The sequence below is a fragment of the Pseudomonas sp. MYb118 genome (assembly GCF_040947875.1).
Lineage (GTDB): Bacteria > Pseudomonadota > Gammaproteobacteria > Pseudomonadales > Pseudomonadaceae > Aquipseudomonas.
Genome location: NZ_JBFRXN010000002.1, coordinates 1,647,127 through 1,703,856, shown reverse-complemented (window position 1 = coordinate 1,703,856; position 56,730 = coordinate 1,647,127). Strand labels below are relative to the sequence as shown.

Here is a 56,730-nt window from a genome sequence, read left to right as displayed (position 1 = left end):
CGGCGAGGGTCAAGGTGGCGGGTTGAGTGTTGGGCATGTCCATGAAACTGGTGATGCCGCCCGCCACCGCCGCCCGCGATTCGGTGTAGATGCTGCCTTTGTCCGGCGCGCCAGGGTCGCGAAAGTGCACTTGGTCGTCGATCATGCCAGGCAGAAGCCACTGCCCGTCGGCATCGATTTCCACGCTGGCATTTTCACCTTCGATGCTGCGGGCGATCTTGACGATCCGCCCGTGGCTGACCAACAGATCACCATCGAACTCACAGCCTTCATTGACCAGCCGCGCATTGCGGATCAGCACGCTGCTCATGGTTCAGAACTCGTTTTGCAGGGCCTTGTAACCCCGTACCAGATCGACGTTGGTGCGCGCCACGTCCTCGGAAAACTCCGAGGCGCTGACGCTCACCGGTGGGTATTTCGACAGGTCGGTGTTCGGCCCGATGCGCGTGGTGGAGGGCACATAGAAACCCTCGGGCAAATCGCGCCCATCGACCACCGAGTTGTGCCGCACCACGCAGCCGTCACCGACGGCGCAGTTGAACAGCACACTGTTGAAGCCGATGAACACCCGGTCGCCCACGACGCAGGGGCCATGCACGATGGAGCGGTGGGCGATCGAACTGAACTCGCCGATGGTCACCGCCGCGCCGGATTTGGAGTGGATTACCACGCCATCCTGGATGTTCGAATTGGCGCCGATGGTGATCGCATCCATCTCGGCAGCCGCGTTCACTTCGTCGGCGCGAATCACCGCATACGGGCCGACGAAGACGTTTTCGCCGATCACCACTTTGCCGCAGATGATGGCGGTTTTATCCACGTACGCGGACTCGGCAATCACCGGCAGATCACCTGAAGGGTTCTTGCGGATCATGGTTTGCCCAGCGCGTTGTACAGGGTGTTGAGGTTGTATTCGAACAGGCCGGTGAAGGTGCTGGCCGGGCCGCTTGCGGCGAGTGCGTCGGAGTACAGGGTGCCGCCGATGTGTGCGCCGCTTTCATCGGCAATCTGCTTGAGCAGGCGTGCGTCCTTGATGTTCTCCATGAACACCGCCTTGACCTTGGCCTGGCGGATCTGGGTGATCAGCGCGGCGACTTCCGCGGCGGTGGGTTCACGTTCGGTGGACAGCCCCTGCGGCGCCATGAAGTCGATGCCGTAGGCCTGGCCGAGGTAACCGAATGCATCATGGGAGGTGACGATCTTGCGGTTGCCCGCGGGCAGCGAGCCGAGTTTGGCCTTGGCTTTGGCGAGCAGTGCGTAGATCTGTTTCAGGTACGCCTGGCTGTTGCGTTCGTAGTCGGCTTTGTTCGCCGGGTCGGCGGCGATCAGCGCCTTGGTGATGTTGCCGACGTACAGCTCGGCGTTCGCTAGGTTGTGCCAGGCGTGGGGGTCGGGAATGGTCTCGCCGTCTTCATCCAGCGAGCGCGGGATGACCCCGTGACTGGCGCTGATCACGGTTGCCTGTGTGTCGGTGCTGGTCACCAGGCGGTCCAGCCAGGGTTCGAAACCCAGGCCGTTCTTGATGATCAGCTTGGCGCCGAGCAGGGCCTTGGCATCGTCCGGCGTGGGCTCGTAGGTATGGGCGTCAGCATCGGGGCCGACCATGTTGGTGATCTGGATATGCTCGCCACCGACCTGATGGGTCATGTCGGCGAGGATGCTGAAGCTGGTCACCACCTGGAGTTTTTCCGCTGCGGACAGCGACATCGAGAGCATCAAACTGAACAACACGAGTAAAGCGCGCATCGGGCAACACCTCATTGGGATGTGAGCAAAGGCGGGCGGCGCAGCAGGCCGTGCACCGGCCCGAACACCACGGACAGCAAGTAGCCGGCACCGGCAATCAGCACGATGGCCGGGCCGCTTGGCAGTGAGAAATGGAAGGACAGCAACAGGCCGAGCCACACCGAGAGGCAGCCGAGCAGGGCGGCGATGGCCATCAACACCGGCAGGCGTCGGCTCCAGAAGCGTGCGGCAGCGGCGGGCAGCATCATCAGGCCGACGACCATCAGCGCGCCGATTGCCTGAAAGCCGATCACCAGATTGAGCACCACCAGGGTCAGGAACACGCCGTGGGCGAGGGGACCCAGGCGGCTGACGGTTCGCAGGAACAGCGGGTCGAGGGTGTCCAGCAACAGCGGCTTGTAGATCAGCGCCAGGGTGATCAGGCTCAAGCCCGAGATCCACAACATGCCGGTCAGGGTCGGGCCATCGACCGCCAGGGCCGAGCCGAACAGCAGGTGCAGCAGGTCCAGGCGTTTCCCGGCGATGCCGAGAATCAGCACACCGGCGGCCAGGGAAATCGGGTAGATCGCCGCCAGGCTGGCGTCCTCGCGCAGGCCGGTGCGGCGGGTGACCCAGGCGGCGAGTCCAGCCATGCACAGGCCGGCACCGAGACCGCCCAGGGTCAATGCCGGCAGGCTCAAGCCCGCGTACCAGAACCCCAATGCCGCACCGGGCAGGATGCCGTGGGCGACGGCGTCACCGATCAGGCTCATGCGCCGCAGGATCAGGAACACGCCCAGCGGTGCAGTGGCGCATGCCAGCACCAGGCCGCCGAGCAACGCACGGCGCATGAACACGAACTCTTGGAAAGGCTGCCAGAGGTGGACGGCCGTGAGCATCAAGCCACCTGTGTGTGCGGTTGTTGGTGAATCAGCTCGGTGCTGGCGCCCAGGACGCAGCCGCTGCTTTTGATCAGCAGGGTGTGCGGGATGTGCTGACGCACAGCGGCGAGGTCATGACAGACCACCAGCAGGGTTCGACCTTGTGCGTGCCACTGATGCAGGTGTTGCCACAACAGCGCTTGCCCCAACTCATCGAGTGCGGCGTGGGGCTCATCGAGAAGCAGCAGCGGTGCATCGGCCAGGCTCAGGCGAGCGAGCAGGGCGCGTTGCAGTTCTCCGCCGGAGAGCGCCATCAAGGGGCGATGTTCCAACCCGGTCAGGCACCAGGCTTCCAGTGCGCTGGCCAGGCGTTGCCGTCGGACCTCAGCCGATTGTGTGCTGCCCCAGAAACCGGCGGCGACCAGCTCTTGCAGACTGATGGGAAATTGCCGATCGAGGTGTTGTTGCTGGGCCAGAAAGGACAGTGCGCCTTTGCGTGGAACATCGACCACCACCTTGCCAGCCAGCGGTTTTTGCAAGCCGGCGATGACTTTCAGCAGGCTGCTTTTGCCTGAGCCGTTGGCGCCGATCACGGCGGTGAAGCTGCCCTTGGGCAGTTCGAAACTCAACGCCGGCGTCAGCGGTTGCCCGGGCGCTCCCCAGCGCAATGCGTCGCAACGGATCATTCGGCCTCCCGGCGCCATCGGCTTTCGGCGACGGCGTCGTGGGCGTGCAGGCTTTCGGCGTGAACCACACGAACCTGCAAGGCGTTGATCCCGGGGCAACGCTGCAAGGCCAGGCTCAAGCGACGCGCAGCGTCTTCACAGAACATCAGGTTCTGCCCGTTGGCCAGGGCGAAGGCTTGTTCGTCGGCGCGCTTTACCGCTGTCTGCACGGCGGTGCCGAGGGCGGCTTCCGCGTCGTTGATCACCGCGAGCAACGGCAGCTCATCGACGAAGTCATCCAGCGTCAGCCGTAATTGCGCCTGACTGCGTTGGCTATGCGGCGTGGCCACGATGCCCTTAGTTGAGCCCAGCCAGGCGAGAACATCGGCGTGTTGCAGCGAGCGGTTGGCGAAGTCGTCGACGAATTGCTGCTGGATCAATTGCCGGGCCAACGCGGCGGAACAAGGACAGGTTGAGGAATAAGACACGTCGATTTTTAGTTCCACGTGGAACATTGCGTTTTTCAGCTGCGCTTCGATGCTCACCGGATAACGCTTCCAACCCGATAACGGGCTGATGAGTGCCGGCCTTTTCAGCAGCAAATCCGCGTCGATTTTCAGGTAGGCGTTGTTCGACAGGCCTTCATGAGAATCGAGGAAATGATGCAGGACTTGCCGGATCAATCGTGGCGTGAGGTTGTCCTGCTCAAGCATTTCCAGGGCGAGATACAGCCGCGACATGTGAATGCCGCGCGCCTCGCCATCGTCGAGGCTGACCCCGGCGTCGGCCTTCGCGCTCAGGCGTTGACCGTCAAACAAAACGGGCAGGGCAATGCCACACATGCCCACCCATTCAAGCGGCAGGGCTTGGCGTGAAGCCTGCGCGGCGATATCCGGCAGAGTCAGCGCATTCATCAGCAGGTCCATCGTGGTAATCGAAATCTAATGTTATGTTATTACATCAAATTCGACTACGTCTTTTTCACGAGCGCTTTTCACCATGCACAGACGTCACCTGCTCAACCTGATCCTGGCCAGCGCAGCCTTCGCTTTGCCCTTTAGCGCCCGCGCCACGCAAATTCGAAACGCGCGGATCTGGCAAACCGAGGGCAAGTTGCGCCTGGTGTTCGACCTGAGTGGGCCGGTGCACTACAAAACGTTTTCATTGAGCGCTCCCGAGCGATTGATCATTGATGTGAGCGATGCTGGCCTCAGCGGCGACTTCCATCAGTTGGCCCTCGGCAACACGGTGATTCGCTCGATCCGCTCCGGGCAGTTCGGCCAGGGCAATACGCGGGTAGTGCTCGACCTCAACAGCCCGGTGCAACTGGATAGCTTTCTGTTGCCGCCACAAGACGGTCAAGGTCATCGGCTGGTGCTCGACTTGAAGACCGCCAGGCCGGCGTCAATCGACCAGCCACACCCCAAGCGCGACATCATCGTGGTCGTCGACCCCGGTCATGGCGGCAAGGACCCGGGCGCCGTCGGCGCCAAGGGCGAGCGCGAGAAAGACGTGGTGCTGTCCATCGCGCAACTGCTGGCCAAGCGGCTGAAGCGCGAGAAGGGCTATGACGTGAAGCTGGTGCGCAACGACGATTTTTTCGTGCCGCTGCGCAAGCGGGTGGAGATCGCGCGCAAGCACAATGCCGACATGTTTATCTCGGTGCATGCCGATGCGGCGCCGCGCCTGACCGCGTCTGGTGCCTCCGTGTATTGCCTGTCCGAGGGAGGCGCAACCTCGGCCACCGCGCGTTTCATGGCGCAGCGTGAGAATGGCGCGGACCTGCTGGGGGCCACCAGCCTGCTCAACCTCAAGGACAAGGACCCCATGCTGGCCGGGGTGATTCTCGACATGTCGATGAACGCGACACTTGCCGCGAGTTTGCAGTTGGGCAGCACGGTGCTAGACAGCCTGGCCGGCATCACCACCTTGCATCAGAAGCGCGTGGAGCAGGCGGGGTTTGCGGTGCTCAAATCGCCCGATGTGCCGTCGATCCTGGTGGAAACCGGCTTCATCTCCAATGTTCGTGACAGCCAGCGGCTGGTCACCGCCAGGCACCAGCAGGCGGTCGCCGACGGTTTGTTCGATGGCCTACAGCGTTACTTTCAGAAGAATCCACCGCTCAATAGTTACGTTGCCTGGCAACAGGCACAGAAAAAAGCGCAGGCCTAACAACCGGCGATCCGGCTGCAGGTGAATTTGCCGCTGCTGCCACCCGAGCTGGAAAAGCGATTGATCGTGGTCCAGCCCACCCGGCGGTTGTAGCCGACCCAGGCTTCACCGTCGGAAGCGATGCCGGTGAAGAAGGTCAGTTGCCCATACCGGCTGTTGGTCTGCGCCCAGTAGCGTTTGCCCTCGCGCTCGAAGCCGCGCAGGTAAATCGTGCTACCGACCGTGTTGACGCTGTAGGCATTGCCCGCGCCATCCACGCAGGCCAGCAGATTGGCGCTGCGCGTGCAGCTGGCCAGGCTCGGGACCTGTGCCTGCGCAGCCCATGCCAGCGAAAGCGAAACGCTCATCAGGGTGAATTTCAAAACAGTGCGCATGGGATTTCTCGCGGTCCGGACGTGCTCAGCATCGTGCCCTTTGTCCTCTGCGACAAGAGGGGGCTGGTCTGATTGTATTGTTATACTGTAACGTAAAAATAAGCCCGACACTGCGACCGGGCATTCCTGTGAGGATTCCCTGATGTCCAATCGTCTCCCCGTCACTGTCCTGTCGGGCTTTCTCGGTGCCGGCAAAAGCACCCTGCTGAACTACGTCTTGCGTAACCGCGAAGACCTGCGAGTCGCGGTGATCGTCAACGATATGAGCGAAATCAACATTGATGGCAGCGAAGTCCAGCGTGATGTCACCCTGAACCGCGCCGAAGAAAAACTCGTGGAAATGAGCAACGGCTGCATCTGCTGCACGTTGCGCGAGGACCTGCTCCAGGAGGTCAGCCAACTGGCCCGGGAAGGGCGTTTCGATTACCTGCTGATCGAGTCCACTGGCATCGCCGAGCCGCTGCCGGTGGCCGAAACCTTCACTTTCCGCGATGAGCAGGGGCGCAGCCTGTCCGACGTGGCGCGGCTGGACACCCTGGTCACCGTGGTCGATGGCGTGAACTTCATGCTCGATTACCAGGCGGCCGAAACCCTTGCGTCCCGTGGCGAAACCCTGGGCGAGGAAGACGAACGGCTGATCACCGAGCTGCTGATCGAGCAGGTCGAATTCGCCGACGTGATCCTGATCAGCAAGATCGACCTGATCAGCAGCAGCGAACGCCAGGAACTGATGGCAATCCTCGAAAGGCTCAACCCGCAGGCCGAGATCCTGCCGATGGTCATGGGCGAAATTCCCCTGGCGAAAATCCTCGACACCGGGCGCTTCGACTTCGAAAAAGCCGCGCAAGCCCCAGGCTGGTTGAAGGAGATGCGCGGCGAACACGTGCCGGAAACCGAGGAATACGGCATCGCCTCCACGGCGTATCGGGCCCGCCGTCCGTTTCATCCCGAGCGCTTCTTCAGCTTCATCGACGGCCAATGGACCAACGGCAAATTGCTGCGCTCCAAGGGCTTTTTCTGGTTGGCCAGCAAGCCAATGGACGCTGGCAGCTGGTCCCAGGCGGGCGGCCTGATGCGTTATGGTTATGCCGGGCGCTGGTGGCGTTCGGTGCCCAAAGAGCAATGGCCGCAGGACGAAGAAAGCACCGCCGCGATCATGGCCAACTGGACCGCCGCCGTGGGTGACTGCCGGCAGGAGCTGGTGTTCATCGGGCAGAACATCGACTTTGCGCAACTCACTGCCGCACTGGACGATTGCCTGCTGACCGATGAGGAAATGGCGCTTGGGACCGAGGGCTGGCAAACCTGGCCCGACCCGTTCGGTCCGTGGTACGAGGAAGTGGCGGCCTGAGACTCAGGGTTTGAGCCACTTGCCCTGGCTCTGGGCCTCGCAGAACGGCTTCAGGTAGGCCGCATCGGTGGCCACGCCGTAATAGTGAATATCCTGCCGGTAAGGCATATTGGCAACTTGCGCGTCGCTGCACACGCCAAAAGCGCCGCTGGGGCAGTGGTCGACGTATTGCACGTCGACTTTCTGCCCGGCCAGGTTCGGCTGACAAAAGCCGTCGGCGAACAATTTTTCCGGGATGCTGCGATTCTCCTGGCAGACTTTCACGTCGAGCCGCTCAGCCGTGCTATGAACCACGCAAGCCTGGGCCAGTGCCTCGCTGCAAACGAGCGTGAGCAGTACCGTCCAGCCAATCAACCGCATCCTCTACCTCCTCAGAAATCCTCACCATGTTGCAGAACATTCCCACGCATGTCATCGCCGGCCCATTGGGGGCGGGCAAGACCAGCCTGATCCGCCACCTGCTGGCCCAGCGGCCGGCGCACGAGCGCTGGGCGGTGCTGATCAACGAGTTCGGGCAGATCGGCATCGACGCCGCGCTGCTGACCCGTGACGTCGATGGTATCGCACTGGGGGAAGTGGCCGGGGGCTGTTTGTGTTGCGTCAATGGCGCGCCGTTCCAGATCGGGCTCGGTCGGTTGCTGCGCAAGGCGCGGCCGGACCGCTTGTTCATCGAGCCTTCCGGGCTCGGTCATCCGGCACAGTTGCTCAAGCAGTTGGGGCAAGCTCCCTGGGTCGGCGTGCTGGCGGTCCAGCCCAGCGTGCTGGTGCTCGATGCCCAGGCCCTCGCCGACGGTAAACCGCTACCGCCTACGCAGCAGGAAGCCTTGAGTCATGCCGGTTTGCTGCTGTTGAACAAATCCGAACACCTCGACGAGCAGGCGCGCCGACGCGTCGCCGCGCAATTACCGGCGCAATCGTTGTACTGGACGCAGCAGGCCGGATTGCCGTTGAGTGAATTGCCGGGGCTCGAGGCGCGAGCGGTGGCGGGTGTGGATAACTTCGTCGCTCCCAGAAGCATGGCGCAGATGCCGGCGGTCTGGGTGGACCCATCGCAGGCGATTTGCCTGAGTCAGCAACAGGACGATGGCTGGAGTATCGGCTGGCGCTGGCATCCGAGCCAGACGTTCGATGCCGAGCGCATTGACCATTGGCTTGCGGGCCTTGCCTGGCGGCGGGCGAAGCTGGTTATCCACAGCCACGAGGGCTGGGTCTCGGCTAACGCCCTGGATAACTCGACGTTGCAGTGGCAGCCCAGCGAATGGCGTCAGGACTCGCGGCTCGAACTGATTTTCAGCGAGCCGCAGCCGGTGGATTCATTGCAATCAGCGCTGGACGATTGTCGATCCCGCTAAGGGCGCCATTTGGTGTGCTCCTGCCGCCATTGGCTAAGCTCAATCACTTCTGCACGGGGCTTGGCCACGTCGGCCACTGGCGGGGTGTCATCGAATGGCATCGGGTAGGGCGCCAGCTCGATCTGTGCGCTGTGGGCGCCGAACTGAGTGATGGTGCCGTTGTGGCGGGTTTCGCCGGTGACCGTGAACTCGAAGTTATACACACGGGCCAGGCGCCGCCGACCGCTGGCATCCTTGATGAACGCGATTTTTTTCAGCGCCACGTTGCCATCCAGCAGCTCGATCCCGAGCTTGGCGCAATGCTGCTTGACCCGCTCCAGCGCGCGTTCGCGCAAGCCATGGTTGTGCCATAGCCACGCGCCGGCGGTGGCGAGCAGCATCAGCACGAAAATGTTTCCAAGGGTCAGCATCAACGGGTGCTCCAACAAGAGGATGTCAGCTTAACTGCGTCGCCGGTCTGTCGTACAGGCTGCGTTTAGTCGCATACTGCGCGGCTCGAATTTCAATCGTTTGACGGAACTCACGGCATGAAACGTACGCCCCATCTGCTCGCCATCCAGTCCCACGTCGTGTTTGGCCACGCCGGCAACAGTGCGGCGGTTTTCCCGATGCAGCGGGTCGGGGTGAATGTCTGGCCGCTCAACACTGTGCAGTTCTCCAATCACACCCAGTACGGGCAGTGGACCGGTGAAGTGCTGTCGCCGCATCAGATTCCCGAGCTGGTGGAAGGCATTGCCGCGATTGGCGAGCTGGGCAATTGCGATGCCGTGCTGTCCGGCTACCTGGGCAGCGCGGCGCAGGGCCGGGCGATCCTCAAGGGGGTCGAGCAAATCAAGGCGATGAACCCCAAGGCACTGTATTTGTGCGACCCGGTGATGGGGCATCCGGAGAAGGGCTGCAGCGTGCCGGCGGAAGTCAGCGATTTCCTGCTGGAAGAAGCGGCCGCCGTGGCGGACTTCATGTGCCCCAATCAACTGGAGCTCGACAGCTTCTCCGGGCGCAAGCCGCAGTCGCTGTTCGACTGCCTGGCCATGGCGCGCGCGCTGCTGGCACGCGGTCCGAAAGCCGTGCTGGTCAAGCATCTGGCGTATCCCGGCAAACCGTCGGACGTGTTCGAGATGCTGCTGGTGACGGCCGAAGCGAGCTGGCACCTGCGTCGTCCGCTGCTGGCGTTTCCGCGTCAGCCGGTGGGCGTGGGTGACCTGACGTCCGGGTTGTTCCTGGCGCGGGTGTTGCTGGGTGACAGCCTGGTGGCCGCATTCGAGTTTGCCGCTTCGGCGGTGCATGAGGTGTTGCTCGAGACCCAGGCCTGCGCCAGCTACGAGCTGGAGCTGGTGCGTGCCCAGGACCGGATTGCGCATCCGCGGGTGCGGTTCGAGGCTACGGCGATCAGCCTCTGAGATTGGGGGGTAACCCATCGCGGGCAAGCCCGCTCCCACAGGTTTGGTGAACACCACAAAACCCTGTGGGAGCGAGCCTGCTCGCGATAGCTATCTAATGCCAGGCACAGGCCTCAGGCATCACCCTTGATTTCCTGATACCGCTTCTCCAGCTCCTGGCGAATCTGCCGGCGCTGCTGGGCCTGCATGAAGCGGCGCTTGCCTTCGCTGTCCTTGGGTTGCAGTGGCGGCACGGGGGCCGGTTTGCGGTTGTCGTCCACCGCCACCATGGTGAAGAAGCAACTGTTGGTGTGGCGCACCGAGCGCTCGCGGATGTTCTCGGTCACCACCTTGATGCCAACTTCCATCGACGTGTTGCCGGTGTAGTTGACCGAGGCCAGGAAGGTCACGAGCTCGCCGACATGCACCGGCTCGCGGAAAATCACCTGGTCCACCGACAAGGTCACCACGTAGCGGCCGGCGTAACGGCTGGCGCAGGCGTAGGCCACTTCGTCGAGGTACTTGAGCAAGGTGCCACCGTGGACATTGCCAGAGAAGTTGGCCATGTCAGGGGTCATCAGTACCGTCATCGACAGCTGGGCGTTTCCGGGTTCCATAGCATTCTCACGGGTCAAGGCTGGTTTCGGAAGGGTGCACCTCTACGGGTGCCTGAGCGGTTTTTCAAACCACCGTTATCGGGACGCCGGGCGGGTGTTCGCCGTCACGCCGAATCTATCTGTTTCCATATATTGCACCGCCATTCTGCCGGAAGTCGCGGTGTTACCCTGCAAAAGCCCGGTCCAAGGGCAATTCCTACGCAAAATGCGGATTATTTTCCTGCTCGGCCAGACCTTTCGCGCGTCTGGTGGTTGAGCAACGTCACCCAAGGAGCCCCACGCCATGCATGCCATCAGTTTTATTCAGGATCTGGCAGTGATCATGCTGGTCGCGGGCGTGGTGACCGTGTTGTTCCATCGGCTCAAGCAGCCGGTGGTATTGGGCTACATCGTCGCGGGTTTCATCATCGGCCCGCATACGCCACCGTTCGGCCTGATCCACGACGAAGAAACCATCAAGACCCTCGCCGAGCTCGGGGTGATCTTCCTGATGTTCTGCCTGGGCCTGGAGTTCAGCCTGCGCAAGCTGTTCAAAGTGGGCGCCACGGCGTTCATCGCGGCGTTCCTGGAAATCGTGCTGATGATCTGGATCGGCTACGAAATCGGCAGCTGGTTCGAATGGAACACCATGGATTCGCTGTTCCTCGGCGCCATCCTGGCGATTTCCTCGACCACCATCATCGTCAAGGCGCTCAACGACCTGAAGATGAAGAACGAGCGCTTTGCGCAGTTGATCTTCGGCGTGCTGATCGTCGAGGACATCCTCGGTATCGGCATCATCGCCCTGTTGTCGAGCATTGCGGTCAGCGGTACGGTCAGCTCCGGCGAGGTGTTCTCCACGGTCGGCAAGTTGTCGCTGTTCATGATCGTCGCCCTGGTGATCGGCATCCTGCTGGTGCCGCGACTGCTGGCCTACGTGGCGAAGTTCGAAAGCAACGAGATGCTGCTGATCACCGTGTTGGGCCTGTGCTTCGGCTTCTGCCTGCTGGTGGTCAAACTCGAGTACAGCATGGTGCTGGGCGCGTTCCTGATTGGCGCGATCATGGCCGAGTCGCGGCAATTGCTGAAGATCGAACGTCTGGTCGAACCGGTCCGCGACCTGTTCAGCGCAATCTTCTTCGTGGCCATCGGCTTGATGCTCGACCCGATGATCCTGCTGCAATATGCGTGGCCGATTGCGGTCATCACCGTGGCCGTGGTGCTCGGCAAGATGCTGTCCTGCGGCCTGGGCTCCTTTATCGCCGGCAATGACGGACGCACCTCGCTGCGGGTAGGGATGGGCCTTTCGCAGATCGGCGAATTCTCCTTCATCATCGCGGCGCTGGGCATGACCTTGCAGGTCACCAGCAACTTCCTCTACCCGGTGGCCGTCGCGGTGTCGGTCATCACCACGCTGCTGACGCCTTACCTGATCCGCGCGGCAGACCCGCTGTCGATCAAGCTGGCGGCGGTGATGCCGCAGCGCATGAGTCGCGTGCTGGGAATGTATGGCGAATGGCTGCGCAACATCCAGCCGCAAGGCGAGGGAGCGCTGCTGGCGTCGATGATCCGGCGGATTCTGTTGCAGGTGGGGGTCAACCTGGCGCTGGTGGTGGCGATCTTCTTCTCGGGTGCCTACTTCGCCACGCGCATCTCCACTTACCTGCAAGACTGGATCAATGACCCGAGCTGGCAGAAGGCGTTGATCTGGGGCGGGGCGTTGCTGCTGTCGCTGCCGTTCCTGATTGCCGCCTATCGCAAGCTCAAGGCGCTGTCGATGCTGCTGGCGGAGATGGGGGTGAAGCCGGAAATGGCCGGGCGCCACACGCAGCGAGTGCGTCGGGTGATCTCCGAGGTGATCCCGATTCTCTCGCTGTTGGTGATCTTCCTGCTGTTGTCGGCCTTGTCGGCCAGTATCCTGCCGACCAACAAGCTGCTGGTGCTGATTGCCGTGGTGGCCGCTGGTGTGGCCGCACTGCTGTGGCGCTGGTTCATCCGCGTGCACACGCGGATGCAGGTGGCGTTGCTCGATACCCTGGACAACCACAAGGACTCATCCGGGCATTGAGCCTGCGGGTAGCGGGGTGTCTCAGCTTTCCAGCCAGACGTCCCGCGCCCAGTGCCACACCGATTCCCAGGTCTCTTCGGTGACCAGTTCTTCTTCGGCGGACCACAGCACCACGGTGCCGTCTTCTTCAACGCAGTAGTAGTCGTCGCCGTCCTGGCAGATCGGGATCATGCTGCGATCGACGCCGGCGTCCCAGGCATTGGCCGCCACGTCAGGCAGGTAAGTGTGCGATTGCGGGTCGGTGACGGTCACCGGCTCCAGGCTGCCGTAGACCACGTCACTGACGGTGAGCAAGAACTCGCGGAAGACAAACGGGATGTCGATGAACAGCTGTTCCTCGATTTCCACCAACAGATCTTCGTCGGGCAACTCCAAGGGGACCGGAACCGGTTCGTTGGCTTCACGCAGTTGTTCGATGATTTCTTCCACGTCCGGGATCCTCTTGCTTGTATGGCGCGGTTTGTATGGGGCGGTTTATACAGTAGCTTGCTATGGATGTAACCGCGAAATAGAAAAACCCGGCCGAGGCCGGGTTTTTTATTAGACAGCGTTGCGTCACATCGAACGCAGGGCGGATCAGCCGTTCTGGCGGATACCGGCCACCAGCCAAGGCTGGTTTTCACCCTGGGCGCGTTCCATGTTCCAGCTTTCGCTGAACACTTCGCCCTGGTCGAAACGCGAGGTCTTCGACACGCCGCTGAAGGTCAGGGTGGCGATAGTCTTGTCGGCGCGGTCATCAACGCCTTCCAGTTGTACATTGAGGTTGTCGATGTAGGTGGACTGGAAGCCATCACCCAGGTCGGCACGCTCGCGCTTGAGGAACTCGAGCAGTTGCGGAGTCACGAACTCGGCAATCTTGTCCATTTCGTTGGCGTCCCAGTGTTGTTGCAGGGACTGGAAGTGGGTACGGGCGGCCTCGATGAAGCTGTGCTCGTTGAACCAGGCTGGCGCATTGATCACCGGGCGAGCGGCAACTGGCGCGGCCGAACCACCGAAGATCGAGCCCATGGATGGCTTCTGCTCGAACACTTCACGCTGCATCGGCGCGCCGGCTGGAGCCAGTTGCTCCTGCTGCTTGCGACGACGGGCGGCGAAGAAGCGGAAGGCCAGGAAGGCAATGACCGCCATGATCAGGATGTCGAAGAACTGCATGCCCTGGAAGCCGTCGCCCATGAACATGGACGCCAACAGGCCACCGGCGGCGATACCGGCCAGAGGGCCGAGCCAGCGAGAGGCACCGCCAGCCTTGGCGGCAGCGCCAGCGGCACCGGCCGCGCCCGCAGTGGCAGCAGCGCCACCTGCAGCAGAAGAAGGAGCCATTTGGCTGGTCTGGTGAGTCGGCGCGGCGCCGGAGCTCTTGCCGCCACCAAAGCGCTTGGCGTTGGCGTCGAGGCTCATCGTCAGGCCGATGCACAACGCCATGGCGATGCTAAGAAAACGTTTCATAAAGGGAATTCCCATTTGTGGATGGCACGCGTCGCCATGTTGCACAGCTGAAGGGTGACTGGCTAGCGGCAGATTGTTTCGGGCTTTTGCCTGACAGGTTGGGTTCAGCTCCAGTCAGCGCAATAAGGCCTGTTAACTTTGGTCAGTAGGATAGGTAGATAAGTTCTGTAGGAAGATGCCTCAGCGTCGTAACGCCAGCATCACCACACCCGCGGTGATCAGACCGATACCGCCCCATTGGCGCAGGTCGAGTTTCTCGTCCAGCAGCATCACGCCGAGCACGGCCACGAGGACCACGCTGAGCTTGTCCACCGGTGCGACCAGCGAGGCCGGACCGACTTTCAGCGCACGGAAGTAGCAGATCCACGAGGCGCCGGTCGCAAGCCCGGACAGCAGCAGGAACAGATAACTTCTCGGCGAGATCGAGCCCAAAGACTGATATTGGCCCGTGGCGTACAAAATCAAGGCCAGGCTGACCAGCACCACCACAGTACGCAGCAGCGTGGCGAAGTCCGAGTTGACGTTTTCCACGCCTATTTTCGCGAAAATGGCGGTCAACGCCGCGAAAGCAGCAGACAACAGCGCCCAGAACGTCCAGGAAGAAAAGAAACCCGAGCCCATGCTTGCTCCTTGTCATGACCGCCCGCTGCGCCACTGTAGGAGCGAGCTTGCTCGCGATTGCGGTGTACCAGCCACATCAGTATTGACTGATCCACGGCTATCGCGAGCAGGCTCGCTCCCACAAGGAAGCGCCAACGGTATCGTCAGATCGCTTCCAGCTTCGCATACCCCAGCATCAGCCACTTGCTGCCTTCGCTGAAGTTCACCTGCACCCGCGCCTGCGCGCCAGCGCCTTCGAAGTTGAGGATCACGCCGTCGCCGAACACCGAGTGGCGCACGGCCTGGCCCAGGGTGAAGCCGGTCTGCGGGATTTCGCTACCGCTGAACAGGCTGGATGTACTTTGCTGCTGGCCGCCACCGAATGGACGGCTGACACTGTTGGACAGCCGCACTTCCTGGACCAGCCCTTTCGGAACCTCGCGTACGAAGCGCGAGACCTTGTTGTAGGTCTCGCTGCCGTACAGGCGGCGGGTCTCCGCGTAGGTCATCACCAGGTTCTGCATGGCGCGGGTGATGCCGACGTAGGCCAGGCGCCGCTCTTCTTCCAGGCGGCCGGGTTCTTCCAGGCTCATCTTGTGCGGGAACAGGCCTTCTTCCATGCCCACCAGGAACACGTACGGGAACTCCAGGCCCTTGGCGCTGTGCAAGGTCATCAACTGGATGCTGTCTTCGTGCTCGTCGGCCTGGGTGTCCCCGGCCTCCAGCGATGCATGGCCGAGGAACGCCGCCAATGGCGTCAGGTCCTCGTCCTCTTCGGTGTTCTCGAAGTTGCGCGCGGCGCTGACCAGTTCCTCAAGGTTTTCCACCCGAGCCTGGCCTTTCTCGCCTTTTTCCGCTTCGTGGTAGGCGATCAGCCCGGACTGCTCGATGACCGTCTGGGTCATCAGGTGCAGCGGCATCTCGATGCACTTGGCAGCGAGGTTTTCGATCAGTTCCATGAACGCGCCCAGGGCGCCGGCAGCACGGCCCGTCACGCCTTTGTTGGCGATCAGCTGGCGCATCGCTTCCCACATGGATACATCGCTGTGGCGTGCGTGTTCGCGAATGGCCTCGACGGTTTTTTCGCCGATGCCGCGGGTCGGTACGTTGATCACCCGTTCCAGCGCGGCATCGTTGCCCCGGCCTTCCAGCAAGCGCAGGTAAGCCATGGCGTTCTTGATTTCAGCTCGTTCGAAGAAGCGCTGGCCGCCGTAGATGCGATATGGAATGCGCTCACGCAGCAAAGCTTCTTCCAAAACGCGCGATTGGGCGTTGGAGCGGTACAGAATCGCGATATCGCTGCGAGCCAGGCCGGTTTTCAGCGCGCTTTCGATGGTTTCCACCACGTAGCGTGCTTCGTCGTGCTCGTTGAAGGCCGCGTACAGGTTGATCGCTTCGCCATCGCCGCCGTCGGTCCACAGCTCCTTGCCCATGCGCCCGGTATTGTTGGCGATCAGGGCGTTGGCGGCCTTGAGGATACCGGCGGTGGAGCGGTAGTTCTGCTCCAGGCGGATGATCTCGGCGTCCGGGAAATCATCGGAGTACTGGTAGATGTTCTCGATTTTCGCGCCACGCCAGCCGTAGATCGACTGATCGTCGTCGCCGACCACCATCAGGCTGTCGCCACCCTTGGCCAGCAGACGCAACCAGGCGTACTGCACGGCGTTGGTGTCCTGGAACTCGTCCACCAGGATGTGGCGGAAGCGCTTCTGGTAATGCGCCAGCAGGCCTGGGTGATCGCGCCACAGGTCCAGGGCGCGCAGCAGCAGCTCGGAGAAGTCGATGACGCCCGCGCGCAGGCACGCGGCCTCGTAGGCTTCGTAGATGCTGCGCATGGTCGCCAGGAACAGATCGCCACTGGCTTGAATGTGTTGCGGGCGCAGACCTTCGTCTTTCTGCCCGTTGATGAACCACTGGGCCTGACGGGCCGGCCAGCGTTGTTCGTCCAGGCCCAGCTCGCGGATCACCCGCTTGACCAGGCGCTGCTGGTCGTCGCTGTCGAGAATCTGGAAGGTCTGGCTCAGGCCGGCTTCCTGCCAGTGCGCCCGCAGCAGGCGGTGCGCCAGGCCGTGGAAGGTGCCGACCCACATGCCGGCCGGGTTGATACCCATCAACTGCTCGATGCGGTGACGCATCTCGGCAGCGGCCTTGTTGGTGAAGGTCACCGACAGGATCGAGTGGGGCGAGGCGTTTTCGACCTGGATCAACCAGGCGATACGGTGCACCAGCACTCGGGTTTTACCGGAGCCAGCACCGGCCAGGACCAACTGACGACCCACGGGGGCGGCTACGGCCTGCCGTTGGGCATCGTTGAGGGAGTTCAGCAGAAGGGAGAGATCATCGCGCATCGGGGCATTCTAGGGGGCCGCGTCACACCGGGCAAACATCGCTTTGCTTTAGCCGATGAAAGAGGCGCGCAGGACGACCGGTCGGTCATCCGCTGCAGTCGTTGGCGGGGCTCGCTTGCAGGGTTCACGGGGGTCGAAGGGCTGAGGACTTTTGTCGAATTTATGATCTGGAGCAGTTTGGTAAGGTCATTGGCTTGTGTATGCTCCGTCCACGTTCGGGCTCAGCTCATCATTATAAGAACAAGAACATTGTCTATGACCCTCAGCTCCGACCTGTCGGGCCCTACTGTGGAGCCCCGGGTTATCCGCAAACAGTACGCCATGCAAATGGCGGTCGAGCGTACGCGCCTGCTGTACCAGGGCTCGCTGTTGCCGACCCTGTTCATGTTGATCAATGGCCTGGTCTGCGCCGGACTGCTCTGGAGTCCGCAGCGCTACTTCGTGATCACCGTCTGGCTGGTGTGGCTGCTGTCGCTGGTGGCGCTGCGGGTGATCCAGGTCGCGGCCTTCGATTCGGCGATTCCCAACCGCCAGGCCCATCCCGTCTGGCGTCGCATGTTCCTGCTCGGTTCGGCCATGACCGGCCTGACCCTGGCCGGTGCCGGCATCGCCCTGGTGCCCGCCGATAACTTCATCCAGCAGGCCTGGGTATTCGGTCTGATCGGCGCGGCGGCGCTCTCGGCCAGCGTGGCCTATGCCGTCAGCCTGCCGGCGTTCCTGTCCTTTACCTTGCCCTGCCTGTTGCCTGCGATCGGCTACCTGTTCTGGGGCGGGGACGAGCAGGGGCAGGGCTGGGGCTGGTTCGGGCTGATCCTGCTGGGTGCGCTGAGCGTGGTGGCCTGGCAGGTCAATCGGCTGATCGACGGCGGCTTGCTGCGGCGTTTCCAGAATCAGGCCCTGATCGAACATTTGCAGCAGGCGCAAACCCGCAGCGATCAGTTGAACCATGAGCTGGCCAAAGAGATCGAGCAGCGCCGCCGTGCCGAAGACGAGCTGCGTGAAATCCAGTCCGGGCTGGAGTCCCGCGTCGTCGAGCGCAGTCTCGAACTGGACGCCGCCAACCAGGCCCTGCGCAAAAGCGAAGCACGGCTGGCCCTGGCGTTGAAAGCCAGTGAGTTAGGGTTGTGGGACTGGAACCTGCAAACCGACGAAGTCCACCACACTCACGTCCAGGAGTTGTTCGGGCTCGATCCGGAGTTCGTCACGGCGATGCTCGGCCATCTCACTCCACGTTTGCATCCCGACGATCTGCCGGCGCTCAAGCGCGCATTGATCGAGCACTTGAAGGGGCGCAGCGAGGACTACCAGATCGAATACCGCGTGCGTCACGGCGCTGGCCACTGGGTCTGGATCGAGGACCGTGGCCGCGCGGTCGAGCGTACGGAGAGCGGCCGGGTGATCCGCATGGTCGGTACCCGCCGCGACATCACCGCCAGCAAAGGGCTGGAGGCGCAACAGCAATTGGCGGCTACGGTGTTTGAAGCCGCCAGTGAAGGCATCATGATTTTCGACCCGAACTACGCCCTCATTGCCGTCAACCAGGCTTTCAGCCAATTAACGGGCTATGACCTGGACGACATGATCGGGCGTAACGTCGTCGAACTGCCCTGCAGTCGGGACGCCCGCCGTCACTACGGGGCGATCCATCAGGCGCTGGAGCAACACGGCAGCTGGCAGGGCGAGCTGGTGGAAACGCGCAAGAACGGCGAGCTCTACCCACAATGGCTGCAATTGAACACCGTGCGCGATACACGGGGAAACATCAGTCATATCGTAGGCTTCTTCGCCGATCTGTCGGCGCGCCGCGAATCCGAAGAGCGCATGCGCTACCTGACCCACTACGACGAACTGACCGGGCTGGCCAACCGCTCGCTGTTCCGCGAACGCTTGCGCGAGGCCCATCAGCGGGTGCGCCAGGGTGGTCGCAGCCTGGCGCTTTTGCACATCAACCTGGACCGTTTCAAGCTGCTCAATGACAGCCTGGGCCATGAAGTTGCCGACCAGCTGTTGCAGAAAATGGCCCGGCGCCTGGTCAATGCGTTGCCGGAGGCGGACACCATCGCGCGGCTGTCCGGTGATGAATTCGCGGTGCTGTTCGACGCCTACGGCACGCTGTCGAGCCTGGCGCGGGTCGCGACGCGACTGTCGACCAAACTGCGCGTGCCGGTGACGGTCGATGGGCACGAGCTGGTGGTCAGCGCGTCCATGGGCATCAGCATGCTGCCGGACAACGCGCGGGAAATTTCCGCGCTGGTGAGCCAGTCGAACATGGCCATGCAGCACGCCAAGCACTTGGGCGGTAACAATTTCCAGTTCTACACCGACAGCCTGCAAGCCAGCACCCTTGAGCGCCTGCAACTGGAAAACCGCTTGCGCAAGGCCATCGAAGAAAAACAGCTGAGCGTGTTCTACCAACCCAAGTTGTGCCTCGCTACTGGCCGGCTGAATGCTGCTGAAGCGCTGGTGCGGTGGGACCATCCGATATTGGGCAATGTCCCGCCGGGAGACTTCATCGGCCTGGCCGAAGAAACCGGGCTGATCGGCCCCATCGGCGAATTCGTGCTGCGTCAGGCCTGCTGGCAGGCGTGCGAATGGCAACGCCAGGGCCTGGAGCCGATCCGGGTGTCGGTCAACCTGTCGGTGCACCAGCTGCGCCAGGGCAAGTTGGTCAGCCTGGTGCGTCAGGTGCTGGAAGAAACCGGCCTGGCGCCGCACTACCTGGAACTGGAACTCACTGAAAGCCACCTGCTGGACAGCGTCGAACACATCATCGCGACCTTCCAGCAACTGCGTGATCTGGGGGTCAAGCTGGCCATCGACGACTTCGGTACCGGCTATTCGTCGCTGAGCTACCTCAAGCGCATTCCGGTGGACTACGTGAAGATTGATCAGGCGTTCATTCGGGGCCTGGGGGAGGGCACGGTGGATGCGGCGATCACGCGGGCGATCATCGCTATGGCCCACGGCTTGTCGCTGAAGGTGGTGGCCGAAGGGGTGGAACTGGCTGAGCAGCTCGAATTTTTGCAGGGCGAGCGTTGTGATGAGGTGCAGGGCTACCTGATCAGCCGGCCTATCGAGGCGCAGGCGTTGGCCGTGCTGTTGCGAGCGCAGGGCGAATAGTCCCGCCATAACCGCTACATCTGGCCTTCCTTGCCAAAACCAAGCCGTCAGGCGCTATTTGGTTACGCATTTGAGCAGGCAGAAAGCCGATTCATGTAGTATAACTACAAGCTTGCTACATCTCCGGCACCTGCCCATAACAAAGAGTCCAGGCCCTTGAATCTGCTGCAACACATCGCCCAGTCACGTCACCTGTTACGCAAGTCGGAGCTCAAGGTCGCCGACCACGTGCTGCTTGACCCCGCGGCGGTGATGCACAGTTCCATGGCCGATCTGGCCCACAGCGTGGGCATCAGCGAGCCGACCATCGTGCGTTTCTGCCGGGCCATCGGCTGTTCCGGGTTCCAGGACCTCAAGCTCAAGCTGGCGCAGAGCCTGGCGGCGGGGGCGAGTTTTGGCCAGTTCGCCATCCATGAAGACGACTCGGTCGCTGACTACAGCCTGAAAATTTTCGACACCACCCTGCACACCCTGATGGAGGTTCGTGAGAAGCTCGATCCGGTGGAATTGCAGCGGGCGGTGTCGCTGATGTCCCAGGCCCAGCGCGTCGAGTTCTACGGCTTCGGGGCCTCGGGCGCGGTGGCGGCGGATGCCCAGCACAAGTTCTTCCGCCTGCTGCTGACGGCGGCTGCCTACTCCGACCCGCACATGCAGGCGATGTCGGCGGTGACGCTCAAGCCCAGCGACGTGGCGATCTGCATTTCCCAGTCGGGGCGCTCCAAGGACCTGTTGATCACGGCGAACCTGGTGCGCGAAAGCGGCGCCTCGCTGATCACCCTGTGCCCGAGCCAGACGCCGCTCGCCGAGCTGTCGACCGTCAACCTGGCCATCGACGTGCACGAAGACACCGAGATTTATACGCCTTTGACCTCGCGCATTGCCCACCTGGTGGTGATCGACGTGCTGGCGATGGGCGTGGCCATGGCGCGCGGGCCGAGCCTGGTCAACCACCTCAAGAGCGTCAAGCGCAGCCTGCGCAGCTTGCGCTTGTCGCCCAAGGCGGTGAAAGCGCTGGATGATTGATGACTGGCGTCATCGCAAGGTCGTATCGACCTTGATCGCGAGCAGGCTCGCTCCCACAATGGATCGGTGTTCACAAGGCAAGCTGTGGGAGCGAGCCTGCTCGCGATAAGGCCCTCCGGATCAACAACTTTCACGAGCCTGTAACCCACCCGCCGCCAAACCGTCATCCCCCGCGCCCATCCTGTAACTCCCGTACTCGCCTTGGGAGACTCGAAATGGCCCAGCCCTACGAAGAACGCAACAGCGCTGTCAGAACCCGTCGTCAACAGGAAGACCAGCGCCGCATGGAGTTTCGCCGCGCCATCGAAGATCGCTGCGAGCGCCGCCAGTTGATGGCCGAGATCGGTGACTTCCCGGAGCTGGAACTCAATTTCTGGCAGGCATCGCCCGCAGCTTCCCGTCGAAACGCTCAACCAGGCCACTGATCTGCACCCGTTCGCTGCGGATGAACGCAAGGAATGCGTGGGCCACCGGCGACAGCCGCTTGGCCTTGGCCTGGACCAGGCACCAACTGCGAAACAGCGGCAGCTCCTCGACCGGTAGCTCGACCAGGCCGCCGGTCGCCAATTCCAGGTTCAGGGCGTGGCGCGTCATCAGCGCGACGCCCAGACCCGCCAGTACACATTCACGCTGGGCTTCGGCCGACGAGACTTCCTGGGTCTGGTTGAAGTGCACGCGCTTCTCCTTGAAATACTCCTCGCACGCCATGCGCGTACCCGAGCCAGGCTCGCGCAGCAGCAGGGTGTAGGGTTCAAGGTCCTGCAAGCGCAGCGGGCCCATGTGGCACAAGGGATGATCGGGCGGCGCGACGGCCACGATCGGGTTGTTGAGGAAGGGCAGGAACTCCAGGCCCATGTCCTGCGGCACCATGGACATGATCACCAGGTCATCGCGGTTGTCGGAGAGGCGACGGATCACCTGGCCGCGGTTGACCACCGTCAGTTGCAGGTTGACCTCCGGGTGCTGGCGCTTGAACGCGGCAAACAGGTGCGGCACGAAATACTTGGCGCTGGATTCGATGGCCAGTTTCAGTTGGCCCTGCAACGAACCCTGCATGTCCGACAGCTGCATATCGAGGTTTTCCAGGCGGCCGAAAATGTCCCGGCTCGCCCGCTGAAGCGCTTCAGCGGCTTCGGTCATATAGAGCTTTTTGCCGACATAATCGAACAAAGGTTGACCAATCAGCTCTTCGAGCTGGCGAATCTGCAGGCTGACGGCGGGTTGCGTCAGCGACATTTCGTCGGCAGCGCGGCTGTAGGAGCGCAGATCACAGACTTCATTGAAAATCTGCAATTGACGCAATGTCATACGCATCAATGACTTACGCATTATTCGAACGCTCCCGCCGCAGGCTCATGGCATAACTATAAGTCTTTACTTATGCATGACCCAATTATTAATCATTTTTGTTAATCCATTGCGCGGGCTAGTGTGGAGCTGCGACCAAATTGAAACATTTGGTCACGCGTCGACCTGGTCTAGCAGGTCGTGGGTACCAGCGGCTCAAGGGAAACTCCAAGTGATAACAAAGATCCTGATCGCCAACCGTGGTGAGATTGCCGTACGAATCGTACGAGCCTGCGCCGAAATGGGCATCCGCTCGGTGGCGATTTTTTCCGATGCCGATCGCCACGCCCTGCATGTGAAGCGTGCGGACGAGGCCCACAGCATTGGTGCCGAGCCACTGGCCGGTTACCTGAACCCGCGCAAGCTGGTGAACCTGGCAGTGGAAACCGGCTGCGATGCCTTGCACCCAGGTTACGGTTTCCTCTCGGAAAACGCGGAACTGGCAGAAATTTGCGCCGAACGTGGGATCAAGTTCATCGGCCCGGCCGCAGAAGTCATCCGCCGCATGGGCGACAAGACCGAAGCGCGCCGCAGCATGATCAAGGCGGGCGTGCCCGTCACCCCAGGCACCGAAGGCAACGTCTCGGGCATCGAAGAAGCCCTGACCGAAGGTGACCGCATCGGCTACCCGGTGATGCTCAAGGCCACCTCCGGTGGTGGCGGCCGTGGTATCCGTCGCTGCAACAGCCGCGAAGAACTCGAACAGGCCTTCCCCCGGGTCATTTCCGAGGCCACCAAGGCATTCGGTTCGGCGGAAGTGTTTCTGGAAAAATGCATCGTAAACCCCAAACACATCGAAGCGCAGATTCTGGGCGACAGCTTCGGCAACGTGGTGCACCTGTTCGAGCGTGACTGCTCGATCCAGCGGCGCAACCAGAAGCTGATCGAAATCGCCCCGAGCCCGCAACTGACCCCGGAACAGCGCGCCTACATCGGCGACCTGTCGGTGCGTGCCGCCAAGGCCGTGGGCTACGAGAACGCCGGTACCGTGGAGTTCCTGCTCGCCGAAGGCGAGGTGTACTTCATGGAGATGAACACCCGGGTGCAGGTGGAACACACCATCACCGAGGAAATCACCGGCATCGATATCGTCCGTGAGCAGATTCGCATCGCCTCCGGCCTGCCGCTTTCGGTGAAACAGGAAGACATCCAGCACCGTGGCTTCGCGCTGCAGTTCCGGATCAACGCCGAAGACCCGAAAAACAACTTCCTGCCCAGTTTCGGCAAGATCACCCGCTACTACGCCCCCGGCGGCCCCGGCGTGCGGACCGACACGGCGATCTATACCGGCTACACCATTCCGCCGTTCTACGACTCCATGTGCCTGAAACTGGTGGTCTGGGCGCTGACCTGGGAAGAAGCCATGGACCGTGGCTTGCGCGCCCTCGACGACATGCGTCTGCAAGGGGTCAAGACCACCGCCGCGTATTACCAGGAAATCCTGCGCAACCCGGAATTCCGTAGCGGCCAGTTCAATACCAGCTTCGTGGAAAGCCACCCTGAACTGACCAACTACTCGATCAAGCGCAAACCCGAAGAGCTGGCCCTGGCCATCGCCGCCGCCATCGCCGCCCACGCAGGCCTGTGAGGAATAAAACAATGTCCAAGAAGATTCACGTAACCGACACCATCCTGCGCGACGCCCACCAATCGCTGCTCGCGACCCGCATGCGCACCGAAGACATGCTGCCGATCTGCGACAAGCTCGACAAGGTCGGCTACTGGTCGCTGGAATGCTGGGGCGGCGCCACGTTCGACGCCTGCGTACGCTTCCTCAAGGAAGACCCATGGGAGCGCCTGCGCCAGCTGCGCGCCGCGCTGCCCAACACCCGCCTGCAAATGCTCCTGCGCGGCCAGAACCTGCTGGGCTACCGCCATTACAGCGACGACGTGGTCAAGGCCTTCGTTGCCAAGGCGGCGGTCAACGGCATCGACGTGTTCCGCATCTTCGACGCGATGAACGACGTGCGTAACCTTCGCGTGGCCATCGAAGCGGTGAAAGCGGCGGGCAAACACGCCCAGGGCACCATCGCCTACACCACCAGCCCGGTGCACACCATCGAGGCCTTCGTTAACCAGGCCAAGCAAATGGAAGCCATGGGTTGCGACTCGGTGGCGATCAAGGACATGGCTGGCCTGCTGACCCCATTCGCCACCGGCGAGCTGGTCAAGGCGCTGAAAGCCGAGCAGTCGTTGCCGGTGTTCGTCCACTCCCACGACACCGCCGGCCTGGCCGCGATGTGCCAGCTCAAGGCCATCGAAAACGGTGCCGACCACATTGACACCGCGATCTCCAGCTTCGCCTGGGGCACCAGCCACCCAGGGACCGAGTCGATGGTCGCCGCCCTCAAGGGCAGTGAGTTCGACACCGGCCTGAACCTGGAATTGCTGCAGGAGATCGGCCTGTACTTCTACGCCGTGCGCAAGAAGTACCACCAGTTCGAAAGCGAATTCACTGCGGTCGATACCCGCGTACAGGTCAACCAGGTTCCAGGCGGGATGATTTCCAACCTGGCCAACCAGCTCAAGGAGCAGGGCGCCCTGAATCGCATGGGCGAAGTGCTGGCGGAAATCCCGCGGGTTCGTGAAGACCTCGGCTTCCCGCCGCTGGTGACCCCGACGTCGCAGATCGTCGGCACCCAGGCGTTCTTCAACGTGCTGGCCGGCGAGCGCTACAAGACCATCACCAACGAAGTGAAGCTCTACCTGCAAGGTGGCTACGGCAAGGCGCCAGGCACCGTGAACGAGAAGCTGCGTCGCCAGGCCATCGGCAGCGAAGACGTCATCGACGTGCGTCCCGCCGACCTGCTCAAGCCGGAAATGGCCAAGCTGCGTGAAGACATTGGCGCATTGGCCAAGTCCGAAGAAGACGTGCTGACCTTCGCCATGTTCCCGGACATCGGGCGCAAGTTCCTCGAAGAGCGTGCTGCCGGCACCCTGACCCCGGAAGTGCTGTTGCCGATTCCGGAAGCCGGCAAGGTCGCTGCCGCTGGTGGCGAAGGCGTACCGACCGAGTTCGTCATCGACGTCCACGGCGAAACCTACCGCGTCGACATCACCGGTGTCGGCGTCAAGGCCGAAGGCAAGCGTCACTTCTACCTGTCCATCGACGGCATGCCGGAAGAAGTGGTGTTCGAGCCGCTGAATGAATTCGTCGGCGGTGGCAGCAGCAAGCGCAAGCAAGCCACTGCACCGGGCCACGTCAGCACCACCATGCCGGGCAACATCGTCGATGTGCTGGTCAAGGAAGGCGACACCGTCAAGGCTGGCCAGGCCGTTCTGATCACCGAAGCCATGAAGATGGAAACCGAAGTGCAGGCGGCCATCGCCGGCAAGGTCACCGCCATTCACGTGGCCAAGGGCGATCGGGTGAATCCGGGCGAAATCCTGATCGAGATCGAAGGCTGAGTTAACAGCCACGATGACAACGCTTTAAACCTCGGGGGAGCAGGTGCTCCCCTTTTTTTTGCCCGAATTTCGTAGCCGCTCAAAAGCTCATGCGCCACTGCCACATCACGCCATGACCGCGACTGTCGCTGCCCCTTTCGCCGTTCAAACCCACGCCCAGCGTATTGTGTGCCGAGAGTTTCAGGTCCAGGCCGGCATCGACCATCAATGTGTCCCGATCCAGGGGCGCATATGCATTATTTTGCAGATTTGCGGGGTCCATACCTTTAAAATCTGCATTCTATTGCGTTTATGACTACTGTCACGTCCGTGGATATGCACTATATTGCGTGTGTAGCGCTGGTTTGCTGGAATAAATGCATTTAAATGCAGGTGGTGAAGATATGTACGACCTGACTCTCCAGGTTCATGCCAGCGGCGAATGGCGGGACGCCATGAGGCTGAGCTTCGATAACCCGGAAAAGGGCTTCGAGAGCCGATGCAGCTTCGGATATGAGGCCCATTATCTCGTGGACAATTACGAGAATATTGGAAGTCCCTTTGCTGCGGCGGTCAGCGCCAGATTCCCCCTCGATTGGGAGAGCAGGAGATCCGACACACCGGCGTTCGTGTATGACATTGCACCTGCCGGCGCAGCTCGAAAATTCCTCCTGGCACACACAGGTGGTGATAAGCCCGCCGACATCAGCGCCGATCTTTATCTGCTGGCCAGATGCACCCCAGCCCCCATTGGCAATATGCGCATAAAAGAGTCGGCCGAAGCCTTGGATCAGCGTACGCCAATGGGTTTCAAGCGCGAGGATGTGGTCAGCCGCGATAACCGTTTTCTGGAATACGCCTACGAGCAGGGGGCTGCCATTGGAGGGGCAACGGGGGCGGGCGGAGAGGCACCCAAACTATTGCTGGCCCAAGGCAAGGACAACGACCTGTACCCGGATGCCGTGCTGGATGATGCAGGCGTTACCCAGCACTGGTTCGTGAAGTTCTCGCGGAACAAGGGCAGCCAAAATGATCAAGACATCCTCCGAAGCGAATTTCACTACTACAGGGCCCTGCAAGCATTAGGCATAGAAACCGTGGCGGCGCAGGGGCTGACATTGGAAGAAGCCAGCAAACCCAGTCTATGGATGCATCGCTTTGATCGCCAAGTGACTAACCAGGGCGTTGAGCGTCTTGCCGTGGAGTCGATTTATTCGCTGGCACAAATCACTACGCCCGGCAGCGCCATGAACCACCTCGACGTCATTCGCATGCTGGCTGGGCTTTGGCGTGACGCGGGACAGGAGGCTCAGATTGCGGATCTTGTTGCTGACTACCTGCGTCGGGATCTGCTGAATAAAATCCTTGGCAACTCCGACAACCACGGGCGCAACACCGCAATCATTCGTGGCACAAGCTCATTTCGCCTGGCTCCCATCTATGATCTGGCGCCAATGGTCATGGACGACGAAGGCGTCACCAGAACCACCAAATGGCCCAAAGAACTGGAAAGGGCCGGTGATGTCGATTGGCGCGGCGTCTGCCAGTCCCTGGCAGGTCTTACGGGTCTGAGCGAGTGGCAGGATTCGTTTGAGCGCCTGCGTGAGGATGCCAAGGGACTGCTGGCGCTCCCCGACATTCTGGCTGAAAGCGGATTGCCCGATGTCACGATGAACCATCCGCGCATCGCACTGAAAAACCTGGAGCAACGTTTGAAAGAGTGGCATCTGAAATGAGCATGACCGTCGCCGAACGTGCAGTTCTCCTGGACAGCATCCAGGAAGCGCTGAATCAGGGCTCGCTTGAGATCGGCGAAGCCGTTCGCCGGTTGCGGGTTGAGGTCACAGGGATGCACCAGGTTCAGTTCGCGAAGATGTGCAGGATTTCGGTACGCACGCTGGTGCACATCGAGCATGGGGAAGGCAACCAGACACTCAAATCACTGAATGCCGTGTTCCGGCCTTTCGGGATGAAGATGGGGGTGGTGCGGATTCGAAGGGATTGATCCGCAGGTGCCAGAGTGCCTTCGCCAGCCTGAGCGCGAAGGCCTCTGTGCAAACTCGGGCAACTTACCCTCGACACTCCGCCAGGGTCTTCACCTGACCGGCACCCACCTGGTTTTCATCGCTCAACCAGCGCTCGAAACCCGCCGCGACTGCCGGCCATTCCGAATCGAGGATCGAGTACCACGCGGTATCGCGGTTCTGGCCCTTGACCACCATGTGCTGGCGGAACACGCCTTCGAAACTGAAGCCCAGGCGTTCTGCCGCGTACTTGGAGCGGGCGTTGCCGTTGTTGCACTTCCACTCCAGGCGGCGGTTGCCCAGGGCGAACGATTCCTTGGCCAGCAGGTAGACCGCCTCGGTGCTTTTCGGCGAGCGCTGCATCGGTGCGCCGAAGGTCACGTGGCCGATTTCGATACGACCCTGGGCCGGCACGATCGACATCAGGCTGAGGATGCCTTGCACCTGGCCCGTGGCGCGGTCGATCACGCTGAAGAAGTACGGGTCGCTGCTGGCGGCGTGGTTGTTCAGCCAGTCATTGAAGCCGCTGCGCTCCGGGAATGGACCGTAAGGCAGGTAGTCCCAGAGTTTCGGGTCGGCGCCGGGGCCCTGCAGGGCGTCGAACAACTCGTCGCCGTGGCGCGCCGGGTCGAGTCTTTCCAGGCGAATGAAGCGCCCTTCGAGGGTTTGCACGGTGGGTGCCGGGACGCCTTTCCAGTCGGCGAGTGAAGTCGACATGCTGTTCTCCTTGAACCTTAAATGGCTTTGCGAAACTGGATGAACCCCGGACGTTCGGCGATGCGCTCGTAGAGCTGGATCGCCGTGGCATTGGTTTCGTGGGTCAACCAGTGGACTTTACTGCAACCATCGGCCTTGGCCGTGGTGTAGACGAACTCGATCAGTTTGCGGCCAACGCCGGTACCACGGGTCTCGGGCGCCACCAGCAGGTCTTGCAGGTAGCAGGAGTTCTCGATGGCCCAGTTGGAGCGATGGTAGATGAAATGCACCATGCCCACTGCTTTGCCATCGGCCCAGGCGAGCGCCGCGTGGGTCGGCTCGTTGGGGTCGAGGAAGCGTTGCCAGGTGCTCTGGCTGACGCTGTCGGCCAGTTCCGTGTTGTAGAAGCGCAGGTAAGCCTGCCATAACGGCAGCCATGCGGCGTGATCGTCGGCGCTGACCTGGCGGATTTCAAGCTGGCTCATGTGTGTTCCTTATGGCATCAAGTGGGCGAGGGCACGGTCCTGGGCATCCGGGCTGGCGGCCAGCCCTTCGCGGACGCCGGCAACGTCGGCGCTGCTGCGGTTCTGGCCGAGCTTGCGTTTGCCTTCCAGGCGCTGGATCGGCAGGGCAAAACCGACGATGGCCTTGAGCATGCCGTCGATGTAGTCGGCGGGGGCATCGGTGACCTTCCACGGCTGCGCGCGGCCGGCTTCGTGGCGATCGGTCAAGGCGCTGACCAGCTCATGCAGGCGCCCGGCGTCGGTGAATACCTCGGCGGTGCCGTAGGCGTGTACGGCGATGTAGTTCCAGGTCGGAACTGCCTTGCCGTGTTCGGCCTTGCTCGGATAGAAGCCGGGGCTCACGTAGGCGTCGGCGCCGGCGAAGATCACCAGCGCCTCGGCGCCGTCCTGCAGGTCTTTCCACTGTGGATTGGCGCGGGCAAAGTGACCGTAGACGGTGCCATTCGGACCTTCGTCCGGGCGCAGCAACAGCGGCAGGTGACTGGCCTGCAAGCCCTGCGCGCCGTGGGTCACGAGCACGGCCAGGCGGGTGTCCCGCATCTGCTGCTGCATCTCTTGCAAGTCGTCGATGGCAAAACTGCGTGGCGTGTACATGGAAATTTTCCTTGGCGATTGCCTGCATCCTAGGCAGGCTATTGGTCTGTTGTAAGAGCCATTAATGGCCAATTTCATAGGTCCATTGCCATGACGAATGTGCCGCTTTCCTTGTCGTTCAACCCGGCCGGCATCGAACTGGATCGCCGCCAGGGCCTGAGTCGCCAGCTCTATCAGGCATTGCGTGCGCGGGTGCTCGACGGGCGCCTGGTCAGTGGCACGCGCTTGCCGGCCAGTCGCGACCTGGCCGCTGCGTTGGCGATTTCGCGCAACAGCGTGGTGCGGGCCTACGATCAGCTCTACGCCGAAGGCTTTATCGAAGGGCGGGTGGGCGACGGCACTTATGTCGCGCAACTGTCGCAGACGAAAAAACTATCCACAAAAGTATCCACAGGCTTTTCAACAGGCTTACCCACAGGGTTATCCACAAATTGGCTGGATTTACCTGTTGTTTCATCCAGTAAAGTTATCCACAGCGGGCCGCTTGGGCGGGTCGAAAAGAACCATTTGGCGCTGCCACCGAGTGGCCCGCCACGGGCATTTCGGGTGGGTGTTCCGGCCTTCGATCTGTTCCCGTTCGAGGTTTGGGCCAAGCTGAACGCGGCTTTCTGGCGCAAACCGGATTTGCGTCAGCTGTGTTATGGCGACCCGGCGGGGGATGAGCGCTTGCGCGGGCTGATCGCTGCGTACCTGCGAAGTTCCCGTGGCATGCAATGCACGGCTGAGCAAATTGTGATCACCAGTGGCGCGCAGCAGGGGATCAGCCTTTGTGCACAGTTGCTGGTGGAGCCAGGCGACGGGGTGGCGATTGAAAATCCCGGCTATCGCGCTGCCGGTCATGCCTTCGCCGTCGCCGGGGCGCACCTGCATGGCGTAGCGGTGGACAGTGAAGGCATCGACTGTCACGGGCTGGCGCAGATCAGTGACTGTCGCCTGGCGTACGTCACCCCGTCGCACCAATATCCGACCGGGGTGGTGATGAGCCTGGCGCGGCGTCTGGAACTGCTGGCCTGGGCCGAGCGGACCCAGGGCTGGATCGTCGAGGACGACTACGATGGCGAGTATCGCTACACCGGTGCGCCGCTGGCGCCGTTGGCGGCCCTCGACCGCCAGGGACGGGTGTTGTATGTCGGCACCTTCGGCAAGGTTGCCTTCCCGGCATTGCGCCTGGGCTATCTGGTACTGCCGCCGGGGTTGGTGGATGCCTTTTCGCAGCGGCGCGCGGTGGATGTCCGGCACTCCGAAGTCAGCACCCAGGCAGTGATGGCCGAGTTCATGGCGGCCGGGCACTTCCAGCGGCACATTCGCCGCATGCGCCGCGCAGCCTTGAGTCGGCGCAACACGTTGCTGGCGGACTGGCCCCAGGAGATCCCAGGCGTGGGCAGCCTGCCGAGTGTCGCCGCCGGGCTGCACCTGACGGTCGCCGTAGACTCACAGGCCCGCGAGCAGGCGCTGGTCGAGAGCGCCGCGCGCGTCGACGTCGAGATCAATCCGCTGAGCAGCTACTGGCTGCCGGATTCGCCAACGCCGCCAGATGAGCGCGCCGGGCTGGTGCTGGGGTTTGCGGCGGTGCCGGAGACGGATATCCGGGCAGCGCTGGCGCGGCTGAAAAAAGCCTGGCGCTGACCACATCCCAACCCTGTAGGAGCGAGCTTGCTCGCGATGGACGCCTTGGCACCGCGGAAATTCCGTCCTTGCGCGTTATCGTTGACGGCCATCGCGAGCAAGCTCGCTCCTACAGGGGGCGGGTCAGTTTTTTGAGGGCAAGAACAACGCCTTGGCCAGTTGCGGGCTGATTTCGCTGCGGTAGATCTCGATCAGTTCGCTGCTGGACGGCGCCGTTTTCATTTCGAAGCCGCTGCCCAGTTTGCGTTGGGAGGCGGTCTTCAGATGGGCTGCGGTGTAGCCATCCACCGGTGTGTCGGCCTTGGGGTAATGAAAGTGCGCATACCAGAGCACGGCCTTGCTGTCGCCCGCTGCCCGCTCGCGAATCTCATACTCCTCAAGGAAGTCCTTGCGTTGCCCCTTGAGCCGGCTGCGGCCCGGTACCCGGACGATCTCCACCAGGCCTTTTTCATGCAGCCATTGCACGCGGGCGGCGGTGGGTGGCTGTTTCTTGATCATGCTGATACGCGCCTGGCGGCCTTGTTCGTAAAGGCCGGTCGCACCTTCATTGAGCTGTTTGACCAGGTTGACCGCCGAGGTCTGGCCGCCATCCGTGGCGTTCAGGTCGGTCAGGGCCTTTTCGATGGTGTCGGCCGCCTGGTTCATTCGGCGGGCCTGTTGATTGAACATTTCCTCGATCTCCACCGGAATGCGCCCGGCCTGACTGGCGTGCGATTCGGTGCGGCGGCTGAACGCCGGCATCTGGTCGAGCAGGATCTGGCCCTTCTGGATGCTGAGATCAAGGGTAGGGCGCGCCGTTGAGGCGGCTTTGGCGGGGACATGCTCCAGCCAGTTGCCGGGGCTCTTTTCATGGAAGGTCGCGATCACTTTGCCGGTCAGGGGCGAGGTGACGTCGTACAGGTTGGCTTCCTCGCCGGCTTTGCGCGGGCGTGGCGTGCCGACCACGGTGCCCTTGAAGCGCGTCTTGATGATGCGACTGCGCGGTGGTGCCGGTCGCGAAGGTCCCGGTGTCGGCGCCAGCAACCGGCGTTCCAGCAACAGGCTGGTGAGCTGCCGGGTGGTCGGTTCGTTGAAGGCCTTGACCCGTTCGCGCATGATGTCCAGAGAGTCACCCAGCAGTTCTTCGGGAAACTCCGGCGCCAGGTCGGCAATGCGCTGGTCGAGGTTGGCGAACTGCTCCACCAGGTCGTTGAAGCCGTCGATGCGTTCGAGCAAGGGCAAGGCCTCGCCGCTCGCCGTGAGGTCCAGTGAAGACTGGATGGTCAGGCAGACATCCTCGACCATTTTTTCCATCGCCTGCCGGGCCGCTGCCAGATCGCCCGGCGCGCTGTCGTTGATGCACAGTTCCTGGGCGATGCTGACCTGGAACATCTTCAGATCTGCCAGTTTGAAGGCTGGCATGTGCAGCGAGTATTCGCGGGCGATTTCGCTGGCGTCCTTGCCCAGCCGGGTCATTTCAGCGATGCGGGCATTGGCGAATTCGATCCTGTGGATGTAGTGCTGGGTCATGTCGCTGGTGAACTGATAGGTCTGGCGCGGCGTCAGCGTGCCTTCAGGCGCTTTCTGGTCGAGCAGGGTGAGCGACTGGCGCAAGGCTTCAGTGAAGCTGGGGTGCTGTAGGGCGAACCATTTCTGCGTCAGCGACAGTTGGTTATCCAGGCAACTGACCAGCACCGGGCGATAGTTTTGCAGCGGCTCCAGCGCGTTGTATTCCTTGAGCAGTTCGATGTACGCGCCGTACTCCGCCACCTGCGCGTCCAGGGTGTCGCCCAGGGACTGGAGGTTGGCCTGGGTGAAGGCGTTTTCAGCCGTTTGCAGTTCCGATTCCAGCTGGTGCTTGCGCGCATCGAACGCTTCGAGTTTTTGTTTCAGGTCGGTCTTGCGCTGCTCGTTCCTGCGCATCAACTCCAGGCGCCGGCCACCACCACGCAAGCGCAGGCGCATGTCGATGAACCATTGCCCCTTGGCTGAATGAACCAGCAGCGGGCCTTTGATGGCGGGCTTGGGGCGCGAGTCGATGATCTGTACGTCCTCGTTATCGTTGAGGGTGACTTCGAACCAGCGTTGGCCGACCTTGGCGTACCACCGATGGTCGAGCCCGTGCAGGTGCTGGTAGGGGCCGGGCTCAGGCGCTGCGGGCTTGAGGCCGGCGGGCTCGTCGATGCTCAGGGCGTCGAGCACTTTGCCCAGGCCCTTGGTCGTTAGCGCACCGGGCGTATGCAGCGAGGATTCATGGGCAGCCGGTGGCTGGCTCGATTGCCAGTCGGGCAAGCGCGTCACGCTCGGTTTGGGGGCGGGCAGGGCGTGCAGGGCAGGGCGTTCAGCGGCGATTTTCTCCGGGGCGGGTGCCGCGGACCTTTGCCGGGCGGCGGCCTGATGGGCGAGCACCATGCTCAGGGTCAGCAACAGGTCCGTCATGGCCGACCAGGCCGTGTCGTTGTCGTTGGCTTCCCGGGCGTCGCTGGCTTGTTGCAGGTCATCCATGATCTGCCAGACCCACGAGGCGGTGCTGAGCGTACGCCCCAGAAACGGCAGGGCTACCGAGAACATCATCCAGGCGCCTTGCTTGAGCGTGGCCCAGCGCGCTTCGGCATTGGACACCGATTGGCGGTCAGCCAGGGTGACGATCGCTTCGGCATTGGCCTTGAACAGGGCGGCAACCGGCTCGCCCTCCATTGCCTGGGTGCTGAATGTTACGTTGGCCATCTTGCCCAGCAGCGAGGACGGTTCGACCAGCAACTGCCCGATGGTCCACACGGCCGGCAACTCGCCGGGGAAGGCGTATTGCGAGTAGTTGAAGCGCACCGCATCCGGCAGCCAGGCCAATACCGATTGGCGCAGTGTCTTGCTGTGCTTGATCGCATACAGCAAATTCGCCTCGCTGGGGTATTGCAGTAACGGGTGTTCGAGCAGCGGTCGATACAGCAGGCACGGCCCCTTGGAAGACAGGCGTGGGCCGATCACGAACATGTTGGCGACGGTGTCCGCCTTCCCCTGGGTATCGTGCACGAACGCCAGCGGTCGGATGATGATCTCCAGCCCATCGACATAACGATCCGCCGGTTTTTCCTGCACGGCCGCCAGCACGTACTGATAGCCGCGCTCGTCGATTCCCGCCTGCTCGCGGATCTTGCATTGCAGCGCTTGCAGCGGCAGCTGGATGCGCAGGTGCCGGGTGTACAGATCCTGGCGGCGCGATTGTTCCGGGGGATCGGTGAGCAGTTTCTGCTTGATCAGCGCGGGGTAGGTGTCGCCAATGTTCACCTGCCTGACGAGTTGCTCCAGGTATGCCGGCGTCATCCACGCCGGTGTGGCCTTGCCGTTCTTGAAGTACACCGCCTTGTTCCCCAGCGGCAGGCCGACCAGGTTCTGCAGGGCCAGCTCCACCAGCGACAGCCTGAGCACCTGGGGCTTGGTGGGTACGACGAAGGTGCCGATCACCACCACGCTGGTGATGCTGAATTCGACATCCTCAAGCTTCAGCGCCCGTGCGTCCGGGTGCTCCTTGATCATCTGTTCGCGCAGGCGTTGCAGGGTGAATTCGCGCAGTGCCGGCACGCCGTCGAGGAAGGTCTTGCCGGCATCCTTTTCACGCAAGCTGGCGATGTCCATCAAATGCCGGCTGTAGCGAGTGAGGTCAGCCGGCGAGGCGCTCTTCAGCCAGCCGGGCGTCAGTGCCTCGACCTTGCTGAAGTGAGACGTCGGCTGTTGATTCGCGTCGGTGAAGTTTCTGGGGTGAGTACTTTCGGCGGTTGAAAGCCTGGGCGGGGTGGTGTTGTCGGGAGTGTTCAGGTCACCGATGGCGTCGATTTCCAGCGCAATCAGTGCGCAGGCCTGGTGATGGAAAAAGTTGCCATCGGGTTCATACAGCCGCCAGCGCATGTTGTGTCGGGCGGGCAGTCGCTCGCCCAATGCCTCGACCGTGTCGTAGCGCCGGAACCCTTCGACGATCGAATGGGTGAGCACGAAGGTGCGCTCACCCAGCGTCCCGACCAGAACGGCGGCATCGAGAATCCATGAATGGCTGCCCGAATCGCCCTGTGCCTTGAGCCCGTCGACGTCGATCAGGCACGCCTTGGTCTTGTACTTGTCGCCGGTGCGTCGTGTCGCCCGGTCCGGCTGGTTGAACACCGCGCGGGCCATGGCCTTTTCGTCTTCGCTCCAGTCCAGTGTCGAGTCGAGGTTCCAGATGCTTTGCAGCGATTGCGACAGTTGATGCCAGCGGGGTGTTGCCGGGCTGGTTTCCTGGTTCCAATAGTCGAGTTGTTGTTGCTGGTAGGCATTGAACAGCAGCGGGGCGAGGGCATTGAGGAGGGCGCCGATGGCGTCGATCTTCACCGCCAGTTGGACCATCGGCTCGACGCCCGGATGCAGCGTCAGGAAGTGTTCGCCATCAATGTAATTGACGTACTTGCCGGTGTAACCCAGGCGCACCAGCACATTGGTCAAAGATTCGTAGGTGTTCTTGCCGGGGATGACGCGATTGTGGGTAATCGTCCAGGCCGGGCTCACGACGGTGGCCAGTGACGGGTCGATTTTCAGGTGCGGATACAGCTTATCAAGCGCAGGCCGCAGGACCTTTGTGGCCACTTCGCTGATCAGCGGGCCGGTGATCAGTTCGGTGAGTAAATCCAGTTCTTTCTGCGAGGTGGTTTCGGACATGCTTGTCTCCTGATGGCGGCTGCGGATGACACCGCCTTGAGGCCGGAGACGTTAGCGAGGGGGAGCCGGTGGCTTGCGGTAGATAGATATCGCAGGCAAAAAAAGACCCGCGAAGACGCGGGTCCGGGTACACGCAGGCCATCAAACGCTCTCGAAACCCTCGAGCACGTTCACGGCGTTGATGCCGATTTCCTCGACGGCGTAACCGCCTTCCATCACGAACAGTGTCGGCTTGCCAAGGCCGGCGATGCGCTTGCCCATGGCCAGGTAATCCGGGCTGTCGAGCTTGAATTGCGAGATCGGATCGTCCTTGAAGGTATCGACGCCCAGGGACACGACAATGACGTCGGCGCCGTAGCTTTCGATCTCCTTGCAGGCCTGTTCCAGCGCGGCGCTCCAGGTGTCCCAGCCGCTGCCGGCAGGCAATGGGTAGTTGAAGTTGAAACCTTCACCTGCGCCTTCGCCCAGCTCATCGTCAAAGCCCAGGAAAAACGGGAACTCGGCTTCCGGGTGGCCGTGGATCGAGGTGAACAGCACGTCGCTGCGCTCGTAGAAAATCGACTGGGTGCCGTTGCCGTGGTGATAGTCGACGTCGAGGATCGCGACTTTTTTGTGGCCCTGGTCGAGGAAGGCCTGGGCAGCGATGGCGGCGTTGTTGAGGTAGCAATAACCGCCCATCACGTCACTGGCGGCGTGGTGTCCCGGTGGACGGCACAGGGCGAAGGCGCTGCGGGCGCCGCGCTGGATTTCCGCCTGCGCGGTCAATGCCACTTGCGCTGCGCTGTACGCCGCTTGCCAGGTGCCGGCGGTGATCGGTGCGCCACCGTCGAAGCTGTAGTAGCCGAGCTCGCCGTGCAGGCTTTTCGGCTTGACCGCGCGCAGGGTGCGGGCCGGCCAGGTGTAGGGCAGCAAGTCGCCATCGGTATTGAATTCGGTCCAGCGTGCCCAGGCGCCTTTGAAGAAGTCCAGGTAGTCGCGGGTGTGGACACGGGCAATCGGGTCCAGGCCGAAGTCCTTCGGCGCTTCGACCGGGCCGAGCTCCTGGTTCTTCACCCGTTGCAGCACGTGATCGGCACGCGAGGGCATTTCGAAGCAGGGTTTGAGCTGCCCGTCGATCAATTCGCAACGGCCGTGGTGCAGGTGATGATCATCCGAGTAGATCGTCAGCATTTCTTGTTCTCCGCAGGCTGATTCGGTTGCTCACAGTCTTGCGGCCCCCGCGGTTTTGGAAAACGGCAGGAAAGGCCAAAAGGGGATTGATATGGCCAAAAGCTGTGACCGGAATTCGCCCCTTATTGGCGCAGGTGTGCCCCCATCGCGAGCAGGCTCGCTCCCACAGATGTTTTAAGGGATGGCAGGTGTGGGAGCGAGCCTGCTCGCGATAGGGGCATTGCTGGCACCGCAGGATTCAAGGCCTGAACTGACTCGGCGCCACCCCACTCCAGCGCACGAACGCATGGCGAAAACTGGCGGTCTCGCTGAACCCCAGCGCCTCGGCAATCCGGTAGATCGGCATCTGGTCCTCGCACAGCATCTGCTTGGCCTGCTCGAAGCGCAGTTCATCGAGCAACTCCTGGTAGCTGCAACCCATGTCCTTGAGGTGCCGGCGCAGGGTTCGTGTGGAGCAGTTCATCTGCTCGGCCAGGCCATCGAGCCCCGGCGCGGCATTCAGCTGCGCGCTGAGCAGCTGGCGAATCCGCCCGAGCCAGGCCTGGCGCCCGGTGAACTCGGTGTTCTGTTTGCGGCAGCGCTCGGCCATGGCCTGGTGGGTGATGATGTCGGCGAGCGGCAACGGTTGTTCGAGCCAGCGCTTGTCGAAGGCGAAAGCGTTGTTGCGGGCGCCAAAGCTCAGCGGGCAATTGAAGTGCTCGGCGTAGGTCGCCCGATAATCGGGGGCTGCGTGTTCGAAGCGTGTCGCCAGCAGCGGAATGGCGCGCCCGAGCAGGTCATCGCAGATGACTTTCAGCGACGCCAGACAGAACTCGGCGTTGAACACCGCCATGGCCGGGCTCTCGCGATAGTCGCCCGCGACGAACCAGACGCGCTCGCCATCCTCCTCCAGGCTCAGCTCGAAAAGTGTTCCCAACAGCGCCGGATAACGCATCGCCAGGTGCAAAGCGTCACCGAAGGTGGCACTGGTGAGCAGGGCATAACCGAGCATGCCGTAGGACGAAACATGCATGCGCCGACCCAGTTCCAGGCCGATGTCATGCTTGAGCGCCACCGCGTTGGCGCACACCTGCATCTCCTGGTTGGTGGTGATGCGCGTGTCGGCGCGGCTAAGGTCTGCGGTGCTGATACCGCTGCCGGCCAGCAGCGCTTCGCTGGACAAACCATCGGCCTTGAAGGCGTTGAGCACCAGGGAAACCGCGTTGAGGGTGGTGAGGTGGGAGTGGAGCATGGCAACTTCCAGCCTTGAGTGTGGCTGGATTGCAGCAAGGAATATGCCGGGACATGGTCCCTGTAGGAGCGAGCTTGCTCGCGATGCGGTGTGTCAGCCAGGACATGTGTGACTGACACACCGCCATCGCGAGCAATCGAGCGTCGACCGGCTGCTCCTACAGGTTACTTGGATGAGTCAGCTCAGCTCACCGCACAGGTCCAGTTCGATAAGGCGACGCACCTCGGCCGTTTCCAACCCTGTCCCCAGCAAGCCATGCAACTTGCCGAACGCCGCTTCGCGGGTCATGCCGCCGCCCGACAGCACGCCAGCCCCGCGCAGCCGGCTGCCGGCTTCGTAGATGTCCAGCTCGACGCCGCCTTCATGGCACTGCGTCACCGCCACCACGACCACGCCGTTGTCGCGCGCCCGTGACAGCGCGGCGAGAAACGCCGGGTTGTCGCTCGGGCCGGTACCGCTGCCGTAGCATTCCAGGACCAGGCCCTGAATGCCGCTCTGCAGCACGCCGTCCAGTTGCTCGGCACCAATGCCCGGAAACAGCGGCAACACCGCGACCTTGGCCAGTTGCTTGGGCTGGTTGTAGTTCAACGCGGCAGGCAACGTCGGCGCTTTCACACCGCCACCCTGACGTTCCAGGCGTTTGAACGGGTGCCGGCCAAAACTGCGTACCTTGGCGCATCGCGTCGGGGCCAGCAGCTCGCCGTGGAAGTACAGGTGCACACCCGGCGCCAGGCCCTGGCCCAGTGCAACCAGCGCACCGCTGAGGTTTTCCCAGGCGTCGCTATCGGGCACGCCGGCCGGCAGCATCGAGCCGGTGAAGCACACCCGAGCCTGCAAGCCGAGCAATTGGAAACTCATGGCCGCTGCGCTGTAGGCCAGGGTGTCGGTGCCGTGCAGGATCAGCACGCTGTCGCAGCCTTGCACGTCCACGGCGTCGACCACCGCTTCGCGCAATTGCTGCCAGTAGGCTGGCGACATGTTGGCGCTGTCGATCAGCGGCGACATCTCGCGAAAGCGCCACTGCGGTACCGCAAGGTCTGGCTGGCTGTGCAGGTATTCGCGCATCCGCGCTTCAAAACCGGACGCCGGGGCCAGGCCGTTGGCGCTGGCCTGCATGCCGATGGTGCCACCGGTGTAGAGCACCATCACGTGCTGTGCGGCGGGGTAGGTCGAGGAATTCATGGGGCTGCTCCGAGAACAATGACGTCCTTGCTTTTTGTAGGAGCGAGCTTGCTCGCGAAGCAGTGTTTCAGTGACAGATAGTCTGACTGACACACCGCTATCGCGAGCAAGCTCGCTCCTACAGGTACAGGTGTTTCGAACTTTAACCGATCAGCGTTGCGCTGCGGGTACGCCTTGCGCTTCGGCTTGCGCCTTGGCAGCCGCCGGAGGGTTGGCCGGCCAGGCTTTCAAGTCCAGGTCCAGGTCCGGGAACTTGCTCGAATCGAACACCGGGGTCTTGATGCCGGCGGCGCGCTGATCGTCGTAGTCACGCAGGATGCGCATGCCGACCTTGAACAGCAGGAACAGCGCAATCAGATTCACGAACGCCAGCAGGGTCATGGTGATGTCGGCGAACGCGAACACCGTGCCGAGGTTTTCGATGGCGCCCCAGAAGATCAACGCCAGTACCAGTGCGCGGTAGCCGATCAGCGCCTTGCGGTTCTCACCGATCAAAAAGCGCAGGTTGCTCTCGCCCAGATAGTAGTTGTAGAGGATCGAGGTGAACACGAACAGCGCCAGGGCCACCGAGATGAACATCCGGCCCCAGTCGCCCACGACGGCAGCGAGGGAGTTCTGGGTCAGGGCAATGCCGTCGCCTTCGAAGCCCGGGGTGTAGAAACCCGAGAGCAGGATCAACAGCGCGGTGCAGGTGCAGATCACGAAGGTGTCGAGGAACACGCTGAACGCCTGGACCACACCCTGGGCCACCGGGTGTTCCACCGATGCCACGGCCGCCACGTTCGGTGCACTGCCAAGGCCGGCTTCGTTGGCGAACACGCCGCGTTTCACACCCATGACGATCGCGCTACCGATCAGGCCGCCGAAGGCCTGGTCGAGGCCGAAAGCGCTCTTGACGATGGTCATCAGCATGGCCGGCACGTGGTCGAATTGCAGCACGATCACGTAGATGGTCACGCCGATGTACACCAGGGTCTTGACCGGCACCAACAGGTCCGCAACCTTGGCGATGCGCTTGATCCCGCCGATGAACACCAGGCCCAGCAACACCGCCAGCGCCAGACCCGTCCAGGTGGTGTCGAAACCGAAGGCGTTATTCAGCGAGTGGGTCACGGCGTGGGATTGCAGGCCGTTGAAGGCGAACCCGAAGGTCACCAGCAGCAGGAACGCCATGATCGCGCCCAGCCAGCGTTTTTGCAGGCCGTGCTGAATGTAATACGACGGGCCGCCACGGAACTGGCCTTCGGAGTCGCTGCGTTTGTACAACTGGCCGAGGGAGCATTCGAAGAAGCTGCTGGACATGCCGACCAGCGCGGTCACCCACATCCAGAACACCGCACCCGGGCCACCCAGGGTCACGGCAATGCCGACACCGGCAATGTTGCCCGCGCCCACTCGGCCGGCGAGGCTGAGCATCAGGGCCTGGAACGAGCTGAGCTGGCCAGCGCTGCTTTTGAGGCTGTCGCGGAACACCGCGAACATGTGGAAGAAGTGACGCAATTGAACGAAACGCGAGCGGATCGTGAAGTAACCACCGAGCCCGACAATGAGCACGATCAGTACTTTCCCTGAGAGGAAGTCGTTAATGACTTCGAGCATGGAGTATTCCTCGCTGTTTTTTATGTGAGCAAATGCTGGTCGGGTAGAAACATCGTGTTACACCGGCTTTTGTGCGGCAGCGCCGGTGAGGCGAAAGTTCGTCCCGGTTCCAAATCGCGGGTTTGTTGTAAGTAAGGGGTTTCGCTTGGGTTGTGATCTCGCTACCGACGACCGCCCCCGCGAAGAGGGGCGGCACTATACCGATGCTTTCCTGTGGGAGCGAGCCTGCTCGCGATAGTTCATGTGACCGACACACCGAATCGCGAGCAAGCTCGCTCCTACAGGGTGGTGCATTTGCAGCAGATAAAAAAAGGGCCTGGAGAGTGACCTCCAGGCCCTCAAAAGGTGAGAGGTGTCTAGTCCCTCGACCTGGTGAGCGGTGCTACAAGTACGCGTCGACTCATGCCTTCAAAGGCACCAGACGCGGAGCAATCATGTTTTCCGGGCGCAGGATGTCGGCGAGCATGGCGTCGTCGAGCAAGCCTTCTTCGCGCACCAGTTCCAGTACGCCACGGCCGCTTTCAAGGGCGACACGGGCGATACGGGTGGCGTTTTCATAGCCGATGTACGGGTTCAGCGCGGTGACCAGGCCGATCGAGTGCTCGACCAGTTCGCGGCAGCGTGCTTCGTTGGCGGTAATGCCGGTGATGCAGTGCTCGCGCAGCATGTCCATGGCGCGTTGCAGCAGGCGGATCGAGTCGAGGATCTTGAAGGCGATCAGCGGCTCCATCACGTTCAGTTGCAGTTGGCCGCCTTCGGCTGCCATGGTCAGCGCCAGGTCGTTACCGATGACCTGGAAGGCCACCTGGTTCACGGCTTCCGGGATCACCGGGTTGACCTTGCCGGGCATGATCGAGCTGCCTGGCTGACGCGCTGGCAGGTTGATTTCGTTGATGCCGGTGCGTGGGCCGCTGGACAGCAGGCGCAGGTCGTTGCAAATCTTCGACAGCTTGACCGCGGTGCGCTTGAGCATGCCGGAGAACAGCACGAAGGCGCCCATGTCGGAAGTGGCTTCGATCAGGTCGGCTGCCGGTACCAGCGGGTGGCCGCTGATGGTGGCCAGGCGCTGAACGGCCAGGTTCTGGTAGCGCGGGTCAGCGTTGATGCCGGTACCGATGGCGGTGCCGCCCAGGTTCACTTCGGTCAGCAGTTCTGGCGCCAGTGTCTTGAGGCGTGCCAGGTCTTCGCCCAAGGTGGTGGCGAAGGCGCGGAATTCCTGGCCGAGGGTCATCGGCACGGCGTCTTGCAGCTGGGTACGACCCATCTTCAGGACGTGGCTGAACTCTTCACCCTTGGCGGCGAACGACTGGATCAGGCTGTCGAGGCTTGCCAGCAGGGTGTCGTGACCCAGCAGCAGACCCAGGCGGATCGCGGTCGGGTAGGCGTCGTTGGTCGACTGCGCCATGTTCACGTCGTTGTTCGGGTGCAGGTACTGGTATTCGCCCTTCTGGTGACCCATGGCCTCCAGCGCGATGTTGGCGATGACTTCGTTGGCATTCATGTTGGTCGAAGTGCCAGCGCCGCCTTGAATCATGTCCACCACGAACTCTTCGTGGAAATCACCGCGGATCAAACGTGCACAGGCTTCGCTGATGGCGGCGTGCTTGGCTTCGCTGAGGTGACCCAACTCGCGGTTGGCGTCAGCGGCGGCCTGTTTGACCATGGCCAGACCGACCACCAGTTTCGGGTAATGCGAAATCGGAACGCCGGAGAGACGGAAGTTGTTTACCGCTCGCAGGGTCTGGATGCCGTAATACGCTTGAGCTGGTACTTCGAGGGTGCCAAGCAGGTCTTTTTCTGTGCGGAATGATGCAGCGGAGGACATGATAGAAATCATCTCGATATGGACCCGGTCTGTGCCGGAACACTGCAAATGCTAGGCTTGTGGAGAATTTAGAGCCAATGCTGTTAAACACTGCCCTATGCATATTCGGCATAATATCAATGTGACGCCGTGTTCGCGGCAAGCGTGTGACCCAATTTGGTGCGTGTCCGGGAGGACGTGATGAACCTGGAAAGTAAATGGCTGGAAGACTTCAGTGCCCTGGCCGCCACCCGCAGCTTCTCCCAGGCGGCCGAGCGCCGCTTCGTGACCCAGCCAGCGTTCAGTCGCCGAATCCGCAGCCTTGAGGCGGCGTTGGGGTTGCAACTGGTCAACCGTTCACGCACGCCGATCGAATTGACGGCGGCGGGGCAATTGTTCCTGGTCACCGCGCGTACGGTGGTGGAGCAGCTCGGCGAAGTGCTGCGCCATCTGCATCACCTGGAAGGCGGGCAGGGCGAAGTCATGCAAGTCGCGGCTGCGCACTCGCTGGCGCTGGGGTTCTTTCCGCGCTGGATCGCGCAGTTGCGCAACGAAGGCCTGAACATCGCCACCCGATTGGTTGCCACCAACGTCGGTGACGCGGTGCATGCGCTGCGTGAGGGTGGTTGCGATTTGATGCTGGCGTTCTATGACCCGGATGCCGCCATGCAGATGGACGCGGAAATCTTCCCGTCGCTGCACCTGGGCCAGACCGAAATGCTGCCGGTGTGCGCAGCGGATGCCGAGGGCAAGCCGCTGTTCGATCTGGAGGGCGAGGGCAGCGTGCCGCTGCTGGCCTACAGCGCCGGTGCGTTTCTCGGGCGCTCGGTGAACCTGTTGCTGCGCCAGCGCGCCTTGCGGTTCACCACTGTCTACGAAACGGCCATGGCCGACAGCTTGAAAAGCATGGCGCTCGAAGGATTGGGAATCGCCTGGGTGCCCCAACTGAGTGTGCGGGCCGAGCTGGCGCGCGGTGAGCTGGTGGTCTGTGGCGGCTCGCAATGGCACGTGCCGCTGGAGATCCGCCTGTACCGTTGTGCGCTGGTCCGCAAGGCCAACGTGCGCCTGTTGTGGCGCAAACTCGAAGGTGGTGCGGCGAATCCCAATTAATCGTGTTGAAGGTTCAGCGTCACGGTTCTGCTGGCGTTGACGCTCAATCCTCAGTCCAGGGTCGCCAGGTAGTTTTTGATGGCCTCCCGGTTCTCTGGGCTGTATTTATAACAGTTGGTCCGCAGCAAGTGGGCGTTTGGCGCCATGTAAGTTTCACACCACCAGCCGTTGTAATTGACCTCGAAGTTCTGATGTTTGGCCCCCAGTAAGTGGCCGATTTCGTGGGCGGGATACAAATAGCTTTCTCCCGATGAAATCGCGAACTGACCGTTGCTTTGCGGCAAGTCTACCAACGCGGCACCGGAAGTATTTCCATTAATAGCGTCTTTTGTGAACAAGAGGACGAGGGATAATCTATTGATGATAAATCCTTCGTTCTTGTACGCAGCCAGATACTGTTCGGCCAGTTTTTTCCAGCGTTGCAGGATCTCCAGTGCGTTGTCGCCCTTGTATTCGAAGCGGCTGTAGGGGGCGCCTGCGCCATAAATGACATTGACCTTGCGATCAGTGAAGCTTTGTAGCTCGTCGGCCAGATGAGCGAAGTAGTTTACGTGCATATCCTGTTTGGCCGATGGCGGCACATCGTCATGGACGACGACAAATATATTGATAGGGCTTTTGTCTGTTTGAGTTGTATTCATTTTCAAAGACCGCATTAGTTGTTTTGTTTTTATTTGAAGCGGTTCCTAAATTAAGCGTGAAATTATCCTGTGGCGAGCACTTGTCTATTTCTCGCTATTGCCAAGTTAGTGTGTTGAATGTTGTGGCTTGTTTAGTTGGCCACTTCAAGTAAGCAGGCTATTCATCGTTAGTGTATTTTGCTCAATGATCTGCTGACTTTCGAGTCAATAATTTCGTTCGTTTCGACAAATGACGGATGGTCGAAACGGGGGCTGTTTATCTGCGTTATTGCGGTATACTGCGCGGCCTTCGGCCGGCTTGTCCGGCCATTTTTCGTACAATTCAAGCCACGCATTTTGCGTGGCTTGTTGTTTTTGATGCGCCTGCGGGCGCCCAGAGAGAAGAGGCACGACGATGAGTGCATTGGTTGGCGTGATCATGGGCTCCAAGTCCGATTGGTCCACCCTTAGCCACACCGCCGATATGCTGGAAAAGCTCGGCATCCCCTACGAGGTGAAGGTGGTTTCCGCTCACCGCACCCCGGACCTGCTGTTCCAGTACGCCGAAGAGGCCGAAGCGCGTGGCATCGAGGTGATCATCGCCGGTGCCGGTGGCGCAGCTCACCTGCCAGGCATGTGTGCGGCCAAGACCCACCTGCCGGTGCTGGGCGTGCCGGTGCAGTCGGCCATGCTCTCGGGCGTCGACTCGCTGCTGTCCATCGTGCAGATGCCAGCGGGCATCCCGGTCGCCACCCTGGCCATCGGCAAGGCCGGTGCGATCAACGCCGCGCTGCTGTCGGCGAGCATCCTGGGCGCCAAGCACCCGCAGTTCCACAAGGTGTTGAAAACCTTCCGTGCCGAACAGACAGACAGCGTGCTGGAAAATCCAGACCCACGTATCGCCTGAGGTTGTTGACGATGAAGATCGGTGTAATCGGTGGCGGCCAACTGGGTCGCATGTTGGCACTGGCGGGCACTCCGCTGGGCATGAACTTCGCTTTCCTGGACCCCGCGCCGGATGCCTGTGCAGCCGCGTTGGGTGAACACCTGCGGGCCGATTACGGCGATCAGGATCACCTGCGCCAGCTCGCCGATGAAGTCGATCTGGTGACCTTCGAATTCGAAAGCGTCCCGGCTGAAACCGTGGCGTTCCTGTCGCAATTCGTCCCGGTCTACCCGAGCGTCGAAGCCCTGCGCATCGCCCGTGACCGCTGGTTCGAAAAGAGCATGTTCAAGGACCTGGGGATCCCGACCCCGGCGTTCGCCGACATCCAGTCGCAAGCCGACCTGGACGCCGCCGTAGCCGCCATCGGCCTGCCGGCCGTGCTGAAGACCCGCACCCTGGGTTACGACGGCAAGGGCCAGAAAGTCCTGCGCACGCCAGAAGACGTGGTCGGCACCTTCGCCGAACTGGGCAGCGTTGCCTGCCTGCTGGAAGGCTTCGTGCCGTTCACTGGCGAAGTTTCGCTGATCGCCGTGCGTGCTCGCGATGGCGAGACGAAGTTCTACCCGCTGGTGCACAACACCCACGACAGCGGCATTCTCAAGCTGTCGGTCGCCAGCACCGCTCACCCGTTGCAGGCCCTGGCCGAAGACTATTCCAGCCGTGTGCTCAAGCAGCTGGATTACGTCGGCGTGATGGCATTCGAGTTCTTCGAAGTTGACGGTGGCCTCAAGGCCAACGAGATCGCCCCGCGGGTGCACAACTCCGGGCACTGGACTACCGAAGGCGCCGAATGCAGCCAGTTCGAAAACCATCTGCGCGCCGTGGCTGGCCTGCCGCTGGGCTCGACGGCCAAGGTCGGCGAGAGCGCCATGCTCAACTTCATCGGCAAAGTGCCGGAGACGGAAAAAGTCCTGGCCATCGCAGATTGCCACCTGCACCACTACGGCAAGGCGTTCAAGGCCGGGCGCAAGGTTGGTCACGCCAACCTGCGTTGCGCCGACCGCGAAACGCTGGCCGCGCAGATCCTCAAGGTCGAAGCGCTGATCGCCGAGTAATACCAGTTTCGCATGGCAGCGGCGGAACCATTAAGGGGCCGCCGTTCTCTCATGGCAGGAAGCCAAAGTCTGACTAGGCTTCTATCTACCAAACAAGAGGGAAGTGCCATGGGAATTATCGGAACCATCTTTATCGGCTTGATCGTCGGCCTGCTGGCTCGGTTCCTGAAACCGGGCGATGACAGCATGGGCTGGATCATGACCATCCTGCTCGGTATTGGCGGTTCGTTGGCAGCCACCTATGGCGGCCAGGCCCTGGGCATCTACCAGGCAGGTCAGGGGGCCGGGTTCATCGGCGCGCTGATCGGTGCCATCGTTTTGCTGGTGATCTACGGCCTGATCAAAAAGAACTGATTCGCACGACAAAGCCCTCTCTGACAAATGCGCGGGGAGGGCTAGAATGCTCGGCGTTGTACCGTCCTCCCTTTTGCCGAGCACTTTCATGCGCCGTCTTTTGTTGACCCTTGTTCTACTGGGATCGGGCCTTGCCCACGCCGGCGAGCTGCCGGAAACCGACTGGCTCGAACTGATGCCCAAGTCGGACCAGAAAGCCCTCGAGGCCATGCCCGAAATTGATCACAACTCCCCCGAAGCCAATGGCACCTTCGACCAGAAAGGTGGCATGAAACAGGCCAAGGGCCTGCCGGCGGTGATGTATTCGACCAAAACCGTGCCGTCGATGAACGACAAGCACATCCGCATCGGTGGGTATCCGGTGCCGCTGGAGTCCGACGCCAAGGGCCGCAGCACGCTGTTCTTCCTCGTGCCCTATCCGGGCGCCTGCATCCACGTACCGCCACCGCCGCCCAACCAGTTGGTGCTGGTGCGTTATCCGCAGGGCCTGAAGCTCAATGACATCTACACGCCGCTCTGGGTGACAGGGACCTTGAAGATCGAGAGGGTCAACAACGACCTGGCCGACGCGGCCTATGCGCTGGATGCGGCGAAGGTGCGGGTGGTGAAGGAGTCGGATCTGTAGGCGCGTAGCGCGATTAGCCAAAAACAACTGTGGGAGCGAGCCTGCTCGCGATAGCGGTGTGTCAGTCGCCTCGAGTATGACTGACACACCGCTATCGCGAGCAGGCTCGCTCCCACAGTTACCAACAAGGCGGTGTCAGAGGGGCTTGCTACCGAGACTCACACCCAACGTATGGCTCGCCCCGGGCTTTAGCGTCACCACGTCATCCATCACATTCGCCGTCTCGATGCACAGCATGCGCTGCCAGCCATCGTCCGCCATGTCGCTGAACGCCGCCGCGCGATCCACCCAGGGGTTCCAGATCACCGCCGAGCGCGATCCGCTGCTGGTCAGTTCGATGCGCCGCTCCCAGGCCGGGTCGACAATGCCCAGCTTCGCCGGGGTGTTCAGGTAAATCCGGTCCGTTTCACCGGTAAACCGCAGGTCACCCACCTGGGGCTTGGTTTTCCAGTCTTCCAGGGTCTCGATGTAATTCAGGCCATCGACCCCTTCGACGTGCACGTTGCGCACATCACTGACCGCAAAATAGGTGTGCAGCGCCTGGCTGAGGGTGACCGTGTCGGTGCCCTGGTTATGGCTGATCAGACTGATGTGCAGTTGCTCATCCAGGCGAATGCTCAGTTTCAGGTCCACCTGATGTGGCCAACCGGGAAAACCGCCTTCGGGGTAAGGCAGGACGAACTCCACCTTCACGCTGTCGCCTTCGGCCTCGATGCCCGCCAGTTCCCAGTCCATCGCCCGGACAAAGCCATGGGCGGTGGCAGGCTCGGTGCTGGTGCGCATCGCCTGGACACTCTGCGGGTTGCGCGCCAGGTTGCCGAACCACGGCCAGCACACCGGCACGCCGGCACGGATGTTGGTACCGGTCTTGAACACGGCTTCGTCGTTGAGCCAGATCAGCGGTGGCTGCCCAGCCAACTGATAACTGAGGATGTGCGCGCCCTGCTGGGCGACCAGCAATTCGGCCTGACCGTGGCGCACGCGCCAGCAGTTCAGTTCATTCAGCTTCACGGCTTCAACGTTGGGCGTGCTCATGGGGCCACTCTCTATCGGGAACAGGACTGCAATGGACCGCAAAACGCTGGATGTGTTTAACGCGCCCGTGGCGGAACCGAGCGGGTGCGGCCGCTGCCGTCGATAGCAACGAACACGAACACCGCTTCCGTCACTTTACGCCATTCGCTCGACAGCGGATCGTCGCTCCACACCTCGACCATCATCTGGATCGAACTGCGGCCGATTTCCAGCGCCTGGGTGTAAAAGGACAACTGGGCGCCGACGGCGACCGGCACCAGGAAGGCCATGCGGTCGATGGCAACAGTGGCCACGCGTCCGCCAGCGACCTTGCTGGCCATTGCCGTGCCGGCCAGGTCCATCTGCGCGACCAGCCAGCCGCCGAAAATATCGCCAAAACCGTTGGTTTCACGCGGGAGCGCGGTGATTTGCAAGGCCAGGTCGCCCTGGGGGATTGGATCTTCTTGTTCGAGCTCTATCATGCCGGGGGTGCCTCTGACCCGTAACTCTTATCTGTACGTCAAGGTGAATAGCCGTCTGAAGAAAAACGATTCAGCCCCGAACATACTCTGTTCGTCACGTTTTTCGTAAGGCGCCTGAAGGGAAACTCTGCGAAACCGCCTGAATCCCGGCAGGCGTTTTCGCACAGCAACCCTTAAAACCGTCGCAAGACCCCGAGTATATCGGTCGATAGACGCTACGACGACCGTCCGGTTCTCATTTTGACCGTCAATTACGCACCTCTATGTGCTTTTTCGAACAATTTGCTATCGTGCCGGACCTGCCCAAGCCTCTGCCAGCGTTGTCGGGGTTGCAGATTCGACCATAAGAGAAGCCTTGCCATGACCACAGCGCCTTCGAGCATCGCGCAGCCGACCCAACCCGCACGACCGTTGACCCGCAATGACTACAAGACTCTGTCGCTGTCCGCCCTGGGCGGTGCGCTGGAGTTCTACGATTTCATCATTTTCGTGTTCTTCGCCACCGTGGTGGGCAAGCTGTTCTTCCCGGCCGACATGCCCGAGTGGCTGCGGCTGATGCAGACCTTCGGCATCTTCGCTGCCGGCTACCTGGCGCGGCCGCTGGGCGGCATCATCATGGCGCACTTCGGCGACCTGCTGGGGCGCAAGAAAATGTTCACCCTGAGCATTTTCATGATGGCGGTGCCGACCCTGATCATGGGCCTGCTGCCCACCTACGCTCAAATCGGCATGTGGGCGCCGATCCTGCTGCTGTTGATGCGTGTCATCCAGGGCGCGGCGATTGGCGGTGAAGTGCCGGGGGCGTGGGTCTTCGTTTCCGAACACGTACCGCAGCGGCACATTGGCTATGCCTGCGGCACCCTGACCAGCGGTCTGACGGCGGGCATTCTGCTGGGTTCGCTGGTGGCCACGGCCATCAACAGCATTTACACCCCGGTGGAAGTGTCGGATTACGCCTGGCGGATTCCGTTCCTGCTGGGCGGCGTGTTCGGCCTGTTCTCGGTGTACCTGCGCCGCTGGCTGCACGAAACCCCGGTATTCGCCGAACTGCAACAGCGCAAGGCCCTGGCCGAAGAAGTGCCGCTGCGCGCGGTACTGCGTGACCATCGCGGGGCGATCGTCATCTCCATGCTGCTGACCTGGCTGCTGTCGGCCGGCATCGTGGTGCTGATCCTGATGACGCCGACCGTCTTGCAGACCGTCTACCACTTCTCACCGACCACGGCCCTGCAATCCAACAGCGTGGCCATCGTCATGCTGAGCTTTGGCTGCATCCTGTCCGGTGCCCTGGCTGACCGCTTCGGTGCCGGCCGCGTATTCGTGTTCGGCTGCACCGCCTTGCTGGCCAGCTCCTGGACCTTCTACCACAGCCTGGCCGAGCATCCGGACTGGCTGTTCCCGATGTACGCCCTGACCGGCCTGCTGGTCGGCACCATCGGCGCGGTCCCCTACGTGATGGTCAAGGCGTTCCCACCGGTAGTCCGCTTCAGCGGCCTGTCCTTCTCCTACAACGTCGCCTACGCCATTTTCGGCGGCCTGACGCCAATGGTCGTCAGCCTGCTGCTCAAGGAAAGTCCAATGGGGCCGGCGTACTACGTGGCCGTGCTGTGCGGTGTGGGGATTTTGCTGGGTGCTTACCTTTGGAAGAAGGGGCGCTGAGTCCGGGCGCTTTATCGCCTGTGTCGTCAACATCGTTACTGGCCCCACACGCGGATTCATATTGGATCTGTCTGTGGGGCTTCCTACAAGCTCTTCAATTTGGGCTGTTCCTCAGTAAGTCATCAGCACCATTTCTGCGAACGCCTTTTTGCTTTTTTGACGAGCATCGTGCTGCTGATGCTTGCGCCATGCTGACTCAAGCATAGGTCCATCGAAGGATTGATCGGTTGCGATAAAGATGGCTGCATCGTCCTTAACCGCCTGAGTGTAATGTTTAGACGGGCTATCTGTGGAAGCATCCGATGTTGCGTTGAACGACGCGGCAGTTGCGAAGAGAAGCGTCAATCCGGTCGAGGCTGTACTCTCAAACGGATTGGTAGGAAAGCTACATGTGGTGTTGCACATCTCGGCCCGTGCAGGTGCGCTTGCTATCAGCGAGTACAAGACGACCCAATAACATCCCGCTGTCGCAGCGAATTTTAGATATCGTAGATTATTCACGATCTGGTTTAACTCCCTATCTACTGTGCACGGCTATTTGGTTAATGATGGTTTCACGAGTTTTATTTGCACTCTTCCGTACTGGACTGCTTTGAATGTCGGTCGCCGACGGTGAGTTATGTACTGGGTAGTGTGTGCCGTTACATATCAACGCGGTGTGATATCTCATGACTAGCCATACTGAATCGGACTCGTCCTACGAGTGCTTCGGAAAAACGGATGGGAATCGGAGAGATTTTTTCGCGATGGGTGAGTAAGGCTAATGACTCAGAAAAATGGACGCTCCAATCAAAGAGTGGGCGCCCACCTTCCAGACGTCCGGGCTTGCGGAGTAGAGCGTCGCAATAGGTTTTCTGGTTTCTTCACGGTTGTTCGGAAAATGGAAATCCAAGGCCCGTTCAGTTGTCGGATGAAGCCTCTTTGAGTCGAGGCTTGTATAGGGGGACGTATTTTCGTTTTCTGGTGGGCTTGATCATTGATGTAGCTCCTGGAGTTAAGAGATTGACACCGTTTCGCTTGCACTTCGAAATAGGCGGCAGCTATGCGTAGGTGTGCAAGACCGATCCAGGAATCGGCAGACCCGAGGGTCTCCCACGCGTAGCTGCCATAACGCGAACAATAACGTGCTTATATTCATATCGAAAAAGCCTCACCAGCTTCCAAAGGGAATGCCGAATTTTTCGACATAGGCTTTGGATTCCTCTTCAAAGTCGTAGTACTCGCCGTTCGACATCCCTCTGTAGGGGCCTTCGGGATTGATCGTGCCTTGGACGCGAGTGACTTCGGTAGATTTCAGGCAGGGCCCTGCTAACCACACCTTGGCGATGCCACCTGGGGCCAGACCGATAACCAGCAAATTTCGATAATCAAATATCCACTTGTCATCAGCACGGCAGAAGACGTTTTCACGCTTGAGCATGGTTTTTCGCGCCGATTCCGGAACCTCGATATAGGCCTCATAGGTTTGTGGTTCGGCGATGGATTGCCAGCGTACGTAGACGAGGCGAGGCAGATCAGCCCCCATCACATATCGGCCCTTTCCCCCTACGTGATCTCTCCAGCCCGCGGGTTTACCTCGAAATTCCTTGGGCACCCCTTTGCTCAACGCGCGGGGATACCCCATTGCAGGTATGCCGCTACCCGCGCCTCGGAACAATCGCCTGTTGATATCTACGACATCTGCCGTTTCTATCCATACATCCATGTAGTCAGGAGCAAAAAAATCGAGACTCCAAGCGTCGTAGGGCAGTGATGTAGGGGCTGCCAAAGCATATCCATGTAAAAATACAATTAAAAATATAGAGCCTATCCCAAGCCGAAAGGAGTGCTTATTCATTGGGATACACCGCGCGTTCATGCTTGTCGGCTGGCCTGTCGGCAAAAGTGATATTCATATCGCTAGTGCTGCGGCCTATGGTTGCATTCCAGTTAGCTGATAGATGGATGTAACGATTAATCAGCAAGCGCTCTTCAATAACGCTCAAGTTCAGATGACGGCTTTCGCCAACCGCGTAAGCCATAAGTTTTTGAGCAACAATCTGTAGTTCTTCTGGTAAGACGAATTTTGGATCTGATTCTTTTATGACCCGAAATGGCACACCCTCCCTCACCCCCAACTCCCTCATGATGCGCAGGTAGATCAAGGCCAGATCGTTACGCACTATCCGGTTGCTACTGACCACCGCGTAGACATCTTTGCATCTGCTCTCGCCGTTCTTGGTGTTGCCCCAATATTCTTTCGACCATGTGCTCACCCCCAGCTCCAGCGCATCCAAATTGAGCTTTTTCTGAAGTTGAGCCAGTTCGTACTGGGCCATACGATAGGCGAGCGTGTTGATAGATGGTGTGAATAAGTCAATGTCCCTGCTACGGAACGGCTTGCTCAACAGAACCCGTTCGTTGGCTCTCGGAAGGTAACCTCCGCCTAGGTCCGAATGGGCGCCGGGCAGTACGATATCGGCCGCACCGGCGCTGTTGAGCGAGAAGTTGTGGCGGTATTCATCTCTGGCGACCAGATGCACCACTTTTTTGGCTATGTCAGGTGCTAAATGCAGTTTGAGACCGGGATTGATGTCGTTGTGAAGGCTCAGGTCGTTATCAGCCAAGTTGGCTATGGCTGCGACGGTGTCGAAAATCCCGATAAAGTTAATGGAAAAATCGGTTTTTACGCGCCAAGAGAAGCCCTCAACAAACAGCTTTGCATAGGCTGGCAGTAAACCTGCCAGAGGACCTTCCGCTCCTTTCATTACTTCGTTGGCAAAATGTCTTGCGGCCGCTGCACCGCGACTGAAGCCGAAGATGTCGAATTCAATGCGCTCGATTTTGCGATCAGGGTTGGCTATTCCAAATTGTTGCGCTTTTTTGTGGATCATTGCCGGACTTTGATCAACTCTGGCCAACACACCTTGATCACCCCTTCCGGTCATTTGTGAGTAACGTGAATCCGCTCCCCCCCCATGTGTGCCGATGCCCTCCAGATAAACAGGGATGAATCCAATCGTTTCATCATCGGCCAACTGCCGCTTGCTGTCATCGCGATAAAGATCATGCAGCTTCGCCACATTGGTCGTGTCGTTTCCGTAACTGTTGTTCGGAGTTTTGCCCTTGCCGTCATACCCATGTTTTTCGCAGAACAACCGAAGATCTTCTGCTACCTCCAGCAAATTGACATCCCGCGCATAACACCCCGCAACCAATTCACTATTGGATCGGTTGTTGGCTGTGCCATCGAAAAATACGCCAATGCGTAACGTGAGCCCTTGCTCTTCGACTTCCTCTTCTTCTTCCTCCATATCGTCCATGCGATCGTCCAGCGCAGCCAACGTCATGCTTTTCGGGAGTAAGCGACCAGGGTCAAACAATGCTTGCAGTGGTTGGCCTGCCGCCAGCGGAGCACCGCCTTCCACGATGGGCACGCTGCTGAAAATCCCCTCCGTGTTGATCACGAGGTGGTGACCACCTGCGTGCAGCGTCAGGCTCTTGTCCGCGCTGATGACCACATCGGAAGAGGTGACATGCGCCTGCTTGCTCGCCTGAATCACCAGCGAACCCTCGACGTTCGTGCTGCAGTCGCCAGTGACGGTGAGTACTTCATTTCCGCCAATCACGGTATTGCGCAGACCTTCAGTGGTACGAGTGTCATCGCCTTTGATCAGGCTGGTGTTGTTGCCATCGACCTGTTCGAAACGGTCGTTGCCAATGAGCAGGTGACTGTCGCGAAGAATCAATTGTTCGAGATCACGCTGTGCGCGCAGGTAGATTTTTTCCAGCCCGGCGCGGTCCTCAATTGAGAGCTCGTTGTAACCGCCGTTACGCGGCGAGCTTTGGCTGCGCAGCACAGTTCTGGTCTTGTGCTCGGGCAATGTGTGGGCGGTGGAGTTGATTCGGTTGGTCACGCATCCGGTAATCAGTGGCTGATCGGGATCACCCTCCAGAAAGGTCACCACCACTTCCATTCCGACACGGGGGATGGTCACGGCGCCAAAGCCTTCGCCAGCCCATCCGGACGCTACCCGCAGCCAGCAACTGCTGAACTCGTTGTTGAGTTCGGCCCGATCCCAGTGGAATTCGACTTTGACGCGGCCGTATTCATCGCAGTAGATCTCTTCGCTGGCCGGACCTGTGACGCGTGCGGTCTGGCACACCAGTTTTCCTCGCGGGCACAACGGAGGGCGGTAAGCGATTTCAGCCTGAATGGCGCTGAAACGGTTGCGATAGCCGTGGCTGAAACCTTGGGCGGGCGGGCCGCCGTGAACCATGGTTTCTTCCAGTACCTGAGGTTGTTTGCCTGTGTGGGTGACGCTGACCAGCAGCCACTTGTCGTTGCAGACATGACGCGGATGTTCGATCAGGTCGAACACATGACCGCTGCGCAGGTTGGGCTGATTACTTTCGCCGTGAACCAGTTGGTAGTCGACCCGGCGTCGCTCCAGGGACTGGCGTGCGAGTTTACGACAGTGTTCATCGGACCTCCTCGGCAGCGGGTAGCGATAATCTTCAAGCTCGGGCGTGAACGCCGTCGTGAAGCGACTTTCCATCAACCGGTTCGGGCGTTTCAGGTCATAGCTGCGGTGGGTGACCCTGCTGGTGCGAGAGCTGAACGACATGTTGAATCGACTGACCACTGGATGCTCGGCGACCATACCGGCGTCACGCCGGTAAGGGGTTGCTTCGAGCAAGGGGAGGAACACCGGGTCGTCGGTAAACACCAGCAAATGGCCTTCAGGAGAATGCTGGTGGTGCCAGGCAATGCCGTCCTCGGCGCAAAGGCGCTGGATGAAGTCGAAATCGCTCTCGTCATATTGCGTGCAGTACTCCCGCTCCTCGCTGGTCCTCACGTGGAAGATGAATACGTCGGTTTGCAGGCCATGTTGCTGGAGCACCTGGGTGATGATCTGGGGCACTGTCAGCTTCTGGAATATCCGCTGGTTGTAGCTGAGCTTCAGATAGTGGAGGGCAGGTACCAGGCTCAAGTGATAGTGGGCCAGGCGGTTGCCGAGCTCATCCGCGGCGACATGCTCGATCCGGCCATGAATACCTTCGCCATTGCTGCCGAATTGCAAAAAGGCCGGTTGGCTAAGCAGGTTCTCGATTTCGAAATCCGGGTATTCGCTGACCACCTCAAGGTCCAGTGAATACAAGGCACTGAGTGATTCCGTACCGGTGAATGAAAGGACCTGGAAGTCGTTGCGGATGTTCGGAATCGAGAGGGTAAAGAGGGCTGCGCTGGTCGGTGCGAACATGCTGTTTATCCTTGTTGTTTTCAGCTCTTCCTTGAACTGAGAGGGAAACAAAACACGACGGTGAACTGTGCGGAGTTCGACAAAACATTTCGCAAGCTAGCAACAAACTTTGAGGAATGATGTAGGACGGTTCTTAGAGGTAAGTGTGAAAATTCAGTAATGTAAAAAGAGCAAATTCCGTTTCTTGATTAAATGTGTCTAGCACGGGCGTTCTAATGACGATTCATCACTTTATTCGTGCAATCGTCAAAAATTCGGAATGGTCCTACATTCATCTTTTTTTATTTTTGGCATTCTTTGCATCCACATCGGTGAGACGCGCCGATAGCTACTGGGTGATGACGGCTCAGGCAGATTCGAGGTTTAAAGCCCAACGTGGCCGGGCGGGGTTTTCAGCTGTGAATAATTAAAGCTGGTTAGCTTGCTGCATAACTATTAAGTGCAGTCATGAACGCAACTCGGTACTGAAAGTGTCTCAATAATATTTTGTAACTATTCGGCGCCATTCAAGTGCCGCTGACGCTCAATCGTAACCAGAAATAAAAAACATGGACTACTCGAACAAACTGTTCACTCATTATCTAGACCTCGCCAAAGTGCCTGTTTCCACGATGCATTTTGCGGGTGAGAACGTTCGTTTTTCGAACGAATATGAGGTGCTGGAAAGCGAGCTGGC

General features: G+C 60.9%; 50 protein-coding genes and 1 pseudogene (2 of these 51 cut by a window edge). 20 read left to right on the top strand and 31 right to left on the bottom strand.

The window, feature by feature from the left end; genetic code table 11:
- The 6 genes in view from ABVN20_RS13725 to folE2 are tightly spaced (at most 11 nt apart) and all read right to left on the bottom strand, a layout consistent with a single transcriptional unit that may run on beyond the window.
- Positions 1–310: the beginning of a dihydroorotase gene (locus tag ABVN20_RS13725; protein WP_368556250.1), read on the bottom strand. It extends 1,028 nt beyond the left edge of the window; the window shows 310 of its 1,338 coding nt (coding positions 1–310); its start codon is at positions 308–310; its stop codon lies off the left edge, out of view.
- A gap of 3 nt (positions 311–313) precedes the next feature.
- Positions 314–874, bottom strand: coding sequence for a DapH/DapD/GlmU-related protein (locus ABVN20_RS13720; RefSeq protein WP_368556249.1), 561 nt, complete (start codon positions 872–874; stop codon positions 314–316).
- The gene (locus tag ABVN20_RS13715; RefSeq protein ID WP_368556247.1) at positions 871–1,746 is read right to left on the bottom strand and encodes a metal ABC transporter substrate-binding protein; all 876 of its coding nucleotides are present in this window, start codon (positions 1,744–1,746) and stop codon (positions 871–873) included. The genes ABVN20_RS13720 and ABVN20_RS13715 overlap by 4 nt, the downstream gene beginning before the upstream one ends.
- Before the next feature lie 11 nt (positions 1,747–1,757).
- Complete coding sequence (locus tag ABVN20_RS13710) at positions 1,758–2,624, bottom strand: metal ABC transporter permease (RefSeq protein ID WP_368556245.1); 867 nt, start codon at positions 2,622–2,624, stop codon at positions 1,758–1,760.
- Entirely contained in the window at positions 2,624–3,292 is a 669-nt protein-coding gene (locus tag ABVN20_RS13705; RefSeq protein ID WP_368556244.1) for a metal ABC transporter ATP-binding protein, read from the bottom strand. Before ABVN20_RS13705 ends, ABVN20_RS13710 begins: the two co-directional genes overlap by 1 nt.
- Positions 3,289–4,185, bottom strand: coding sequence for a GTP cyclohydrolase FolE2 (gene folE2 / locus ABVN20_RS13700; RefSeq protein ID WP_368556243.1), 897 nt, complete (start codon positions 4,183–4,185; stop codon positions 3,289–3,291). The genes ABVN20_RS13705 and folE2 overlap by 4 nt, the downstream gene beginning before the upstream one ends.
- An 85-nt stretch (positions 4,186–4,270) precedes the next feature.
- On the opposite strand from folE2, the gene ABVN20_RS13695 reads away from it, so the two are divergent.
- Positions 4,271–5,443, top strand: coding sequence for an N-acetylmuramoyl-L-alanine amidase (locus tag ABVN20_RS13695; protein WP_368556241.1), 1,173 nt, complete (start codon positions 4,271–4,273; stop codon positions 5,441–5,443).
- On the opposite strand, the gene ABVN20_RS13690 is transcribed toward ABVN20_RS13695, so the two are convergent.
- Positions 5,440–5,817 (bottom strand): glutamine synthetase, encoded by a 378-nt coding sequence (locus tag ABVN20_RS13690; protein WP_368556240.1) that lies wholly within the window; start codon positions 5,815–5,817, stop codon positions 5,440–5,442. The genes ABVN20_RS13695 and ABVN20_RS13690 overlap by 4 nt on opposite strands.
- A 142-nt stretch (positions 5,818–5,959) precedes the next feature.
- Between ABVN20_RS13690 and zigA the strand changes: the two genes are divergently transcribed.
- Positions 5,960–7,168: a zinc metallochaperone GTPase ZigA gene (gene zigA / locus ABVN20_RS13685; protein WP_368556238.1), complete on the top strand. Its 1,209-nt coding sequence runs from the start codon at positions 5,960–5,962 to the stop codon at positions 7,166–7,168.
- 3 nt (positions 7,169–7,171) lie between these two features.
- On the opposite strand, the gene ABVN20_RS13680 is transcribed toward zigA, so the two are convergent.
- Entirely contained in the window at positions 7,172–7,528 is a 357-nt protein-coding gene (locus tag ABVN20_RS13680) for an NADH:ubiquinone oxidoreductase (protein ID WP_368556237.1), read from the bottom strand.
- Between the two features lie 26 nt (positions 7,529–7,554).
- On the opposite strand from ABVN20_RS13680, the gene ABVN20_RS13675 reads away from it, so the two are divergent.
- Complete coding sequence (locus ABVN20_RS13675) at positions 7,555–8,520, top strand: GTP-binding protein (RefSeq protein ID WP_368556236.1); 966 nt, start codon at positions 7,555–7,557, stop codon at positions 8,518–8,520.
- Here ABVN20_RS13675 and ABVN20_RS13670 read toward each other — a convergent pair.
- Positions 8,517–8,930 carry a DUF3301 domain-containing protein gene (locus ABVN20_RS13670; RefSeq protein ID WP_368556235.1) on the bottom strand — a complete coding sequence of 138 codons (414 nt, stop codon included), beginning with the start codon at positions 8,928–8,930 and terminating at the stop codon, positions 8,517–8,519. The genes ABVN20_RS13675 and ABVN20_RS13670 overlap by 4 nt on opposite strands.
- A 117-nt stretch (positions 8,931–9,047) precedes the next feature.
- Between ABVN20_RS13670 and pdxY the strand changes: the two genes are divergently transcribed.
- Entirely contained in the window at positions 9,048–9,920 is an 873-nt protein-coding gene (pdxY, locus tag ABVN20_RS13665) for a pyridoxal kinase PdxY (RefSeq protein WP_368556233.1), read from the top strand.
- A 113-nt stretch (positions 9,921–10,033) separates the two neighbouring features.
- Here pdxY and ABVN20_RS13660 read toward each other — a convergent pair whose 3' ends face one another.
- Positions 10,034–10,516, bottom strand: a complete 483-nt coding sequence (locus ABVN20_RS13660; RefSeq protein ID WP_368556231.1) for an acyl-CoA thioesterase — start codon at positions 10,514–10,516, stop codon at positions 10,034–10,036.
- A 283-nt stretch (positions 10,517–10,799) separates the two neighbouring features.
- Here ABVN20_RS13660 and ABVN20_RS13655 point away from each other — a divergent pair, with 283 nt between their 5' ends.
- Positions 10,800–12,563, top strand: coding sequence for a cation:proton antiporter (locus ABVN20_RS13655; protein WP_368556230.1), 1,764 nt, complete (start codon positions 10,800–10,802; stop codon positions 12,561–12,563).
- A 21-nt stretch (positions 12,564–12,584) separates the two neighbouring features.
- Here ABVN20_RS13655 and ABVN20_RS13650 read toward each other — a convergent pair whose 3' ends face one another.
- The 4 genes from ABVN20_RS13650 to uvrD form a co-directional block, all read right to left on the bottom strand.
- Entirely contained in the window at positions 12,585–12,992 is a 408-nt protein-coding gene (locus tag ABVN20_RS13650; protein WP_217973077.1) for an SMI1/KNR4 family protein, read from the bottom strand.
- A 147-nt stretch (positions 12,993–13,139) separates the two neighbouring features.
- A complete protein-coding gene (locus ABVN20_RS13645; protein ID WP_368556228.1) occupies positions 13,140–14,009 on the bottom strand; it encodes a Tim44 domain-containing protein in 870 nt (289 codons plus the stop codon).
- Positions 14,010–14,189: 180 nt separating this feature from the next.
- Entirely contained in the window at positions 14,190–14,630 is a 441-nt protein-coding gene (locus tag ABVN20_RS13640) for an EamA family transporter (protein ID WP_368556227.1), read from the bottom strand.
- 143 nt (positions 14,631–14,773) lie between these two features.
- Entirely contained in the window at positions 14,774–16,957 is a 2,184-nt protein-coding gene (gene uvrD / locus ABVN20_RS13635) for a DNA helicase II (protein ID WP_368556226.1), read from the bottom strand.
- A 255-nt stretch (positions 16,958–17,212) separates the two neighbouring features.
- On the opposite strand from uvrD, the gene ABVN20_RS13630 reads away from it, so the two are divergent.
- The 3 genes from ABVN20_RS13630 (at position 17,213) to ABVN20_RS13620 (ending at position 21,525) form a co-directional block, all read left to right on the top strand.
- Positions 17,213–20,077, top strand: a complete 2,865-nt coding sequence (locus ABVN20_RS13630; RefSeq protein WP_368556225.1) for an EAL domain-containing protein — start codon at positions 17,213–17,215, stop codon at positions 20,075–20,077.
- A gap of 156 nt (positions 20,078–20,233) precedes the next feature.
- A complete protein-coding gene (hexR, locus tag ABVN20_RS13625; RefSeq protein ID WP_192307191.1) occupies positions 20,234–21,100 on the top strand; it encodes a transcriptional regulator HexR in 867 nt (288 codons plus the stop codon).
- 215 nt (positions 21,101–21,315) lie between these two features.
- Positions 21,316–21,525, top strand: a complete 210-nt coding sequence (locus ABVN20_RS13620) for a PA3496 family putative envelope integrity protein (protein WP_368556224.1) — start codon at positions 21,316–21,318, stop codon at positions 21,523–21,525.
- Here ABVN20_RS13620 and ABVN20_RS13615 read toward each other — a convergent pair.
- Positions 21,467–22,429 carry a LysR family transcriptional regulator gene (locus tag ABVN20_RS13615; RefSeq protein WP_368556223.1) on the bottom strand — a complete coding sequence of 321 codons (963 nt, stop codon included), beginning with the start codon at positions 22,427–22,429 and terminating at the stop codon, positions 21,467–21,469. The genes ABVN20_RS13620 and ABVN20_RS13615 overlap by 59 nt on opposite strands.
- Positions 22,430–22,619: 190 nt before the next feature.
- Between ABVN20_RS13615 and ABVN20_RS13610 the strand changes: the two genes are divergently transcribed.
- Together ABVN20_RS13610 and oadA are read left to right on the top strand one after the other, a co-directional pair.
- Positions 22,620–24,035, top strand: coding sequence for an acetyl-CoA carboxylase biotin carboxylase subunit (locus ABVN20_RS13610; RefSeq protein ID WP_368556221.1), 1,416 nt, complete (start codon positions 22,620–22,622; stop codon positions 24,033–24,035).
- Positions 24,036–24,046: 11 nt separating this feature from the next.
- The gene (oadA, locus tag ABVN20_RS13605) at positions 24,047–25,855 is read left to right on the top strand and encodes a sodium-extruding oxaloacetate decarboxylase subunit alpha (RefSeq protein ID WP_368556220.1); all 1,809 of its coding nucleotides are present in this window, start codon (positions 24,047–24,049) and stop codon (positions 25,853–25,855) included.
- 79 nt (positions 25,856–25,934) lie between these two features.
- On the opposite strand, the pseudogene ABVN20_RS13600 reads toward oadA, so the two are convergent.
- Positions 25,935–26,084: pseudogene (locus ABVN20_RS13600) on the bottom strand (autotransporter domain-containing protein); the annotation flags it as partial.
- A 154-nt stretch (positions 26,085–26,238) separates the two neighbouring features.
- Here ABVN20_RS13600 and ABVN20_RS13595 point away from each other — a divergent pair.
- Complete coding sequence (locus ABVN20_RS13595) at positions 26,239–27,570, top strand: type II toxin-antitoxin system HipA family toxin (protein ID WP_368556218.1); 1,332 nt, start codon at positions 26,239–26,241, stop codon at positions 27,568–27,570.
- The gene (locus tag ABVN20_RS13590; RefSeq protein WP_368556217.1) at positions 27,567–27,839 is read left to right on the top strand and encodes a transcriptional regulator; all 273 of its coding nucleotides are present in this window, start codon (positions 27,567–27,569) and stop codon (positions 27,837–27,839) included. Before ABVN20_RS13595 ends, ABVN20_RS13590 begins: the two co-directional genes overlap by 4 nt.
- A gap of 64 nt (positions 27,840–27,903) precedes the next feature.
- Here ABVN20_RS13590 and ABVN20_RS13585 read toward each other — a convergent pair whose 3' ends face one another.
- Genes ABVN20_RS13585 through ABVN20_RS13575 form a run of 3 tightly spaced genes read right to left on the bottom strand, consistent with a single transcriptional unit; the run spans position 27,904 to position 29,672 of the window.
- A complete protein-coding gene (locus ABVN20_RS13585) occupies positions 27,904–28,575 on the bottom strand; it encodes a GNAT family N-acetyltransferase (protein ID WP_368556215.1) in 672 nt (223 codons plus the stop codon).
- Between the two features lie 17 nt (positions 28,576–28,592).
- On the bottom strand, positions 28,593–29,039 hold the full coding sequence (locus ABVN20_RS13580; protein ID WP_368556214.1) for an N-acetyltransferase family protein: 447 nt from the start codon (positions 29,037–29,039) through the stop codon (positions 28,593–28,595).
- 9 nt (positions 29,040–29,048) lie between these two features.
- A complete protein-coding gene (locus ABVN20_RS13575) occupies positions 29,049–29,672 on the bottom strand; it encodes an FMN-binding negative transcriptional regulator (RefSeq protein ID WP_368556213.1) in 624 nt (207 codons plus the stop codon).
- A gap of 90 nt (positions 29,673–29,762) precedes the next feature.
- Between ABVN20_RS13575 and ABVN20_RS13570 the strand changes: the two genes are divergently transcribed.
- The gene (locus ABVN20_RS13570) at positions 29,763–31,298 is read left to right on the top strand and encodes a PLP-dependent aminotransferase family protein (protein WP_368556212.1); all 1,536 of its coding nucleotides are present in this window, start codon (positions 29,763–29,765) and stop codon (positions 31,296–31,298) included.
- A 123-nt stretch (positions 31,299–31,421) separates the two neighbouring features.
- Here the strand turns inward: ABVN20_RS13570 and ABVN20_RS13565 are convergent, their stop codons facing one another.
- The 6 genes from ABVN20_RS13565 to aspA all read right to left on the bottom strand — a co-directional run bounded on the left by ABVN20_RS13565 (position 31,422) and on the right by aspA (position 42,967).
- A complete protein-coding gene (locus tag ABVN20_RS13565; protein ID WP_368556211.1) occupies positions 31,422–35,960 on the bottom strand; it encodes a DUF6543 domain-containing protein in 4,539 nt (1,512 codons plus the stop codon).
- Positions 35,961–36,101: 141 nt separating this feature from the next.
- A complete protein-coding gene (locus ABVN20_RS13560) occupies positions 36,102–37,130 on the bottom strand; it encodes a histone deacetylase family protein (RefSeq protein ID WP_368556209.1) in 1,029 nt (342 codons plus the stop codon).
- Between the two features lie 238 nt (positions 37,131–37,368).
- The gene (locus tag ABVN20_RS13555) at positions 37,369–38,361 is read right to left on the bottom strand and encodes an AraC family transcriptional regulator (protein WP_368556208.1); all 993 of its coding nucleotides are present in this window, start codon (positions 38,359–38,361) and stop codon (positions 37,369–37,371) included.
- Between the two features lie 177 nt (positions 38,362–38,538).
- Positions 38,539–39,543: an asparaginase gene (locus ABVN20_RS13550; protein WP_368556206.1), complete on the bottom strand. Its 1,005-nt coding sequence runs from the start codon at positions 39,541–39,543 to the stop codon at positions 38,539–38,541.
- Positions 39,544–39,693: 150 nt separating this feature from the next.
- Entirely contained in the window at positions 39,694–41,142 is a 1,449-nt protein-coding gene (locus ABVN20_RS13545; RefSeq protein ID WP_368556205.1) for an alanine/glycine:cation symporter family protein, read from the bottom strand.
- 400 nt (positions 41,143–41,542) lie between these two features.
- Positions 41,543–42,967, bottom strand: a complete 1,425-nt coding sequence (gene aspA, locus ABVN20_RS13540; protein ID WP_368556204.1) for an aspartate ammonia-lyase — start codon at positions 42,965–42,967, stop codon at positions 41,543–41,545.
- A 180-nt stretch (positions 42,968–43,147) separates the two neighbouring features.
- On the opposite strand from aspA, the gene ABVN20_RS13535 reads away from it, so the two are divergent.
- The gene (locus ABVN20_RS13535; protein ID WP_368556202.1) at positions 43,148–44,056 is read left to right on the top strand and encodes a LysR substrate-binding domain-containing protein; all 909 of its coding nucleotides are present in this window, start codon (positions 43,148–43,150) and stop codon (positions 44,054–44,056) included.
- A 50-nt stretch (positions 44,057–44,106) separates the two neighbouring features.
- Here ABVN20_RS13535 and ABVN20_RS13530 read toward each other — a convergent pair whose 3' ends face one another.
- Positions 44,107–44,697 (bottom strand): hypothetical protein, encoded by a 591-nt coding sequence (locus ABVN20_RS13530; RefSeq protein WP_368556201.1) that lies wholly within the window; start codon positions 44,695–44,697, stop codon positions 44,107–44,109.
- Between the two features lie 394 nt (positions 44,698–45,091).
- On the opposite strand from ABVN20_RS13530, the gene purE reads away from it, so the two are divergent.
- The 4 genes from purE (at position 45,092) to ABVN20_RS13510 (ending at position 47,656) form a co-directional block, all read left to right on the top strand.
- On the top strand, positions 45,092–45,583 hold the full coding sequence (gene purE, locus ABVN20_RS13525; RefSeq protein WP_095194600.1) for a 5-(carboxyamino)imidazole ribonucleotide mutase: 492 nt from the start codon (positions 45,092–45,094) through the stop codon (positions 45,581–45,583).
- 11 nt (positions 45,584–45,594) lie between these two features.
- Positions 45,595–46,677 (top strand): 5-(carboxyamino)imidazole ribonucleotide synthase, encoded by a 1,083-nt coding sequence (locus ABVN20_RS13520; protein ID WP_368556200.1) that lies wholly within the window; start codon positions 45,595–45,597, stop codon positions 46,675–46,677.
- Between the two features lie 108 nt (positions 46,678–46,785).
- Positions 46,786–47,031 carry a GlsB/YeaQ/YmgE family stress response membrane protein gene (locus ABVN20_RS13515; RefSeq protein ID WP_368556199.1) on the top strand — a complete coding sequence of 82 codons (246 nt, stop codon included), beginning with the start codon at positions 46,786–46,788 and terminating at the stop codon, positions 47,029–47,031.
- 88 nt (positions 47,032–47,119) lie between these two features.
- Positions 47,120–47,656, top strand: coding sequence for a DUF3299 domain-containing protein (locus ABVN20_RS13510; protein ID WP_368556198.1), 537 nt, complete (start codon positions 47,120–47,122; stop codon positions 47,654–47,656).
- A gap of 135 nt (positions 47,657–47,791) precedes the next feature.
- Here ABVN20_RS13510 and ABVN20_RS13505 read toward each other — a convergent pair whose 3' ends face one another.
- Positions 47,792–48,691 (bottom strand): D-hexose-6-phosphate mutarotase, encoded by a 900-nt coding sequence (locus ABVN20_RS13505; RefSeq protein WP_368556197.1) that lies wholly within the window; start codon positions 48,689–48,691, stop codon positions 47,792–47,794.
- Between the two features lie 56 nt (positions 48,692–48,747).
- Positions 48,748–49,152: an acyl-CoA thioesterase gene (locus tag ABVN20_RS13500; RefSeq protein WP_007896491.1), complete on the bottom strand. Its 405-nt coding sequence runs from the start codon at positions 49,150–49,152 to the stop codon at positions 48,748–48,750.
- 360 nt (positions 49,153–49,512) lie between these two features.
- On the opposite strand from ABVN20_RS13500, the gene ABVN20_RS13495 reads away from it, so the two are divergent.
- Entirely contained in the window at positions 49,513–50,811 is a 1,299-nt protein-coding gene (locus ABVN20_RS13495) for an MFS transporter (protein WP_368556195.1), read from the top strand.
- A 111-nt stretch (positions 50,812–50,922) separates the two neighbouring features.
- On the opposite strand, the gene ABVN20_RS13490 is transcribed toward ABVN20_RS13495, so the two are convergent.
- The 3 genes from ABVN20_RS13490 to tssI form a co-directional block, all read right to left on the bottom strand.
- Positions 50,923–51,312 (bottom strand): DUF2388 domain-containing protein, encoded by a 390-nt coding sequence (locus tag ABVN20_RS13490; protein WP_368556193.1) that lies wholly within the window; start codon positions 51,310–51,312, stop codon positions 50,923–50,925.
- Positions 51,313–51,961: 649 nt separating this feature from the next.
- The gene (locus tag ABVN20_RS13485; protein ID WP_368556191.1) at positions 51,962–52,648 is read right to left on the bottom strand and encodes a DUF2931 family protein; all 687 of its coding nucleotides are present in this window, start codon (positions 52,646–52,648) and stop codon (positions 51,962–51,964) included.
- The gene (gene tssI, locus ABVN20_RS13480) at positions 52,641–56,054 is read right to left on the bottom strand and encodes a type VI secretion system tip protein TssI/VgrG (protein ID WP_368556189.1); all 3,414 of its coding nucleotides are present in this window, start codon (positions 56,052–56,054) and stop codon (positions 52,641–52,643) included. The genes ABVN20_RS13485 and tssI overlap by 8 nt, the downstream gene beginning before the upstream one ends.
- Before the next feature lie 548 nt (positions 56,055–56,602).
- Between tssI and tssA the strand changes: the two genes are divergently transcribed.
- Positions 56,603–56,730: the 5' portion of a type VI secretion system protein TssA gene (gene tssA, locus ABVN20_RS13475; protein ID WP_368556187.1), read on the top strand. It continues 1,429 nt past the right edge of the window; the window shows 128 of its 1,557 coding nt (coding positions 1–128); it begins with the start codon at positions 56,603–56,605; its stop codon lies off the right edge, out of view.

Bases quoted from the DNA above. Each gene is read 5' to 3' on its own strand.
- ABVN20_RS13630 (WP_368556225.1), top strand. From the start codon at position 17,213: ATGACCCTCAGCTCCGACCTGTCGGGCCCTACTGTGGAGCCCCGGGTT.
- ABVN20_RS13495 (WP_368556195.1), top strand. From the start codon at position 49,513: ATGACCACAGCGCCTTCGAGCATCGCGCAGCCGACCCAACCCGCACGA.
- ABVN20_RS13615 (WP_368556223.1), bottom strand. From the start codon at position 22,429: ATGCGTAAGTCATTGATGCGTATGACATTGCGTCAATTGCAGATTTTC.
- ABVN20_RS13655 (WP_368556230.1), top strand. From the start codon at position 10,800: ATGCATGCCATCAGTTTTATTCAGGATCTGGCAGTGATCATGCTGGTC.
- ABVN20_RS13565 (WP_368556211.1), bottom strand. From the start codon at position 35,960: ATGTCCGAAACCACCTCGCAGAAAGAACTGGATTTACTCACCGAACTG.
- ABVN20_RS13590 (WP_368556217.1), top strand. From the start codon at position 27,567: ATGAGCATGACCGTCGCCGAACGTGCAGTTCTCCTGGACAGCATCCAG.
- ABVN20_RS13560 (WP_368556209.1), bottom strand. From the start codon at position 37,130: ATGCTGACGATCTACTCGGATGATCATCACCTGCACCACGGCCGTTGC.
- ABVN20_RS13535 (WP_368556202.1), top strand. From the start codon at position 43,148: ATGAACCTGGAAAGTAAATGGCTGGAAGACTTCAGTGCCCTGGCCGCC.
- tssI (WP_368556189.1), bottom strand. From the start codon at position 56,054: ATGTTCGCACCGACCAGCGCAGCCCTCTTTACCCTCTCGATTCCGAAC.
- ABVN20_RS13585 (WP_368556215.1), bottom strand. From the start codon at position 28,575: ATGTCGACTTCACTCGCCGACTGGAAAGGCGTCCCGGCACCCACCGTG.
- ABVN20_RS13570 (WP_368556212.1), top strand. From the start codon at position 29,763: ATGACGAATGTGCCGCTTTCCTTGTCGTTCAACCCGGCCGGCATCGAA.
- ABVN20_RS13660 (WP_368556231.1), bottom strand. From the start codon at position 10,516: ATGGAACCCGGAAACGCCCAGCTGTCGATGACGGTACTGATGACCCCT.
- ABVN20_RS13690 (WP_368556240.1), bottom strand. From the start codon at position 5,817: ATGCGCACTGTTTTGAAATTCACCCTGATGAGCGTTTCGCTTTCGCTG.
- oadA (WP_368556220.1), top strand. From the start codon at position 24,047: ATGTCCAAGAAGATTCACGTAACCGACACCATCCTGCGCGACGCCCAC.
- ABVN20_RS13520 (WP_368556200.1), top strand. From the start codon at position 45,595: ATGAAGATCGGTGTAATCGGTGGCGGCCAACTGGGTCGCATGTTGGCA.
- purE (WP_095194600.1), top strand. From the start codon at position 45,092: ATGAGTGCATTGGTTGGCGTGATCATGGGCTCCAAGTCCGATTGGTCC.
- ABVN20_RS13640 (WP_368556227.1), bottom strand. From the start codon at position 14,630: ATGGGCTCGGGTTTCTTTTCTTCCTGGACGTTCTGGGCGCTGTTGTCT.
- ABVN20_RS13670 (WP_368556235.1), bottom strand. From the start codon at position 8,930: ATGCTGACCCTTGGAAACATTTTCGTGCTGATGCTGCTCGCCACCGCC.
- ABVN20_RS13550 (WP_368556206.1), bottom strand. From the start codon at position 39,543: ATGAATTCCTCGACCTACCCCGCCGCACAGCACGTGATGGTGCTCTAC.
- aspA (WP_368556204.1), bottom strand. From the start codon at position 42,967: ATGTCCTCCGCTGCATCATTCCGCACAGAAAAAGACCTGCTTGGCACC.
- folE2 (WP_368556243.1), bottom strand. From the start codon at position 4,185: ATGAATGCGCTGACTCTGCCGGATATCGCCGCGCAGGCTTCACGCCAA.
- ABVN20_RS13715 (WP_368556247.1), bottom strand. From the start codon at position 1,746: ATGCGCGCTTTACTCGTGTTGTTCAGTTTGATGCTCTCGATGTCGCTG.
- ABVN20_RS13695 (WP_368556241.1), top strand. From the start codon at position 4,271: ATGCACAGACGTCACCTGCTCAACCTGATCCTGGCCAGCGCAGCCTTC.
- zigA (WP_368556238.1), top strand. From the start codon at position 5,960: ATGTCCAATCGTCTCCCCGTCACTGTCCTGTCGGGCTTTCTCGGTGCC.
- ABVN20_RS13510 (WP_368556198.1), top strand. From the start codon at position 47,120: ATGCGCCGTCTTTTGTTGACCCTTGTTCTACTGGGATCGGGCCTTGCC.
- ABVN20_RS13500 (WP_007896491.1), bottom strand. From the start codon at position 49,152: ATGATAGAGCTCGAACAAGAAGATCCAATCCCCCAGGGCGACCTGGCC.
- uvrD (WP_368556226.1), bottom strand. From the start codon at position 16,957: ATGCGCGATGATCTCTCCCTTCTGCTGAACTCCCTCAACGATGCCCAA.
- pdxY (WP_368556233.1), top strand. From the start codon at position 9,048: ATGAAACGTACGCCCCATCTGCTCGCCATCCAGTCCCACGTCGTGTTT.
- ABVN20_RS13680 (WP_368556237.1), bottom strand. From the start codon at position 7,528: ATGCGGTTGATTGGCTGGACGGTACTGCTCACGCTCGTTTGCAGCGAG.
- ABVN20_RS13545 (WP_368556205.1), bottom strand. From the start codon at position 41,142: ATGCTCGAAGTCATTAACGACTTCCTCTCAGGGAAAGTACTGATCGTG.
- ABVN20_RS13620 (WP_368556224.1), top strand. From the start codon at position 21,316: ATGGCCCAGCCCTACGAAGAACGCAACAGCGCTGTCAGAACCCGTCGT.
- ABVN20_RS13580 (WP_368556214.1), bottom strand. From the start codon at position 29,039: ATGAGCCAGCTTGAAATCCGCCAGGTCAGCGCCGACGATCACGCCGCA.
- ABVN20_RS13705 (WP_368556244.1), bottom strand. From the start codon at position 3,292: ATGATCCGTTGCGACGCATTGCGCTGGGGAGCGCCCGGGCAACCGCTG.
- ABVN20_RS13675 (WP_368556236.1), top strand. From the start codon at position 7,555: ATGTTGCAGAACATTCCCACGCATGTCATCGCCGGCCCATTGGGGGCG.
- ABVN20_RS13485 (WP_368556191.1), bottom strand. From the start codon at position 52,648: ATGAATAAGCACTCCTTTCGGCTTGGGATAGGCTCTATATTTTTAATT.
- ABVN20_RS13575 (WP_368556213.1), bottom strand. From the start codon at position 29,672: ATGTACACGCCACGCAGTTTTGCCATCGACGACTTGCAAGAGATGCAG.
- ABVN20_RS13505 (WP_368556197.1), bottom strand. From the start codon at position 48,691: ATGAGCACGCCCAACGTTGAAGCCGTGAAGCTGAATGAACTGAACTGC.
- ABVN20_RS13645 (WP_368556228.1), bottom strand. From the start codon at position 14,009: ATGAAACGTTTTCTTAGCATCGCCATGGCGTTGTGCATCGGCCTGACG.
- ABVN20_RS13720 (WP_368556249.1), bottom strand. From the start codon at position 874: ATGATCCGCAAGAACCCTTCAGGTGATCTGCCGGTGATTGCCGAGTCC.
- ABVN20_RS13515 (WP_368556199.1), top strand. From the start codon at position 46,786: ATGGGAATTATCGGAACCATCTTTATCGGCTTGATCGTCGGCCTGCTG.
- ABVN20_RS13595 (WP_368556218.1), top strand. From the start codon at position 26,239: ATGTACGACCTGACTCTCCAGGTTCATGCCAGCGGCGAATGGCGGGAC.
- ABVN20_RS13555 (WP_368556208.1), bottom strand. From the start codon at position 38,361: ATGCTCCACTCCCACCTCACCACCCTCAACGCGGTTTCCCTGGTGCTC.
- ABVN20_RS13710 (WP_368556245.1), bottom strand. From the start codon at position 2,624: ATGCTCACGGCCGTCCACCTCTGGCAGCCTTTCCAAGAGTTCGTGTTC.
- ABVN20_RS13530 (WP_368556201.1), bottom strand. From the start codon at position 44,697: ATGAATACAACTCAAACAGACAAAAGCCCTATCAATATATTTGTCGTC.